This is a genomic window from Streptomyces sp. NPDC059850, from assembly GCF_042731515.1.
In the GTDB taxonomy this organism is placed as follows: Bacteria; Actinomycetota; Actinomycetes; order Streptomycetales; family Streptomycetaceae; genus Streptomyces.
Map to the genome: position 1 here is coordinate 56,322 of NZ_JBHWJI010000020.1, position 56,014 is coordinate 112,335.

Below are 56,014 nucleotides of genomic sequence, written 5' to 3' on the forward strand. Positions count from 1 at the left end.
CCAACATCTGTCTGCAGATGCTGCTGCGCGGCCGCAACACCGTCGGGTACACCCCGTATCCGACCGAGGTGACGGACGCCTTCGTCCACGAGGCCACCGCCACCGGCATCGACATCTTCCGGATCTTCGACGCGCTCAACGACATCGGGCAGATGCGGCCCGCCATCGAGGCGGTACGGGACACCGGCACCGCGGTCGCCGAGGTGGCGCTGTGCTACACCAGCGATCTGTCCGACCCGTCGGAGAAGCTGTACACGCTGGACTACTATCTGCGGCTCGCCGAGCAGATCGTGGACGCGGGCGCGCACGTACTGGCCATCAAGGACATGGCGGGGCTGCTGCGCGCCCCGGCCGCCGCGAAGCTGGTGTCCGCGCTGCGCCGGGAGTTCGACCTGCCGGTGCACATCCACACCCATGACACCGCGGGTGGCCAGCTCGCCACCTATCTGGCCGCCGTCCAGGCCGGTGCCGACGCGGTGGACGGGGCAGTGGCGTCCATGGCGGGCACCACCTCGCAGCCCTCGCTGTCGGCGATCGTGGCCGCCACCGACCACTCCGAGCGGCCCACCGGGCTCGACCTGGAGGCGATCGGCGGTCTTGAGCCGTACTGGGAGAGCGTGCGCAAGGTCTACGCACCGTTCGAGGCGGGCCTCGCCTCGCCGACCGGGCGGGTGTACCACCACGAGATCCCCGGCGGCCAGCTGTCCAACCTGCGCACCCAGGCCATCGCGCTCGGCCTCGGCGACCGCTTCGAGGACATCGAGGCGATGTACGCCGCCGCCGACCGCATCCTCGGCCACCTGGTCAAGGTCACCCCGTCCTCGAAGGTCGTCGGCGACCTCGCGCTCCACCTGGTGGGCGCCGGGGTGTCGCCGGAGGACTTCAAGGCCGAGCCCAACAAGTTCGACATCCCCGACTCGGTCATCGGCTTCCTCCGCGGCGAGCTGGGCAGCCCGCCCGGCGGCTGGCCGGAGCCCTTCCGCACCAAGGCGCTGGAAGGCCGCGCGGAGGCCAGGCCCACGACGGAGGAGCTGTCCGCCGAGGACCGGCAGCACCTCGCCGACGACCGCCGCACGACCCTGAACCGGCTGCTGTTCCCCGGCCCGACGAAGGAGTTCGAGACCCACCGGGAGACGTTCGGCGACACCAGCGTGCTGGACAGCAAGGACTTCTTCTACGGGATCCGCCCGGGCAAGGAGTACGCGGTGGACCTGGAGCCCGGGGTGCGGCTGCTCATCGAGCTGGAGGCCATCGGCGAGGCCGATGAGCGCGGCATGCGGACGGTGATGTCCACCCTGAACGGCCAGCTGCGCCCGATCCAGGTCCGGGACACCTCGGCGGCCTCCGACATCCCGGCCACCGAGAAGGCCGACAAGAGCAACCCGGGCCATGTGGCCGCGCCATTCGCCGGAGTGGTGACGCTGACCGTCGCCGAGGGCGACCAGGTCGAGGCGGGCGCCACCGTGGCCACCATCGAGGCGATGAAGATGGAGGCCACCATCGCCGCGCCGAAGGCCGGCCGGGTCTCCCGGGTGGCCATCAACGCCATCCAGCAGGTGGAGGGCGGCGACCTGCTGGTCGACCTCGGCTGAGGCAGAGCTGCATGGCCCCGGTCCGGTGGAAGGTTCAGACCACCGGACCGGGGCCTTGCCAATATTGCGGCAAGCGTTGACAAGGTTGCCGGGTGGTGAACACCCTTAACTATGTCGTTCACCCGCGCTGTCTCCTCGCACCGGTAGCGGGCCGCCATGGCCCCCACCCTCACCGACGTCGCCAAAAGCGCCAATGTGGCGCTGTCCACGGCCTCCCGGGCCTTCAGCAACCCGGACCGGCTCGGCCCCCAGACCTTGCGCAAGATCCTGACCGTCGCGCAAGAGCTGGGCTACGAACCACCGGTGGCCGCCCGTGCCGCGGAGGCCCCCGCCACCACGGAGACCGCCACGGTCGCCGTCGTCGTCCCCGACATCGCGAACCCCGTCTTCGGGTCGTTCGTGAAGGCCGCCCAGGGCGAGGGGTGGCGCCACCGGCAGACCGTCGTGCTCGCCGACACCGACCTCGACCCGGGCCGTGAGCGCGAGGTGATCGCCCACCTGAAGGGCCAGGCGGACGGCCTGATCGTGTGCTCGCCCCGGCTGGACGCGGACGAGGTCCTCGACCTCTGCGGACGCACGCCCGCCGTCCTGGTCAACCGGGAGACGGCCGGTGCCGACTGTGTCATCGCCGACGCCGCCCACGGGATGCGCCAGGCCGTGGAATACCTGGCCGCGCTCGGCCACCGGCGGATCGCCTATGTGCAGGGCATGCAGCGCTCCTGGTCCAACGCCCACCGGGTGGCGCTGATCCGCGCCGAGACCGAACGGGCCGGGCTGGAGCTGGAGTTGCTGGGCTGGCAGGCCGAGACGGTGGCGGGCGGAACGGCCGCCGCGGCCAGCGTCATGGCCTCGGGCGCGTCCGCCGTGATCGCGCACAACGACCTGATGGCCCTGGGTGTGATCTCCGGCGCCCGGGCGCTGGGGCTGAGTGTTCCCGAGCGGCTGAGTGTGATCGGAGTCGACGACATCCCGTTCGCCGAAGTGGCGCAGCCGTCGCTGACCAGCATCGCGGTGCCGATGGCCCGGGCGGGGCGGCTCAGCCACGAGATGCTGGGCCAGATCCTCGGCGGCGAGCGGCAGACCCCCCGCACCCTGCGGCTGCCCACCCAGCTCATCGTGCGCGGGTCCACCGGCCCGGCGCACACCGCCCTGGAAGGTGTCGCGGTGGCGGCGGGGAAGGGCACGCCATGACCACCGAACCCCTGACCGTGGTGGTGGCCGACGCCAACCTCCATCCGCTGCGCGCCGAGTTCGAGGCCGCCCTTCCGGCGGGTACGGCCGTCAGCTGGCCCGACCCCCGGGACGCCGGGGCGGTCGAGGCCGCGGTGGCCACCGCGGACGTACTGGTGGCGGGGCAGTGCACGGCCCGGACGGCCGCCCGCGCCACCCGGCTCCGGCTGGTCCACACGGCCGGTGCCGGAACGGACAAGATCGACCTGACCGCGCTGCCGCCCGGCACCCAGGTGGCCAACACCTTCCACCACGAGGACGCGATCGCCGAATACGCCGTGGCCTCGGCGATCCTGCTGCGCCGTGGCTTTCTGCGCCAGCACGACGCGCTGCGCCGCGCGGTGTGGGACTCCCCCGCGCACGATCCGCGCTCCCCCTGGATGGACTCGCTGTCCGCGGCCACCGTCGGCTTCGTCGGCTTCGGCCACATCGGCGCCCGCTGCTGGCAGCGGTTCCGGGCCTTCGGCGCGAGCGGCGTGGCGGTCACCCGGCGGGGCGAGGTGGACGCGGCGGCCGAGGGGCTGACCTGGGCCGCGACCACCGACGAGCTGGGCGCCCTGCTGGCGGCCTCCGATGTGGTCGTGGTGTCGGCGCCGCTCACCCCGGAGACCACCGGGCTCATCGGCGAGGCCGAGCTGTCCCGGATGGGCCCGTCCACGGTGCTGGTCCATGTCGGACGCGGTCCCGTCGTGGACGAGGACGCGCTGTACAAGGCACTGAGCACCCGCACCATCGGGGCCGCCGCGCTCGACGTCTGGTACCGGTACCCGGCGAGCGGACACACCGGCGCGCCCAGCGAGCACCCCTTCGAAACGCTGGACAACGTACTGATGACCCCGCACTCATCCGGTCTCACCCGGCAGACCTTCATCGGCCGCGCCGCCGACATCACCGCCAACATCGGCCGACTGGCCACCGGAGCGCCGCTGCACAACGTGGTGGCGGTGGCCCGGTGACCACGACACCCCGGAGCGACACCATCGCCACCACCGCGCCGCCCCGAACCGACACCATCGCCACCGCCGAGGTGCTGGTCACCAGCCCCGGCCGCAACTTCGTCACGCTCAAGATCACCACCGCCGAAGGCCTCGTCGGCTGGGGCGACGCCACCCTCAACGGCCGTGAGCTGGCCGTCGCCTCGTATCTGCGCGACCATGTGGCGCCGCTGCTCATCGGCCGCGACCCGGCGCGGATCGAGGACACCTGGCAGTACCTCTACCGAGGGGTCTACTGGCGGCGCGGCCCGGTGACCATGACGTCCATCGGCGCGGTGGACATGGCGCTGTGGGACATCAAGGGCAAGACCACCGGCCAGCCCGTCTACCAGCTGCTCGGCGGCGCGGTCCGCGACCGGATCCTCACGTACACCCATGCCACCGGCTGGGACGTCCCGCAGCTGCTGGAATCCATCGACGCCCGGCGCGAGGAGGGTTTCCGCGCGGTGCGGGCGCAGAGCGGGGTCCCCGGGCTGGACACGGTGTACGGGGTGAGCCGCGGCGGCCGTGGCTACGAGCCCGCCGGGCGCGGCGCCGCCCCGGTGGAGGAGGTGTGGGACACCGACGCCTACCTCCGGCACGCGCCGAAGGTCCTCGGCGCGGTACGGGAGCATGTCGGGCCCGAGCTGAAGCTGCTGCACGATGTGCACCACCGCCTCACTCCCGGCCAGGCCGCCCGGCTCGGCCGCACGCTGGAGGAGGTGGACCTGTTCTGGCTGGAGGACGTCACCCCGGCGGAGAACCAGCAGGTGCTGCGGCATGTGCGGCAGCACACCACGGTGCCGCTGGCGATCGGCGAGGTGTTCAACACGGTCTGGGAATGCCAGTCGCTGATCACCGAGCAGCTGATCGACTTCGTACGGACCTGTGTGAGCCACGCGGGCGGGATCAGCCACCTGCGGCGGATCGCGGCCCTCGCCGAGATCTGGCAGATACGGCTCGGCCCGCACGGCCCTTCGGATGTGTCCCCGGTAGCGCTGGCCGCGTCGCTGCACGTGGGCCTGGCCACGCCGAACTTCGCCATCCAGGAGTACATGGGCTACGAGCCGGTCGTGCACGAGGTGTTCGGCCACGCGTGGTCCTACGCCGATGGACATCTGCACCCGGGCGACCAGCCCGGCCTCGGCATCGAGGTGGACGAGGCGCTCGCCGCCCGTTTCCCGTACGAACCCGCCTACCTGCCGGTCGCGCGACAGCTCGACGGCTCGATGACGGATTGGTGAGGATCTCCCCGATGGCCACGACGCCCACCACGCTGGACACTCCGGCGCGCCTGCCGCGCCTCGGCCGCGCCACAACCCCGGCGGCGGCGCTCACCCCCCGGCGGCCACCCGCCGAGACCGGCATTGTGCATCTGGGGCTCGGCAACTTCCACCGCGCCCACCAGGCCGTGCACACCGCGGCCGCCCTGGAACACACCGAGGGCCCCTGGGGCATCCTCGGGGTCGCGGGCCGCTCGGCCACGGTGGCCCGGGCGCTGCGCGAACAGCAGCTGCGCTACACGGTGGTGGAAATCTCTCCCGACGGCACCCGGGCCACGGTGCCCGCGGTGCACACCGGGGCGCTGGTGGCGTCGGAGCAGCCGGACGAGGTCCAGGACGCGCTGGCGGCGCCGGGCACGGCGATCGTCACCCTGACGGTCACCGAACACGGCTACACCTTCTCGCCGCGCACCCATGGACTCGACCTCGACTCCCCCGAGGTGCGGGCCGATCTGCGCGGGAGCGCCCCGCCCCGGACCACCATCGGGCGGATCGTGCGCGGGATGCAGCGCCGGGTCCGCACCCACGCCCGGCCGCTGACGGTGCTCAGCTGCGACAACCTGGTGGGGAACGGAGCCCAGACCCGGCGGCTGGTGCACGAGTTCACCGAGGCGCTCCCGGCCGCGGAGCGCGAGGAGCTGCTGCCCTGGCTGACGCGTTCGGTGACGTTTCCCAGCTCGATGGTCGACCGGATCGTGCCCGCCACCACCGATGTGTACCGTGACGCGGTCGCGGGCCGCCTCGGGGTGCGGGACGCCGTCCCCGTACCGGCCGAACCGTTCTCCATGTGGGTCATGGAGGATCGTTTCGCCGCGGGCCGTCCGCGCTGGGAACACGGCGGGGCGCTGTTCACGGACGATGTGGAACCGTACGAGCTGCTGAAGCTGCGGCTGCTCAACGGCACCCACTCGCTCATCGCCTATCTCGGCGCCCTGGACGGCCGGGAGACCATCCCGGACTCCATCGCCCGGCCGTTCATCGCCGAGGCCGCGCACGATGTGCTCCACGACGACTATCTGCCGAGTCTCACCGTGCCCGCCGACATCCAACTGGAGGACTACGTACGGCAGTTGTTCGACCGCTGGGCCAATACCGCGCTGGGCCACCGCACCCGGCAGGTCGGCTCGGACGGCTCGGTCAAGCTCCGCCAGCGGGTGCCGGAACCGGCCCTGCTCCATCTGCGCGCCGGGCGGATGCCCCACCATCTGGCGCTGACCGTGGCGGCGTATCTGTGCTGTGTGGCGCCGCCGTCCGGTTTCGAACCCGGGCCGCAGGCGGCCGCGATGGCCGACCCGGCCCGTGAGCCGCTCGCCGGCCTCGCCCGGCGCGCACCCGCCGGGCCCCGCACCGCGTTCGTCGAAGCCGTCCTGGAAAGCGGGTTGCTCGGCGACCACTTGACGGACCATCCGGCCTTCACCGCCCGGATCGCCGAACTCATCGACGTCATCGTCCGGCACGGACCCGCCGCGGCGGCCGCCGATGCCACCGGCGGCCGGACCGCCTGACACCCCGGCCACCCCGTCCCCTCCCCTACCCCTGCCCTACCCCCGTCCCCTCGCTGCTTCGCCCTGCCGGATTCCGCTCCGGACACGATCCGTTCAAGGAGGCATGGATCATGGAGAGCAACACCACCACTCCCCCGCCACCGGCCACCACCCCCAGCGCCGAACCACCCGCCGACCCCCAGGCGGTACGCCGCGCGGCCTGGGCCGGTCTGGTCGGCACCGCGCTCGAACAGTACGACTTCGTCATCTACGGCACCGCCTCGGCGCTGATCTTCAGCGATCTGTTCTTCCCCAATGTCTCGGCGTCCGTGGGCCTCCTCGCCAGCTTCAGCACCTACGCCGTGGGCTTCGCCGCCCGGCCGCTGGGCGGGCTCTTCTTCTCCCGCTTCGGCGACCGCCTCGGCCGCAAGTGGGTGCTGATCGCCACCCTGTTCCTCATGGGCGGCTCCACCCTCGCCATCGGTCTGCTCCCGACGTACGGGGCGGTGGGCATCCTCGCCCCGATCCTGCTGCTGATCTGCCGTATGGCGCAGGGCTTCGGCGCGGGCGCCGAGCAGGCCGGAGGCGCCACCTTGCTCACCGAGACGGCCGCCACCGGGCGGCGCGGCAGGCTGTCGTCCCTGGTCATGACGGGGGCGGCGCTCGGTACCGCGCTGGGCGCGGTGGCCTGGATGCTCGCCCAGCAACTCCCCGAGGACGCCCTGATGTCCTGGGGCTGGCGGGTGGTCTTCGCCAGCAGCCTCCTGGTGACCGTGGCCGCCATGATCATGCGCCGCAAGCTGAACGAGAGCCCGGTCTTCCAGGAGCTGAAAGCCCAGCACGAGCGGCCCGCCTCACCGGTCAAGGAGGTCTTCAAGCACGGCCGCAAGCCCCTGTTCCTGGTGATCCTCATGAACTTCGGGGTCAGCACGCAGTCGTACACCTACCAGGTGTTCATGGCCTCCTACCTGGTGTCCAGCGTGGGCGTCGAGAAGAGCTTCGTCCCCGAGGTGCTGCTGCTGGGCTCCCTGTGCGGCGGCGTGGCGGCCATCGCGTTCGGCACCCTGTCGGACCGCATCGGACGCCGCCCGGTGTGTACGTTGATCCTCAGCGCCATGGTGCTGCTGCCCGCCCCGACGTTCATCGCGCTGAACTCCGGCTCGAAGGTGGCCATCACGGTGGCGATCGCGGTCGGCTTCATCCTGGCCTGTCAGGGCCTGGTCGGTGTGCACATGAGCTACTTCCCCGAGCTGTTCGGCAACCGCTACCGCTACGCGGGGTCGCGCTGGGCCGGGAGTTCTCCTCGGTGATCGGCGGTGGTGTCGCACCGCTCATCTGCAGCGCGCTGCTCACCGCGTTCACCGGCTCCTGGATACCCGTCGCGGTCTATATGACGGTGGTCGCGGCGGTGAGTCTCATCACCACCCGGATGACCCCGGAAACCCTGGACCGCGATCTGAACACCCCGGTCGACGCCACCGGCCCGGCCCTCGCCACGGAATCGCGCTGACACCCATGTGACCGGGCGTTTTCCCCTCTGTGGGCGGGTCGTCGGCGCCCCACCGGCGGCCCGCTCGGGGCGTTCCTCCCCCGCTAGCCACTATCTTCGCAGGTTGACCCTACTTTTGGCCACTCCTGCCTCGCCTTGGCACCCTTGCCACCGTGTTCGGCCATGGATTCAAAGGAAACCGGACACGGAACCACCGCAAGGAGTGAAACGCCCCATGAGTACCGTTGCCGCGTACGCCGCACCTGCCCCCAAGGCCCCGCTGGAGCGCACCACGATCGAGCGCCGCCCGGTAGGCGAGTTCGACGTGGCGATCGACATCACGTACTCGGGCATCTGCCACTCGGACATCCACCAGGTTCGGCAGGGCTGGAGCGAGGTGCCCTTCCCGCTGGTGCCGGGCCACGAGATCGCCGGTGTCGTCAGCGAGGTCGGCCCCGGTGTCACCAAGTACTCCGTCGGCGACCGGGTGGGCGTCGGCTGCTTCGTCGACTCCTGCCGTAGTTGCGAGAACTGCCGCAAGGGCCTGGAGCAGTACTGCGCCCAGGGCGAGACCGCCACGTACGCCGCCACCGACAAGTACGGCGAGACCACCCAGGGCGGCTACTCCACCGGCATCGTCGTCGACGAGAACTACGTGCTGCGCATCCCGGACGCGCTGCCGCTGGACGTGGCCGCGCCGCTGCTGTGCGCCGGTATCACCACGTACTCCCCGCTGCGCCACTGGAAGGCCGGTCCGGGCAGCAAGGTCGCCGTCCTCGGCATGGGCGGCCTCGGCCACGTGGCCGTCAAGCTCGCCCACGCGATGGGCGCGGAGGTCACCGTGCTGAGCCAGTCGCTGCGCAAGCAGGACGACGGGCTGCGGCTCGGCGCCGACCACTACTACGCGACCAGCGACCCGCAGACCTTCAAGGAGCTGGAGGACACCTTCGACATCATCCTGTCGACGGTGTCCGCCCCGCTGGACTTCGGCGCGTACCTCAAGCTGCTGAAGACGGACGGCGCGCTGATCAACGTGGGCCTCCCGGAGGAGCCCATCACGCTCAACCTGTTCTCGGTGGTCATGGGCCGCCGGACCCTCGCCGGTTCGTTCATCGGCGGCATCGCCGAGACGCAGGAGATGCTCGACTTCTGCGCCGAGCACGGCGTGGGCGCCGAGATCGAGACCATCCGCGCCGAGGAGATCAACACGGCGTACGAGCGGGTGCTCGCCAGCGACGTCCGCTACCGGTTCGTCATCGACGCCGCCACCATGTGACACACCGTCAACTCCGCACGGCGGCCGCTCCCCCTCTGGGGAGTGGCCGCCGAGGCCGTCGCTGAGACATGGGATGAATAACCGCGTCGCGAGCCTTGACGACCCCCTTGGTCCAGTCCATCGTAAGGGCCCATGGCAGAAGACTCCGCTCCACGCGGTTTCAGTCGTCGGATGTTACTTGGCTCCATGACCGCCACGGCCGTCGGCGCGCCCCTCCTCGGGCAGCTGACGTCGGGCGCCTCCCCGGCCGCCGCGGCCGTCCGGGCGCCACAACTGGTCTGGAATCCCAGCCCGTCCGGTGTCGGGCTCAAGGCCTTCGAGGGCATCGAGGCCGATCGCGGCAACCAGCACCCCGACCGCGACTATGTCGTCATCGAAGGGGGTGACCACTACCGCTTCAACATCTGGAAGGACGACCGGGACACCACCGGCGGCGGCGACCGCCAGCGCACCGAGTCCAAGGGGATGGTGCAGGGCGGTACGAAGCTGAAGATGCGGGACGGGGAGACCTGGACCCTCTCGTACGAGATGTACATGCCGTCGTCGCTGCACGGCACCAGCAGGTTCACCCACATCTTCCAGACCAAGACCCCGGTCGACAACGGTGGCCCGTATCTCACGCTGAGCCTCGGCCGCAGCGGCAGCAAGGAGACGTTGCGGGCGCGGGCCTACGCGAACTCCGGCTCACCGGACATCGCCTCCACTGACCTGGCGCCGCTGCGCAACAAATGGATCACCGTCGAGTGGAAACTGACCATCGGGGCCAGCGGAACCGCCACGTTCACGGCCCGCGACGGCACCGGTTCCGGCGCCCCGGTGGCGGTGCGGGGCAGCATGTCGAACGTCAAGATGCCGGACCAGGGCGACTACCAGCGGCCCAAGTGGGGCATCTACCGGTCGGTCGAGAGCGCGTCCTCCGACATCCTGGACACGTATCTGCTCTTCCGGAACTACAGGGCGTACCGCGGCACCTGAGCCGCACCGAAAGCCGCCCCCGACTCCGCGTCCCAGCAGAAAACGAAAACTCTCCGCCACGGGATGTGTGAGCGCCGTACAACCGGGTATTCGAGCCAGCCGTGGTCAGGACGCCCACTCCCGGGCACCGCCACTCGCTTATCCCGATCTTGGACGGAATCATGACTGCTCTTCCCGATGACAACGCCGTTACCGCCACCCAGCAAGCCCTCGGTGAGCTGGCCGCGGACCGTGCGGACGAGACCGCGCTGAACACTCTCGCCGGCAGTGAGGTTCTGCTCCCCGCCGCAGAGAGCACCGAGAACACCGACCCGCAGGCGGTGACCCTGCCGGTGTTCCAGCAGGAGGACGGCGCTCAGCTGGTGCCCGTCTTCACCACTCCGGAGCGCATGCACCAGGCGCTGCCGCAGATCGAGCGGTACCACCAGGTGCCGCTGGGTGCGCTGGCTCAGGGCTGGCCCTCCGAGGAGCTTTCGCTGACCATCGACGCGGGCGCCCCGGAAGCGGTCACGCTGACGGCCACCGGGGTCAAGACCCTGCTCAGCCGCGCCGCCGGCTGAACGCTTACTCCATGTTCACCCAAGGAGCGGGTGTATGTGCGGACCGTAGTCGCGCACATACACCCGCTTCTTTTCGGGCACACGTCCGCGCATGGACACGCTGACCCGGATCGAACGAGCCATAGAGCGCTTCGAGGACGCACTGCTCGCCAAGGTGTTCCACACCGAGCCGGTGGAACTGCTGGGCGCCCTGCGGGAGGAATGCGACAGCCAGGCGGTGGTGTGCAGCTCCCGTCGGGTGGTCGTGCCCAACGCCTATGACGTCGAGCTGTCCGACGAGGTGTACGAGGAGCTGTCCCGGCACGGCAAGCAGGCGGGCCAGACGCTCACGGACTCGCTGATGCGGCACGCGGAGGAGCACGGGTACGAGTGGGCGGGTCCGCTCACCGTCCGTGTCACCAAGTCGGGCCAGGTACCCAACGGCCGGTACCGGGTGGCCGCCACCCCGCTGACCCACATCCGCGCGGACGCCTTCGCCGGTAACCCCAGGTAACCGGCCTCCGCCCAAGTGCGGGTAAAAAACCGCGAGATGTTTGAGCGACGGAAGTGAACGGTCCGTATTCACTGGTGTCAGCCATCATCTGACATCAGCTCGACGCGACACCTGCTCCGTACAACGACAAGCGGTCCCCGCCAGGAGGCTCCATGCGATCACGGTACTTTGTGACAGGCACCTCACTGCTCATCGGCTCGGTAGTGGTCACCCTCGCCGTGATCGTCTCCCCCGTGATGACGGGGTTGACGCAGGAATCCGCCACGAATCTCAGCAAGATGCAGGACAACCAGTTCGGGCCGCTCAGCGGGGCCGACAAGGACTTCGTGGTCAAGGTGCGGCTGGCCGGGCTGTGGGAGTACCCGGCCGGGAAGATCGGGCTTGAGAAGGGGACGACAGAGCAGATCAAGACCGCCGGCAAGCACCTGCTCGACGGCCATCAGCTGCTCGACGCCATCAGCCGCGAGATCGCCCCCAAGCTCGGCATCACCCTGCCCAACAAGCCAACGCCACAACAGCAGAGCTTCGTGGACACGATGAACGCGAAGACCGGCAAGGACTTCGACACCTACTACGCGAACATCCTGCGCGTGACCCACGGCCAGATCTTCAGCTCCATCGCCAAGATCCGGCAGACCAGCAAGAACTCGCTGGTGCGCAAGCTCGCTTCACAGGCCAACAACACCGTGCTCGACCACATCACCCAGATGGAGAAAACGGGGATGGTGAACTTCGACTCCGCCGTCGCGGACATCACCACCACCCCGACCCAGGGCCCGGAGTACACCAAGCCGCCCCAGCCCGCCCCGGGCGAGCCCACGTTCATCGTCGGCACGTCCAAGCCCACCCCGCCGCCGAACGCCGTCAGCACGGCGGACAACGGCGGCGAGCAGAGCCTCGACCCGAACGTGGTCAACGGTGCCGGGGTGGGGGCCGCGAGCGGGGAGGGCGGAGTCACCACGCCGCCCGCGGTGTCCTCCGCGCCGCCCGTCGTTCCGTAACACCGCCGGTCAGGGACGTGGTCCGACCACCGTCGCATCCCCGTCGACGATGGTGATGGCCATCGCCGGGCAGGAGTCCGCCACGTCCAGCACCCGCTCCTCCGCCGGAACCTCCTCGCTCAGCGGACGCGCCCGCTCATCGTCAAGGACGAACAGATCGGGCGCGATCCCGGCGCACATCCCGGACGCCATGCACCGGCCGCCGTCGACCTCGGCCCTCCACGTCACCCGGCTCACCACCCCACCGGCATGACCCGCGGCCCCCGAACCAGCATCTGGTCCTTCCACACCACGTCCCCGGCCAGACGCAGGTTCGGGAACCGGCCGACGAGCGCGCCGAGCGCCTCCTGCAGCTCCAGCCGGGCCAGCGACGCGCCCAGGCAGTGGTGCACCCCGTGGCCGAAGCCCAGGTGCTGGGTGGCGGGGCGGGCCACGTTCAGCCTGCCGGGTTCGTCGAAGCGCAGCGCGTCGCGGTTGGCCGAGCCGACGGCCACCAGGACGGGCTCCCCGGCCCGTACCAGGGTGCCGCCCACCTCGACGTCCTCGGTGGCGTAGCGGGCCTGGGAGGCGCCGACGCCGAGTGGCACGAACCGCATCAGCTCTTCGATGGAGCCCTTGAGCAGCTCGGGCTCCTCGCGCAGCCGTCGCAGCTCATCGGGGTGGTCGAGCAGCACCATCACGAAGTTGGGGATCTGGGTGGCCGTGGTCTCGTGTCCGGCGACGAGGATGCCGACGCACAGATCGACGAGTTCCAGCTCGGAGAGCCGGTCGCCCTCGTCCCGCGCCTCGATGAGCGAGGTCATGATGTCGTCGCGCGGGGCTTCCCGGTGTTCCCGCACCAACCGGGCCATGTACGCGCGCAGTTCCTCGCGGTTGCTCTCCCACTCGGCCGCGGTCAGGGAGCTGGTGGACAGGGCGGCGTCGCTCCACACCCGGAACTTCGGCCGGTCCTCCTCCGGCACCCCGAGCAACCGGCAGATGACGGCGACCGGGATGGGCAGCGCGTAGCGGTCCACGAGGTCGGCTGGTGGCCCGGCGGCTTCCAGTTCGTCCAGCAGCTGGTGGGTCAACTCCCTTACGTACGGCCGGAGTTTTTCCACCTGGTGAACGGTGAACGCCTTGGCCACGAGGGTGCGCAGCCGGGTGTGGTCGGGCGGGTCCATGCTCAGGATGCCACCCTCGGTGCGTCCCTCGCCCTGCCGTGGCGTATCCCGGTTCAGAGCCTCCGCGCGGCTGAAGCGCCGGTCGCCGAGGACCAGCCGGGCATCGGCGTACCGCGTGGCCAGCCACGCGGGTTCGCCGTACCGCAGGCGCACCCGGAGCAGTCCTGGGCGGTGGCGCGCTTCCTCATAGGCCTCGGACAGCTCCAGGCCGTCGGGGTGGTTGAAGGGATAGGCGATGGGTGTCGTCTCCACTGTGGTCACCGTTGACCTCCCTGGCGTAAGCACGTGCTGACAAAGCTAGGCGGGTCCGCTCGATGCGGGCAACGGCGCCTCGGGGGCCTCGGTCTGACGCGCGGGGAGGATCCGCCGGTCACGAGCTTTGGCGATCCGCACACCACGGGCTCCGCCGACTTGGCACGGTAGGACCATGACGAGCAATGATCCGGACACCCCGGAGACGAACGACCGGCCTCGGCGGGTGCCCGCGGCCCAGGCCATGCGTGGCGCGGCTCAGCAGCTCGGCGAGTTGCTGGGCACCGCGCCGGAGTCCGTCTCCGCGCTGCAGCCGACCCAGGACGGATGGCTGGCCGATGTGGAGGTGGTGGAGCTGGAGCGGGTGCCGGACACCATGACGATCATGGCCTCGTACCGGGTGACCCTGGACTCCGAGGGCATGCTCCTGGGCTACGAGAGGCTGCGCCGTTACGCACGCGGCCAGCTCGACCGCGGCCGCTAGCCACTTTTTCCCGCTGTTCCTGTCCGCCCGCGCCCCGCGCCGCTGTGTCCCAGTGGCGCGGGGCGCTTGTCGTTGTGCGGCACATGTGTTTCTCCCGGGTCAAGAGTGAACGCGGGTGCCCTCCCGCCCGTACCAGCAGGCGGGCAGACCGAGCGAGCGAGAGGACGACCACACGTGACCGTCATGACGCAGACCGGCGGAGTACCAGCCACGACCGCGACCGGTTCAGGGACCGGAAGCCTTTTCGACATCCTCGAACTCATCCTGGACCGCGGCCTCGTCATCGATGTCTTCATCCGGGTGTCCCTCGTGGGCATCGAGATCCTGAAGATCGACATACGCATCGTGATCGCCAGCGTGGACACGTATCTGCGCTTCGCCGAGGCGTGCAACCGCCTCGACCTGGAATCCGGCCGCAAGGCCCCGGACAAGCTCAGCGACATCGTCGGCACCATCGTCGAGGGCGGCGCCCGGGGCAAGACCGAGGGCGCGCTGAGCGGTGCCATCGACGCCATCGGCAATGTGTTCGGCGGCGACGATGACGAGGACAAGTGAGCATGCATCTCTACCTCTACGCGATCACCCGCTCCGACCATCCGCTGCGGCTGGAGGGGCTGCGCGCGGTGGGCGGCGTGTCCGGCGTGCCGCGCGCGGTGGCCAGTGGCCCGCTGACGGGTGTGGTGAGCCCGGCGCCGGAGACCCTGCGCCCCAAGCGCCGCGACCTCGCCGCCCACCAGGAGGTCCAGGAGCGGCTGATGGCGGACGGGGCGGTGCTGCCGATGCGGTTCGGGCTGCTCGCCCCCGACGAGGCCGCGGTCAGGTCGGCGCTGGACGCCAAGCGGGACGAGTACGTACGCGGCCTCGATGAGCTGGACGCCACCGCGGAGTTCAACCTGAAGGCGGCGCGCTCCCAGGACGATCTGCTGCGGGAGGTGCTGACCGAGTCCGACGACGCGCGGCGGCTCAACGAGCGCACCCGCGACGGGCGGGGTTCGTACGAGGACCGGGTGGCCCTCGGCGAGCTGATCGCCCGCCAGCTGGGGGCGCGGCAGCAGAGACTCGCCGAGCAGGTCGTCGGCAGCCTGTCCGGGATGGCCCGTGGCCAGGTGGTGTCGTCCCCGGCCGGGGACGACTTCGTCAACGCCTCGTTCCTGGTGGAGCGGGGGCGCGCCGAGGAGTTCTCCCGCGCGGCGGAGCGGTTGGCCCAGGGCTTCGGGGACGGCTACGACTTCCGGCTGCGCGGCCCGCTGCCCCCGTACAGCTTCGTGGCCTGAGGGCGGGGGCGCCGTGGGACTGCTGACCGGGCTGCTCACCTTTCCGCTCGCGCCGGTGCGCGCGACCGTCTGGGTGGCCGAGCAGGTGCTCGAGGCCGCCGAGCGCGAGGCCTACGACCCGGCGCCGGTCCGGCGCGCCCTCACCGAGCTGGAGCAGGAGCTGCTGGCCGGGCGGATCGGCGAGGACGAATACGACCGCCGCGAAGACGAGTTGCTGGACCGGCTGGAAGAGCTGGAACGGTACAACGAGCAGAGACGAGCCACCTGACGATGACAGAACCGGTAGCGAGCAGGCTGGGCCCGCCGCGCCTGCCCGCCGCGTACGACCAGCGGGACGCCCCGTCGCTGGCCGACATCCTGGAACGGGTGCTGGACAAGGGCGTGGTGATCGCGGGCGACATCCGGATCAACCTGCTCGATATCGAACTGCTCACCATCAAACTCCGGCTGCTCGTCGCCTCCGTCGACAAGGCGAAGGAGATGGGCATCGACTGGTGGGAGCACGATCCGTCGCTGTCCTCGCGCGCCCGGCCCCCCGCCGTGGAAGGCGGCCTCAGTGAGGAGAACGCGCGGCTGCGCGCCGAGATCGAGGCGCTGAAGGCACAAACCGAAAACAGGGGCGACAGGGGCGACAGGAGCATGGACGGGTGACCGATATCGCACAGCACATGGTGTACGCCTACGCGGTGCTCCGCCCCACCCCCGAGGCCGCGCGGGCGGTCGCCGCACTGCGCGGGGTGGCCGGTGAGCAGGTGGGTCTCGTGGAGACCGGGGACCTCGCCGCGGCGGTCGGCCCGGTTCCGGCCGAGGAGTTCGGGGAAGCGCCGCTCAAGGCGCGCCTGGAGGAGCTGACCCGGTTGGAGTCACTGGCCCGGGGGCACCACGGGGTGGTGTCCGCGCTGGCCCCGCTGGGCGCCGTGCTGCCGCTGCGGCTGGCCACCGTCTACCGGGACGAGGACCGGGTGCGGCAGACGCTCCAGGAGCGCCGGAACGAGTTCCTGCCGCTGCTGGAGCGGCTCACCGGGCGCGTCGAATGGGGCGTCAAGGTCTATACGGCCGCAGGTGAAGAGGCGGCGGGCGTGTCGGAGGGCGACGCTGGGGACGCCGGGCTCAGCCCGGGCCGGGCCTATCTCGCCGCGCGCCGCAAGCGGCGGCGCGGCGCCGAGGACGCCTGGCAGGCCGCGGTGCGGACGGCCGCGCGCATCGCCGACGAGGCCGGGGAGATCGCCGTGGAGCGGGTCGCCCACCGGCCGCAGCGCGGCGAGCTGGCGAAGGCGGAGGGCGGCGAGAACATCGCCAACGACGCGTATCTGGTGCCCGCCGACCGCGCCGAGGACTTCCGCGCCCGCGTCCTGGCCGCCGCCGAGGGCCAGGAGGGGGTGCGGGTCGAGGTGACCGGCCCCTGGGCGCCGTACTCGTTCGCCCTGCCGCCCGCCCCGGCCGCCCACCGCGAGTCCGCGTGAGCACCGCGCTGGACGAGGAGGACGCCCGGGCTCTCGCGGGCCGCGAGGTCGCCCTGATCGACATCCTCGACCGGCTGCTCCAGGGCGGGGTCGTGCTGACCGGGGACCTCGTGCTGTCCATCGCGGACGTCGATCTCATACGGATCGACCTGCGCGCGGTCATCGCCCCCGTCGACGCCGAACACCCGGCTCCGCCGCTGCTCTGATCCGGCGCTGCTCTGATCCCGCCGCTGCTCCGACCGGAAGGAACCCTGCCGTATGTCGGCCACTCCCGCCGCCTCCCGTCCCGCCCAGCGCCTGCGCACCGATCCGGACTCGGTGGAACGCGATCTGGCCCAGCTCGTGCTGACCGTGGTCGAGCTGCTGCGCCAGCTGATGGAGCGCCAGGCGCTGCACCGGGTCGACAAGGGGGACCTGACGGAGGAGCAGGAGGAGCGGATCGGGATGACGCTGATGCTCCTCCAGCAGCGCATGGAGGAGATGTGCGACCGGCACGGGCTGCGGATGGAGGACCTCAACCTCGACCTCGGCCCGCTGGGCACCCTGCTGTCCCCGGCGGGCCCGGCGTAGGGCGGGTCGGCGGGCGGCGCCTCATCCGCACCGCCAGCACCTCAAGGTACCCTCCACCGCCCCACAAGGCCGTCCCGGCAAATTCTTCCCTGGACCAGAATAGGTCCCGAAACCGAAGGGAAGATCATGCAATACGGTCATGCCTTGCGAGAAGATATCGGCTCTCCTCGCACCACACCACTCATCGGCATCTACGACATGTACTCCGCGTCGATCGCGGCCCGCCACTACAACGGCTTCTTCGTCTCCGGTTTCGGATTCGCCGCCTCGTATTACGGGCTGCCCGACATCGGATTCATCGCCTGGCCGGACATGGTGAACTTCGCGGAGCGGCTGCGGCTGGCGTTCCCCGAGCACCATCTGCTCGTGGACATCGACGACGGCTATGTGGACCCCGAGGTCGCCTGCCATGTGGTGCAGCGGCTGGAGCGCGGCGGCGCGTCCGGGGTGATCCTGGAGGACCAGAAACGGCCGCGCCGGTGCGGACACGCGGACGGCAAGCTGGTGCTGCCGCTCGAGGAGTACCTGGAGAAGCTCAACCTGGTGCTGAGCAGCAGGAAGGACATGCTCGTGGTGGCGCGCACGGACGCCACCGACGAGGCGGAGATCCTGCGGCGGGCCGCCGCGCTGGCGGAGACCGACGCGGATGTGGTGCTCGTCGACGGGGTGCGCAGCGTCGAGTGGATCCGCCGGATCCGTACGGTCGTCGGCGACAAGCCGCTGCTGTTCAATCAGATCGCGGGCGGGAAATCACCCCGGCTTTCGCTTTCCGAGTTGACGGATCTCGGCGTCGATATCGCGATCTACAGCACCCCGTGTCTTTTCGCCGCGCACGGCGCGATCGAGGGTGCGCTGGTCGATCTGAAAATGGCGGACGGCCGGCTGCCGGATACCCGGGATACCGACTTCATCGGCGTGCGGGGATCCACGGAACTGCTGGAGGGAAACATCAGCAGGCATCACCGCGACCACCACCCGGCCGCGGCATGACCCGCGGATTCCGTTCCGTGGCGTCCCCGTCATTCCCGCCCCTGCCTTTCCGGTCCGGTACCGGCCGTCACCGAAAGCCGGGAAGAGAGAGCGGCCTTACCCGGGCGTCCGCAACCGGAATCGTCCTTGCGGCCACCGCGGGCGTACTGTGCGGCGACCAGACCGTGTGGGCCGCCACACCCGCCGTATCCGCGCCGTGCCCGGGCGCACCCGGCGACGAGCCGGAGGAGCCCACCCCGGTCGCCGGGTCGCACATCGGCCTGGTGGTCATCGACAACTCCTTCGCGGACTCCTGGCTGGAGATCGACCGCACTCTCAACACCCTGCTCCTCAGCGCGGGTACGGCAGGCAGTGATCACGAGAGCGAAAGCGAAAGCGGTGATTGACGTGACGTCGCTGTCCTGGCCATGGCGGTGGTCATGGCCGGGCCGGCTGGGGAAGGCGGTCGACCCGTACGTCGCCGCCCTCCTCGGCACGGTCGCGCTCGCGGCGCTGCTGCCCGCCTCCGGGCGGGCGGCCGGGGTGGTCGGGGGCGCCGCGGACCTCGCCATCGGGCTGCTCTTCTTCCTGTACGGCGCCCGGCTGTCCACCCGGGAGGCGGTGCACGGGCTGCGGCAGTGGAAGCTCCACCTCGTGGTGGGGGCGAGCACCTTCGTCCTGTTCCCGCTGCTGGGGCTGGCGGCGGGCGGCCTGGCCCCGTTCCTGCTCACCGACCGGCTCTATACCGGCGTGCTCTTCCTCTGTGTCGTCCCCTCGACCGTCCAGTCCTCCATCGCCCTCACCTCCACGGCCCGGGGGAACGTCCCGGCCGCCATCTGCGCCGGTACGTACTCCAGCCTGGCCGGGATGGCTCTCACACCGCTGCTGGCGGCCTGGCTCATCGGTTCCTCCGCGGGTTTCTCGGCCGACAGCCTGCTGAGCATCGCCACCCAGCTGCTGCTGCCCTTCGCCGCCGGACAGTGTCTGCGCCGCTGGATCGGGGGGTTCACCGTCCGTCACCGGCGGGCGCTCGGCCTGCTGGACCGCGGCGCGATCCTGCTCGTCGTCTACACGGCGTTCAGCCGGGGGATGACGGAGGGCGTCTGGCGGCAGATCACTCCGCTGCGGCTGCTCGCCCTGCTGAGCCTGGCCGCGGCGCTGCTGGCGGTGGCCCTCGTCACGACGTCCTGGGCCGCGCGGCGGCTCGGGTTCAGCCGGGATGACCGGGTCACGATCGTCTTCTGCGGCTCCAACAAGAGTCTCGCCACCGGGCTGCCGATGGCGGCGGTGCTGTTCGGGGAATCGGCGGGTCCGGTGATCCTTCCGCTGATGCTCTTCCACCAGCTGCAATTGTTGGTATGTACACTCATCGCGGTCCGGTGGGCCCGCCGCCGCACCGGGTCAACGCCCCTGACCAGCGCACATACCGCCACCCCCTAAAGGTCCGCGTTTCAACCTCTTGGTACCGTGATTTTTAGCGGTGTTACCCGCCGCGAAGCACGACCAGTGAGGAAGCAGTACCCATGAAGAGCGATCTACCCGAAGCGGAGGCGTCCGATCCGGCGTCTTCCGCAGCCGCGGCGACCCGGTGGAGCCCGACCGGCCACACCTGGGAAACCACCTCGCGGGGGCGCGCCATCCTCAGCGACCCGCGGCTCAACCGGGGCACGGCGTTCACCGAGTCCGAGCGCGACGCCCTCGGACTGACCGGCCTGATCCCTGCCCAGGTCATGACCCTGGAGCAGCAGGCCACCCGCGCCTACGCCCAGTACCGGGCCAAGGCCACCGACCTGGACAAGAACGTGTACCTGCGGTCCCTCCAGGACCGCAACGAGGTGCTGTTCTACCACCTGCTCGGCGAGCATCTCAGCGAGATGCTGCCGATCGTCTACACCCCCACCGTCGGCACCGCGATCCAGCGCTACAGCCATGAGTACCGCCGCTCCCGCGGCGTCTACCTCTCCGTCGACGCCCCGCACGACATCGAGCGCTCGCTGCGCGCCAGCGGCCTCGGCCCCGAGGACGTGGACCTGCTCGTCGCCACCGACGGCGAGGCCATCCTCGGCATCGGCGACTGGGGCGTCGGCGGCATGGACATCTGCGTCGGCAAGCTCGCCGTCTACACCGCCGCCGCCGGAATCGACCCGGCCCGCGCGCTCCCGGTCGTCCTGGACGCCGGTACCAACCGCCAGGAACTCCTGGACGACCCGCTCTACCTGGGCAACCGTCATCCGCGTGTGGACCGCGAGAAGTACGACGCCTTCATCGCCGAGTACATCGCCGCCGTCGGCCGGGTCTTCCCCGACGCGCTGCTGCACTGGGAGGACTTCGGGTCCGGCAACGCCCGGCGCATCATCGACCAGTACGGCGACACAGCGCTGACCTTCAACGACGACATCCAGGGCACCGGCGCCGTCAACCTGGCCGCCGTCCTGTCCGGCGCCCGGGTCACCGGTACGCCGCTGCGCGACCACCGCATCGTGATCTTCGGCGCGGGCTCGGCCGGGCTCGGCATCGCCGACCAGCTGCGCGACGCCCTGATCGCCGACGGGCTCGACCCGCAGGAGGCCTCCGACCGGTTCTGGTGCATCGACCGGTACGGCCTGATCACCGATGACGCCGAGGGGCTCGACCACTACCGGCGGCGCTACGCCCGCCGGGCGGCCGACGTCGCCGACTGGCAGCGGGACGAGCAGGTCGGCGGCATCGCGCTCGCCGAGGTGGTCCGCCGCGCACAGCCGACCATCCTCATCGGCACCTCGGGCCAGGGCGGCGCCTTCACCGAGGAGATCGTCCGGGAGATGGCCGCCCACACCGAACGGCCCGTCATCCTCCCGATGTCCAACCCGACTCCGCTGGCCGAGGCCAAGCCCGAGGACCTGGTCCGGTGGACCGGCGGACGGGCCCTGATCGCCACCGGCAGCCCCTTCGCGCCGGTGCCCCACGACGGGGTCACCCACGTCATCGGGCAGGCCAACAACGCCCTGGTCTTCCCGGGTCTCGGCCTCGGCGCGATCGTCGCGCACGCCACCCGGATCACCGACGGCATGCTGCTCGCCGCCGCCGAGCGGATCGCCGAGATGATCGACCCCGGCACCCCCGGAGCCCCGATCCTCCCACTGGTCGACCAGCTGCGCGAGACCTCCGCCGCGGTCGCCGCGGCCGTCGCCCGCGCCGCCGCGCACGACGGTGTGGCCCGTACGCCCATCGCCGACGTTTCGCTCGAGCGCACGGTCCACGAGGCCATGTGGAGCCCGGTCTACCGCCCGATCCAGCCGGTCTGACGACTCGTACACACCGGCTGAGCAAGGGACAAGACCATGACTTTTTCGCACATTTTCACCATCGTCGTGCCCGTCTTCCTCGTGATCGCCCTCGGTTACGGGGCCGGGCGGCGCGCGTCGTTCGGCGGCGGGGGCGCGGACGCGCTCCGGGTGCTCACGATGGAGTTCGCCCTCCCGGCGTCCCTCTTCCTGGGCATCGCGAACACTCCGCGCCACATCCTGCTGAGCCAGGGCCCCCTGGTGGCGATGCTCGCCCTCGGACTGCTCGGCCTGTTCGGGCTGATCCTGCTGGGCCTGCGCGCCATCGGGCGGCTGCCGCTCCAGCGGGCGTCGATCCTGGCGCTCGCCTCCGTCCAGCCGCAGTACGCCTTCATGGGCGTCTCGATCCTGGGCAACCTGTTCGGCGAGGCCGAGGCCGCGATCCCGATCGCCATCGCGGGCATCCTCGTCAACGTCATCCTCGATCCCCTCGTGCTGATCCTGCTCAACCTCGGCCACCCGAACGCCACGGAAGCCACCGCGTCGGCGTCCGCGCCGTCCCGCGTCCTGGTGTCCGCGGGCGGCGGGCCGGCCGCGGCCGAGGAGGAGCGGGACGGCGACACTGGATCCGCACCGACGACGGCCAAGCCCGTCCCCACCTGGGTGAAGGTCCTGCAGCCGCTGCGCAAGCCGTTCGCCTGGGCCCCCCTGCTCGGGCTGATCATCGCGCTGATCGGGACGCGTCCGCCCGAGATGATCGAAAGCTCGCTGACGCTGGTGGGCCAGGCCGCCTCGGGTGTGGCGCTGCTGTCGGTGGGCGTCACCCTCGCCCGCGTCGGCATGCCGCAGCTGAGCCCGGGGTCCATCGCGATCGCGCTGACCAGCGTGATCGTGCTGCCGCTCAGCACCTACGGCATCGGCCTGCTGATGTCCAGCCACGAGGTCGCCGCGCAGACGGCCCTGATCCTGGCGTTCCCCGTCTCCCCGGTGCCGATGATGCTCGCGTCACAGCACGTCAAGGACGAGGAGCACCGCATCGCCTCGTCGGTGATCATCAGCATCGTGCTGGCGTTCGTCTCGCTGCCGCTGATCATCAACCTGACCAACTAGCGGGGTCGGCCCCCGGACGGCTCATGGCCCGCCGGTACGCGCTCGGAGCGCGTACCGGCGGGTCTCGCCATAACGGCCAGCGTGCTACAAAAAGGGGCATGTCTCCGGCACAGGGATGGCTCCATTGAGCACGATCAGCATCGGCCAGGCCGTGGTCCTCGGCGTCGTCGAGGGGGTGACCGAGTTCCTGCCCGTCTCCTCCACCGGCCACCTCAAGATCACCGAGGGGCTGATGGACATCCCGGTGGACGACAAGGCCGTCGTCGCCTTCACCGCGGTCATCCAGGTCGGCGCCATCGCCGCGGTGCTGCTCTACTTCTTCAAGGACATCGTCCGCTTCGCGCGCGCCTGGGGCCGGGGCATCGCCGACCGGGAGCTGCGCCAGCGGCACGACTACAAGTTCGCCTGGTGGGTCATCTACGCCACCCTCCCCGTGGTGGCCGTCGGCCTCGCCGCCAAGCCGCTCATCGAGGGTCCGCTGGCGTCCCTGTGGGTGGTGGCCGGATCGCTGATCGTGGGCAGCGGGCTGATGTGGGCGGCCGACCGTCTGGGGCGCCACAAGCGCGGCGAGGACGACACCTCGCTCAAGGACGCCATGCTGGTCGGCGGCTCGCAGATCCTCGCCCTGCTCTTCCCCGGCTTCTCCCGCTCCGGCGCGACGATGTCCACCGGGCTGATCCTGGACCTGGACCGGCTGGCCGCCACCCGGCTGTCGTTCTTCCTCGGTATCCCCGCGCTCACGGGTGCGGGGCTGTACGAACTGAAGGACGCGCTCGGCGGCGGTGTCGCGGCGGCGCCGCTGGCGGTGGGCACGGTGGTGTCGTTCGTCGTGGCGTACGCGTCGATCGCCTGGCTGCTCAGGTTCGTCGCCAAGCACTCCTTCAACGCCTTCGTGATCTACCGCGTGGCCGTGGGCGTCCTGCTGTTCGGCCTGCTGGGGGCGCATGTCCTGACGCCCTGACGTCGGGCGTGCGCGAGGCCCCGGGCCGTTGCCCGGGGCCTTCGCGGTTCACGTCACTTCAGGCCGATGGAGGCGCCGGGGCCCAGCGGCAGGTCGAATCCGTAGAAGATCCCCAGGATGGCCAGCCACACCGCCATGAACGGCACGACGAAGATGGCGAGCCGGGAGATGAGGGTGCCGAGCCGGGCTTCCGGTTCGTACTGGCGGACCATCGCGAGGATGAGGAAGAGGTACGGGTTCATCGGCGTGATGACCCCGGTGGCGGAGTCGCCGATACGGAACGCGGCCTGGCTGAGCGCCGGGCTCATGCCCATCAGCATGAACGCGGGGAGGAAGACGGGTGCCACCAGGGACCACAGGGCGGACCCGGAGAGGATGAAGAGGTTGAGGAGCGAGGCCAGCAGGACGAACGCGATGATCGCCCAGAACCCCGTCACCCCCGTGGCCTTGAACAGTGCGGCGGCCTTCACCGCCAGCAGCACCCCCACATTGGACCAGGTGAACAGCGCGATGACCTGGGCGGCGAAGAACATCATGACGATGTAGCCGGACATGTTCTTCACCGAGTCGGTCATGGCGGTGACCACGTCGTCCGCCCCGGTGAGCTTCCGGACCGTGAAGCCGTAGGTGACCCCGGCCAGCAGGAACGCGAAGAAGAGCACGGGGACGATCCCGTTGAGCACGGGCGAGGGCACGAAGGCCCCGCCCTCGCCGCGCAGCGGGGCCCCGGGCGGCAGCCAGAGCGCGAGGACCACGGCCAGATAGCCGAGGACGACGAGAGCGGTGGCCAGCAGGCCGCGGCGCTGGACCGGGGTGAGGGTCAGGTCCTCCTGCCCGGACTCACCGTCGGCGGGCTCGTAGGTGCCCTGGTAGGGGCCGAGGCGCGGTTCCAGGACGCGGCTGATGAGGAATCCGCCGAGCAGCGCGAGCACGATGCTGCTGGAGGCGGTGAAGAAGTAGTTGATGAGCAGGTGGATGTGGAGCCCCTCGGCGGCGGGCAGCACCGCGGCCGCCTGCTGGGTGATCCCCACGTACAGGGCGTCGAGGGAGCCGATGGTGAACCCGGCCGCGTAGCCCGCGGTGACGCAGGCGAAGCCGCCGATGAGACCCGCCACGGGGTGGCGTCCGGCGCTCCTGAAGACCAGGGCGGCCAGCGGTGGGAGCACGATGGCCCCGACGTCGCTCATCATGTGCGCCTGGCTGGCGATGAGCGCCACCGCGTACGGGAGGGCGGCGCGCGGTATGCGGGCCAGGGTGGCCCGCATCACCGTCTCCAGCAGGCCGGTCTTCTCCGCGAGCCCGACCACCATGATCAGGACCACCACGGCGCCGATGGGCGGGAACGTGGCGAAGTTGGGGATCAGGTTCTCCAGCAGCCAGCGCAGACCGGTGCCGGTGAGCAGTCCCTCGATGTTCTTGGTGTCGTCGGTGCCGGGGACCTTCACCGTGACGCTCGCGGCGGAGAGCGCGGTGGAGACGACGGCCAGCAGCGCGAAGAGCCCGGCGAACAGGACCACGGGGTTGGGCAGGGCGTTGCCCGCCCGCTCGATGAAGGAGAGCACCCGGTCGAGGCCGCGGGGCTTGCCGTCCTTGGGGGACTTGCCGTTCTGGGCCGGGATTCCGGTCAGCGATGCCATCAGGGTCGTTCTCCCCTCGGGTCTGCTGGAAGCAGGAGGTCCTTCTTGACGGTGCCGTCCTGGACGACGCACACGATGTTGGCGGGGTCGCCGAGGACGCCGATGTCGGTGAGCGGATCGCCGTCGCACAGGATCAGGTCGGCGGTGCGGCCGGCGGTCAGGGTGCCGAGCCGGTCGTCCACGCCGAGGAGTTCGGCGGCGGTGCGGGTTCCGGCGACGATGGCGGCCATGGGGTCCATGCCCAGGTCCACCAGGTAGCTCAGCTCCATCAGGTTCTGGCCGTGCGGGCACACGGCGGCGTCGGTGCCCAGCGCGATGCGGGCGCCCTGCTCGATGGCGCGGGCGATGTTCTCCTTGGTGATGCCGGACCAGCGGACCTTCTTCTGGTAGTGGAACGGCGCCATGGTGTCCTTGTTGATGCCCGCGTACACGGTGGACAGGGTCGGTACGACGAAGGTGCCGCGCTCCCCCGCCATCTCCAGGGCCTGATCGTTCAGGCCGTAGCCGTGCTCGATGCTGGTGACGCCGCCGCGCAGGGCGTTGAGGATGCCCTCGGTGCCCTGGGCGTGGGCGGCGACGGGCTTGCCGCCGTGGCGGCGGCACTCGTCCACGACGGCCCGGATCTCCTCCTCCAGCAGCCCTTCGTCCTCGGGCTGGTCGTAGGGGCTGCCCATGCCGCCGGTGGCGCAGAGCTTGACCAGGTCGGCGCCCGCGCGCAGCACCTTGCGGACGGCGAGGCGGGATTCGTCCACGGTGTCGGCGATCTCGGACATCTCGCCGCCGCTGAGGTCGGTGCCGTCGGGGAGGCGTACATCGGCGTGGCCGCCGGTGTGGCTGATGATCCGTACGGCGGTGTGCACCCGGGGTCCTGTGACCCGTCCGGTCTCCACCGCGGTGCGGTAGCCCGCGGAGAGTCCGCCCAGGTCGCGGGCGCTGGTGATGCCCGCGTCCAGGGTCTGCCGCATGCGCGTGGCCGTGTCGAACGTGACCAGCACCGGGTCGAGTTCGCCTCGGCGGCCGGGCGGGGAGGAGTGCGCGTAGGCGAGGTGGGTGTGGCAGTCGAAGAAGCCGGGGAGGACGGTGCGCCCCCCGGCGTCGATGACGCGGTACCCGGCCGGGTCGCCACCGGGCGCGGGAGGCGCTTGTGCGGCGGGTCCGGCGTAGGTGAGGGTGCCCTCGGCGTCGCTGATCACGACGGCGTCGGCCACCGGGGACGCCCCGGTGCCGTCGATGAGGGTCGCGTTCTCGATGCGCAGCGCGGTCCGGACGGTCTCAGGTGCCAGCTGATCCTTCATGGGATCGGATTCACTCCTCGCATGCGGAAACAGGTAGGAGCAGTGTTGGGCTGGTGTGTTGGTCACGTGTTACGGTGCAGCATTCCATCGAGAATCGGCCACAACGCGCAGGAATCAGCCGCCCATGGACACGCAGTTTTCCGCCGGGCACCCGCCGGACGAGCTGGACGAACTGGACCGGGGGGTGGTGCACGCCTTGCAGATCCACCCCAGGGCGCCATGGACGCTGGTCGGCGATGTCCTCGGGGTGAACCCGGTGACGGCCGCGCGGCGCTGGCACCGGCTGGAGGACGCGGGCCTGGCCTGGGTGACCGCCTATCCACGGCTGTCCGACGCGCGCATCGTGGTGACCGCCGTGGTGGAGATCGACACCGAGCCCGGGGTCGGCGAGGAGGTGGCCGAGGCGCTGGCCGCCGACCCGTCGGTGGCGAACGTCAAGCTCACGGCGGGCAGCCGGGACCTGGTGGCCGCAGTACAGGCCGCGGACCTGGGCGAGCTGGCGCACCTGAGCACGGTGCTGTTCCGGGGACAGCCGGGGGTGCGGGCCACCCGTACTCATGTGGCGACGGCCGTACCGACCGAGGGCAGCCGGTGGCGGCTGCGCAGCCTGGACGCGGCGCAGTGCGCCCGGCTGGAGGCGGCGGCCTGCCCCGCGCCCGAAGCGGCCCGCGGCGCCCCGGGCCCGGACGCGCTGGACGCGCGGCTGCTGGAGTTGCTGAGCACCGACGGCCGGATGTCCATCCGGGACCTGGCGGCGGCCTCCGACGCGGGCCTCACGACGGTGCGGCGGCGGCTCGGGGTACTGCTGGCCTCCTGGGTGAGCCTGCGCTGCGACCTGGCCCGGCCGCTGTCCGGCTGGCCGCTGTCCGCGGTGTACTTCGCGTCCGTACCGGCGCGGCATCTGCGGGAGACCACCCGGGTGCTGGCCGGGATGCGGGAGGTGCGGTCGTGCTCGATCACGGCCGGTCCGCACAACGTGGTGATCGATGTCTGGCTGCGCGCGATGAGCGATGTGCACGGTTTCGAGGCGCATGTGGCGCGGCAGGTGCCCCATCTGACCATCGACGACCGCTCGGTGGTGCTGCGCACGGTGAAGCACATGGGACGGCTGCTGAACCGGGACGGACGCTGCGTGGGCGTCGTCCCGCTGCGCCAGCCGCAAGCGTCGCGCCGCGTGGAGCGCGACGAGAACTGAGCGTCGGGATTCGGTCAGCTCGGCGAGCGGGAAGCGCCCGGCGCCTATCCATCTGTCATATGCCTGCGTAGGACAATCGTATGAGGCGTCTCCCTCGCGGTAACCCAGAAGAGCCCGTTCCCGCTACGCCCGGCCCGGCGCCACGATGATCCGTCGCGGTCGCGGCACCGGACGGTACGGCGGTCGCACTGGCGCGGGGCACTGACGGACGAACGACCGCGGCATGGCGCGAACAGCCTGGTCCGGGGCGGTGTGCCGGGCGGTGCCGCACACCCGGGCCGCTCCCCCGCCGCGCCACCGCCGAGGGCCAGGGAGCCGCAGGGGTCCGAGAGGGCCGCGGACCCTACTACACGGCCTGCGCGGCTGCGGCCCAACGACAGATTTGACCCCCATCCGCTGAACCGTGCGTAACCTCTCCGTCACTGGCGTAGCCCCCGGGCGCGCCACGGGCAACGCAGGAGGGGAGACCGCATGCCCGGAATCGACGAATGCCTGCTCGACGCCATGACGGTGAACGGCGCGCGCGGCGCGGCCGTGATCGAGTGGACCAGTGGGCTCGCGCTCGGCATGGTCGGCGAGACCCGCCACGGCGACCCCGAGGCCACCGCGGCGGAGACGGCCGAATTGGCGCGCATGGCCGCCGAGCAGTCCGCGTTCGCGCCGCTCGAAACGCACGGTGCGAGCCACGGCGGCGGTGCGGGTGCCGGTGCGGGAAACGAGGACGGCGGGGCGCCCGGGGAGGCGCCCGTGGAGGACGTCATCGTCACCACCCGCACCTGCTACCACCTGCTGCGCTTCGTCGACACCGCCTTCGACAGCGGGGTCTTCTTCTATCTGTGGCTCGACCGCCGCGAAGGCAACCTGGCGCTCGCCCGGATGCGGCTGCGCGACCTGTCGCAGCGGCTGGCGCTCTGATGAGACCCGGCCGCGCGCCCCGTCTCACCGACCTGGCCGCCGAGCGGGCCAGCGGCGCCCTGCTGTGCGACGCGGGCACCGTCTATCTCGCGGACGGTCAGGTCGTGCACGCGGAGAGCCCGAGCGCCCCGGGCCTGGACGTACTGCTCACCACCGGCGGGCGGCTGACCGCCGACAGCTGGCGGGAGGCGGTCGACCGCACCGCCGCCGCCGGGCGGGTCGGCCGGTTCCTCGTGGACAGCGGGCGGCTGACCGACGCGGAGCTGGAGATCTGCCATCTGGGCGCGCTGTTCGACGCGGCCTGGTTCGCGCTCGGGCCTGGCAGCGGGCCGCGCGGCTTCCAGCGGGGCGCGACGCACTGGCTCGGCCCGGTGCGCCCGGTGGGCGCGGTCGCCGTCGAGCGGGAGATCCGGCGGCGCGGCAAGCTGCTCGACAGCGTATGGCCGTATCCGCTGGTGGACACCGAGCCGGTGGTGCTGCGCCGCCCGGACGGTCACCTTCCGCCGGTCACCCGCCGTCAGCGCGCGGTGCTGGCGCTCGCCGACGGGGTCCGTACCCCCGCCGGGATCGCCCGGGCGCTGGGCCGCCCCGCCTTTCACACGCTGCTCGACGTACGGCGGCTGGCGGCCGCCGGATACCTCGAGACGCCCCGGCCCGGCGCCCCGGTGCCGCCGCTCCCGCACCTCGGCCCGGCCGCGGTCGACTTCGCCGAACCCGACGCCCCGCTGCTGCGCCGACTCCGTGACGCCTTGGAGGCACACCTGTGATTCCCCCGACCGCCCCCGCCGCCCCGGGTGCCCCGTCGTGAGACGCGCCCTGCGGCAGCGCACGGACCCGCGGCAGCGCGCCGATCCGCGTCGGCCCGCCGAACCGCGACAGCGTGCGGAGAGGAGAGAGCTGTTGGCCGCCGAAGCCGAAGTCCTGGACGAGTTGCGCCGATTGCGGGCCCGCGTCATCCATGTGACCGGCGCCCTGGTCGCCACCAGCGACGGTCTCGTGCTGGCCCACGACACGGCCGCCATCGAACCCGAGGGCGTCGCCGCGCTGACCGCCGCGGCTCTCGGGGTGACCCAGTCCCTGGCCCATGCCACCGGCCGGGGCGCCTTCCGTGAACTGCTGGTCCGCGGCGAGGAGGGCTACGTCGCCACCTATGCCGCGGGCCCCGCCGCCGTCCTGACCGTGCTGGCCGACGGGCGTACCAACGTGGGCCGTCTGCACATGGAGGCCCGCCGGTCCGGCGCCCGCGTCGCCGAGCTGGTGGGCGACGCGCTCGGCAAGGCCGGGCAGAGCTGAGCCACACCGTCCCATCGAACCACCCAACGCACCAACCATCGAAAGGAACTGCCAGATCATGGCGAACACCCAGACCGCGCTCAAAGAGGCGATGACGTCCATCGAGGGCACCCTCGGCGTCGCGCTGGTCGACTACTCCAGCGGCATGGCCCTGGGCACCCTGGGCGGAGGCAAGGAACTCGACCTGACGGTGGCGGCCGCGGGCAACACCGATGTGGTGCGCGCCAAGGTCCGCACCATGGAGCAGCTCGGCCTCAAGGACGGCATCGAGGACATCCTGATCACCCTCGGCTCCCAGTACCACCTGATCCGGCTGCTGAAGGGCCGGAACAGCCAGGGGCTCTTCCTCTACCTGGCGCTGGACAAGAACCGGGCCAACCTGGCGATGGCCCGCCACCAGTTGCGCAGGATAGAGGCCGACCTGGAGGTCTGACCCTCCCGGCTGACCCGGCATCCGGTGCGGGGCGACGGGGCGCCCCGCACCCAGATCTATTTAGGCTAGGCAAACCTAACCGTCGGTTCTATTCTGATCGGCCATGAGCTGGTCGGAAGTGATGACGGTGAGCCTCGGGTACGCGCTCGTCCTGACGGCGCTGTTCACCTCGGTGATCGTGGGCGGGTTACTGGTGGCGCGGGACGCGCTGCTCGACGACTATCCGCCCGCGATCCGGGAGCGCCACGGCCCGCAGAGCGCCCGGGGCAAGCGCACGGCCACCGTGATGGGGCTGCTCAACGCACTGCTGTTCGTCGCCGTCCCGGTCGTGGGTGTTGTGGACCTGCACGGTCGAGCGGAGGGCACCCTCGGCTTCTGGCCCGGCTTCGTCTTCGGCGGCGTGGGGTTCCTCGTTCTCGTCCTCGCCGATCTGCTGGTCCTGGACTGGTGGCTGTTCTGCACGGTCCAGCCGCGCTTCATGGTGCTGCCGGGGACGGACGGGATGCCCGAGTACCGGGATTACGCGTTCCACTGGCGGGTGCTCGTGCCCGCGCCCGTCCCCTGGCCGCTGCTCGCCGTCCCCGGTTACGGGGTGGCCGTCGGCGCCGTCTCCGCGGTGGCCGAGGCCGTCGTCGGCTGACACCGGCGGCGCTCAGCACCCCTCCTGGCGCGCCTTGCGGCGGGCCTCCTCCTCGTTGAACAGCTCGGCCAGCTTCCGGGTGTGGGCGTCGAGTTCGAGTTCGCCGTCCTCGTCGTCGTCCTCGTCGTCGTCGTCGGTGAGCAGACCCTGGTCGCGGAGTTGCTGGTCGTGCAGCTTCACCGGCGGTTGCGGGTCCCAGTCGGAGGGCCGGGGACCCTCGGGGCCGTCCGGCCCGATCCGTACCAGGCGCTCGACGCGCACGATCCTGAACAGCCGCCCCAACACCTCCAGTTCATCGCCCCGCTCGGCGTCCAGCCGGTCCGCCGCGGCCATGTACGGCGCGCGCTCGGCGGGTTCGAGGCCGAGCTTCCAGGGGATGAGGACACGCATCTCCAGCGCCAGGGTGTCCCGTGCGCCCTGGGGTGTGGTGGACGTCCCCGTACAGTCGGAGCGCCACTCCCCGGCGGCCTTCTCGACCGTCATGAACGTCGGCGGCAGGAGCACGCCTCCCGGGTGGGTGTCCGCCGCGCGCAGGCAGTCGTCGCGCACCTCCTGGGGAACGCTGCCCCGCCTGGGGAGCATCGACAGCAGTTCGAGTTTCAGGATGCCGTCGGACACCCCGGTGGCGGTCACCGGATCGATGACGAACCCCGTGGTGGGGTCGGGCGCCCGGTGCGCCTCCCCCGGCGGCGCCGGGTCCAGGTCGGTGATCCGCGGCGGCTCGGGCCCCACCGGGCCGGAGCGGAGGAAGCGCTCGGCCCGGACCACCCGGAACCGGCCGCCGAGGACCGTCATCTCGTCGACGACCTCCCAGTCCATCCGCTCCGCGGCCGCCAGGCACTCCTTCCGGGCCGCCCGGTCACCGGCGGCCTCCGCCTCCTGCGCCATCTTGCGGAACTGGCAGCCCATTCCCTCGCGGGCGTCCTGCGGCGCCAGCCCCGAGAACGGCGACACCAGCTCCCAGCCACCCTGTTCACACTCCCGCACCACCCCGAACACCGGGCCGCCGGCCGAAAGGATCTCCGGATACACCTCCCGCGACCGCCATGCCTCCACATCCGCCACCGCCGCCACCGGCGCCTCCGGCGCGGCCACCCGGACCGTCCGATAGGCGGGGACGTTCTCGCCCTCTTCCGTCATGGGGCCAGCATGAGCACATACAAGCCGCTTGCGCGACAGATCGGCTGAAAGTCCATCCGACCGTGGGATGAGCCCTTGCGGAGTCCCCAACAACAAGGTGGCGCACGCTTATTGACCCGTCGTCCGGCGCCAACTTAGCCTCCATCTCCATACGTAGACCGTGTACGCATATGTGGAGTCGGGGATCGCATGCCTCTTGTCGTCGTCGGGATCAGCGTCCTGAGCCTGCTGTTCCTCATGACCAAGCTGAAGCTCAACGGCTTCATCGCGCTGATGCTGGTGGCGGTCGGCGTCGCACTGGTGCAGGGGGTGTCGCTGGAGAAGATCCCGGACGTCCTCGCGGGCGGCATCGGGGACCAGATCGGCGACACGATGATCGTCATCGGGCTCGGCGCCATGGTCGGCCGGGTCATGGGCGACTGCGGCGCCGCGCAACGCATCGCGGACAAGATGGTCGGCACCTTCGGGCAGCGCTGGGTGCAGGTGGCCATGGTGGTGACCGCGATGCTGATCGGCGTGACGATGTTCTACGAGGTGGCGTTCGTCATCATCGTGCCCATCGCGTTCACCATCGTCCGCGTCACCCGCGCGAACCTGCTGTGGGTCGGGCTGCCGATGTCCATCGCCCTGTCCACCATGCACAGCTTCCTGCCGCCGCACCCCGGACCCACCGCGGTGGCCGCGTCGTTCGACGCGTCGGTCGGGCTGACCCTGTTCTACGGCCTCTTCTTCGCCGTACCGTTCGGCGCGCTGATCGCCCTGGTGTGGCCGCGGCTTCCGTTCATCCGGCGGATGAACCCCGAGATCCCCCAGGGCCTGGTCACCGAGCGCACCTTCAGCGACGAGGAGATGCCCGGCCTGGGCTGGTCGCTGTCGGTGGCGCTGTTCCCGGTGGTCCTGATCGCCGGGGCGGCGGTGTACGACATGGCCGTACCCGACTCCGATCCGGCGCTGCCGCTGGTCACCTTCATCGGCTCGGCGCCGATCGCCCTGCTGCTCACCCTGCTGCTGGCCCTGTGGGCGTTCGGTCCGCGGATCGGGCGGGGGCTCGCGGAGGTCAGCAAGTCGTGCAACTCGGCGGCCCAGGCGATGGCGATGATCCTGCTGGTGATCGGGGCGGGCGGCGCCTTCAAGGGTGTTCTGGTGGAGGGCGGGATATCCGATTACATCAAGGATCTGACGGACGGCTGGCCGGTGTCCCCGATCTTCCTGGCCTGGCTCATCGCGGTCATCCTCCGGATCGCCCTCGGCTCGGCCACGGTCGCCGTCGTCACCGCCGCCGGGGTGGTGCAGCCGCTGCTCGACGGCAGCGGGGTCCACCCCGAACTCATGGTGCTCGCGGTCTCCTGCGGTTCCATCGCCTTCTCGCACGTCAACGACCCGGGCTTCTGGATGTTCAAGGAGTACTTCAACCTCTCCGTCATCGACGCCATCAAGGCGCGCACCACGTACACCACGGTGCTCGCGGTGCTCGGCCTCGGCGGTGTCCTGGCGGTCGAGGCGAGCCTGGACGCCCTCGGCCTGTGACGAGTCCTTAAGGGCGGGCAGGGCGTCGCGGGGGCAACGGGTGTAAGCAGGAGATATGCGCTTTCGGCACGCCCCCGCCCGGCCCGCCAGGGCATCGTGGTCGAGCCCGGCGCTGCTCCTCTTTCCGCTGGCCATCATCCTGACGATCACGCTGATCGACATCCAGTCCCCGCAGGCCGTCCGTCTCGGCCCCTTTCTGGCCGTGGCGCCCGCCGTCACCGCCTCGTTCGCGGGGCCGCTGGCCACCGGGGCGGTCGGGATGCTGGCCGTGGTGGCGCAGGTGATCATCGGGCAGCTGCACGGGGGACTGATGACCGCCCACCAGCAGGCCCAGCTCGGCACCCTGGTGGTGATCTCGGTGCTGGTGACCGCGTTCCGGTATGTGACCGACCGGCGGGAGCGGCGGCTGTCGCAGGTGCGGTCGGTGGCGGTGGCGGCGCAGGAGGTGTTGTTGCGGCCGCTCCCCGACCGGGTCGGGCAACTGCGGATCGCCGCCGTCTATCTGGCCGCCGAGGAGGAGGCCCAGATCGGCGGCGATCTGTACGCGGCGGTCCGTACCGAGGGCGCGACCCGGCTGCTCATCGGCGATGTGCGCGGCAAGGGGCTGGCCGCCATCGGGGACGCGGCGGTGCTGATCGGCGCGTTCCGCGGATCCGCCTACCGCGATCTGACACTGCCGGGCATCGCCGCCCACCTGGGCAACGCGGTGCGCTGGAACTGGGTGCACACCGCCGTGGAGGAGGGCGCCGCCCAGGAGTCGTTCGTCACCGCCCTGGTGGTGGACGTGTACGACGACCGCGCGGTCGCCGGAATGGTGAACTGCGGCCATCCGCCGCCCCTGCTGGTGCACCGGGGCGCGGTACGGACGCTGGAGCTGGGCGAACCCGCGCTGCCGCTGGGGCTGGACATGGCGCCACGGGACGGCTGCGTGGTCGAGACGTTCGGCTTTGAGGACGAGGATCTGCTGGTCCTGCACACCGACGGGGTGATCGAGGCCCGCGACGCGGAGGGCGCCTTCTTCCCGCTGGCCGACCGCGTCGCGGCCTGGCGCGGCGACAGCCCGGAGTCCCTGGCGGGCCACCTCCGCGACAGCCTGCTCCAGCACACGGGCGGCGAGGTGGGCGATGACGCGGCCATCGTCGTCGCCGCCCGCTGTCCCCTGCCGCCCGCCACCGGCCGCGCCGAGTAGTCCCGCTTTATACCGATTACGCTCGAATGTGAAGGGCTGGTGGAAGGGAGCGCATCCGTGTCCGTCACCTCATCCGGGCCGTCCCCGGTCTCCTTGCCCCGGCATCGCGGCTGCCCGTTCGACCCGCCCGGTGCGTACGGGGCGCTCCGCGCCCGGCGGAGCGCCGCCCGGCTGGCCTTTCCGGACGGGAAGACGGGCTGGCTGCTCACCGGTTACGACGATGTCCGCGATCTGCTCGCGGACGACCGGTTCAGCTCGGACCGGGTCCGCGCCTCGTCGCCGATCCGGGCGTTTCCGATGCGGGAGGACGATGAGCGCCGACTCGGCTCGTTCATCGGCATGGACCCTCCCGAGCACACCCGCTACCGGCGGCTGCTCTCCCGGTGGTTCACGCCTCGGCGGACGCGGGAGCTGCTGCCGCGCGTCGAGGGGATCGTCACGGATCATCTCGACGCGATGGAGCGCACCGGACCCCCGGCCGATCTGGTGCGGTCGTTCGCCCAGCCCATCCCGTCCCTGGTGATCTGCGAGCTGCTGGGGGTCCCGTACGCCGACCGGGCCGCCTTCCAGGGGTGGTCGGCCACCTTGTTCCGGATCGACGAGGACGAGGAGAAGATCTTCGCGGCCCGGGACGCGGTGTGGGACTACATGCGGGGCCTCGTCGCGGCCAAGCGGCGGCGGCCGGACGGCGCGCTGCTGTCCCGGCTGGTCCACGACGCGGACGCGGCGGCGTCGTTCTCGGACGCGGAGCTGACCGGAGTGGGGCTGCTGCTGCTCATCGCCGGTCATGAGACGACGGCGAACATGCTGGCCCTGGGCACCTTCGCGCTGCTGAGCCACCCCGAGCAGGCGCGGCTGGTGCGCGAGCGTCCCGAGCGGGCGGATGACGCGGTCGAGGAGCTGCTGCGCTATCTGACCATCGTCCAGTTCGGCACGGTCCGGGTGGCGCGGGAGGACGTGGAGATCGCCGGGGCGCGGGTGCGGGCCGGGGAGACCGTGGTCGCCTCGATCGCCGCCGCCAACCGGGATCCCGCCCGGTTCCCGGACCCCGACGGCCTGGACGTCACCCGTGACGCCACCGAGCACATCGCCTTCGGCCACGGCGTCCACCAGTGCCTGGGCCAGCACCTGGCCCGGATGGAGATGCGGACCGGCTATCCGGCGCTGCTCCGGCGGTTCCCCACGCTGCGGCTGGCGGTACCGCCCGAGGAGGTGCCGCTGCGCGACGACATGCTGGTCTACGGAGTGCACCGGCTCCCCGTCACCTGGGATGGGGCAGCGTGATACGCGTCGGGCCGGACAAGGGCTGAGCGTGCGCTCCAAGGCGCCCAGGAGCGTGACGCCACCGGCCTCGGACACGCTGCGGGGCGTGCCCGCTCCCCCGGCCTGGCTGCGCTGGCTGCCGGTCCTCTATGTGGCGGCGATCCTGGCGATCGAGCCCATCACCCCCGTCCAGTGGCCGGTGAGCTTCCTGCTCATCGCGCTGCCGGTGGTGGCCGCGTTCACGCTCGGCCCGGCCGGGGTCGCCGGGGTCACGCTGTTCACCGTGGTCTTCGAGGGGGTGCTGGCCGGGACCCCGTGCTGCGCGGGCCGCAGCGTCGGCTATCTCTTCGAGCGCCACTACGTCGCCTCGTACCTCTCCACCGCCCTGGTCGGCGCCCTCGGCACCGCGCTGGCCGCCCACCGCAAGCGCCAGGAGAAGCAGCTGGTGCACGCGGCCTCGGTGACCGAGGCCCTGATGCGCACCCTGCTGCGGCCGCTGCCGCACGAGGTCGGCCATGTGCTGACGGCCGGGCTCTACCGTCCCGCCGAGGCCGGGACCATGATCGGCGGTGATCTCTTCGACATCCGCGCCACCCGGACCGGTGAGCGGGCCATCATCGGCGATGTGCGGGGGAAGGGGCTGCAGGCGGTCCGTACCGTGGCCGATGTGCTCGGCGGCTTCCGCCAGGCCGCCTACGAACCGGGGGATCTGGGGCAGGTCTGTGCCCGGCTGGAGAGCCGGATGGCGCGGGAGGCCGCGGAGATCCCGGACGACGAGCTGTTCGTCACCGCCGCGCTGATCGAGTACGACCCGCTCGCGCACCGGCTGACGGTGATCAACCACGGGCATATCGAGCCCGTCCTGATCTCCCGGGGCGAGGTGATGACGCTGAGCGGGCCGCCGTCCCTGCCACTGGGCCTGGGCTCGCTGGCGAAGGAGAGCCCGGCCCCCGTCCACCACCGGTTCCTGCGCGGCGATGTGCTGCTGCTGTGCACCGACGGGCTGATCGAGGCCCGCGATGTGACCGGGTCCTTCTACCCCCTCCTGGAGCGGCTGCGCGAGCGGTTCGCCGGGGCGCCGCCCCCGGAGCCCATCGACGTCATCGAGTTCCTCAACACGGATCTCCCGGCCCACGCCCGCGCGCTCCACGACGACGTCGCCGTCCTCGCCATCTCCCCGCACGAGCGCACATGAACCGGCCCGCCGCCGCACGCCGGTCAGCCGACGGGCAGCTCCGCCCACCGGGTGACGATTCCCCCGTGGCCCGGGGCGGTGCCGTGCCGGGCCGAGAGCGCGGTGACGATGCCCAGCCCGCGCCCGTGCTCATCGGGCTCGGCCTCCTCGGTCGGGTCCGCGCCCCGGGGCGCCGGTCCGCCGTCGGTGACCGCGATGTGCAGGGTGCCGCATTCCTTGGTCTCGCTCCAGCGCAGCCGCAGAACGGCCGGGGGCAGGGCGTGCAGAACCGCGTTGGTGATCAGCTCGGAGACCACCAGCAGCGCGTCCTCCAGGGTCTCGGCGGCCAGCCCCCAGTCGGCCAGCAGCGCATGCGCCCGCCGCCGCACACCGGCGACGGCCTCATGGAGATGCGGCACCGGAAAGTGATGATCGACGTACGCTCCGCCGGTCCACGGCATGGTCAGCTGATCCGCCATATCTCCTCCTTCCGGATACTCCGCCGGTCGTGTTCCTCATGTCCTGTTACGGACGCTATGGGCGACGACCGGCGGGGTCAACGAATCCTGGTCGGCATTACCGAACGTTCCCGTGCGGGGGTGAACGCATGCCCGAAGAGCTACGATCACGTCATGGCCGGCCCGGTGCAGTCCATCGAGCGGGCAGCGGCGATCCTGCGGCTGCTCGCCCAGGGTTCCGGTCGGCTCGGACTGGGCGAGGTGGCCGCCTCGCTGGGTCTGGCGAAGGGCACCGCGCACGGAATCCTGCGCACGCTGCAGAGCGTCGACTTCGTCGAACAGGACCGGGCCACCGGCAAATACCAGCTCGGCGCGGCGCTGCTGCACCTCGGAACCAGCTACCTCGACATCAACGAGCTGCGGTCCCGTTCCCTCAACTGGGCCGACGCGCTCGCCGCCCGCAGCGGGGAGGCGGTCCGGATCGGGGTGCCGCTGGAGGGCAAGGTGCTCATCGTCCACCATGTCTTCCGGCCCGACGACACCTTCCAGACCCTGGACGTCGGCTCGCTGCTGCCGCTCCACGCCAGCGCCCTGGGCAAGGTCCTGCTGGCGTTCGGGGCGACGCCGGTGGAACCGGTGCTGGAGGCGGAGCCGGAGACGTATACGCGGCACACGCTGGCCTCCCCGGCCGCGCTGAACCAGGCGCTGGGCGAGATCCGGGAGGCCGGGTGGGCGGCCGCGGTCCAGGAAACCGTCATGGGTGAGGCGGACATCGCGGCGCCGATCCGCGGCCAGGGCGGCCTGGTCGTGGGCGCCGTCGGGGTGTCCGGCACCGTGGAGCGCGTCTGCGACAGCAAGGGCGGGCCCCAGCCGTCGCTGGTCGGCCTGACCCGGGACGCCGCACGGGCCATCTCCCGCGACCTCGGCGCGGCCCGCTGGTGACCCGCCATGCCCCGCTCGTGCTCGTACCCGCCTGAAGGCAGGTAAGGCCATGGTTGAACGCTATGTGATGTCCATCGACCAGGGCACCATGTCCACCCGGTGCATCCTCTTCGACCACCAGGGGCGGCTGGCCTCCGTCGCCCAGCGCGAGCACCGGCAGCACTACGCCAAGCCCGGCTGGGTGGAGCACGACCCCGCCGAGATCTGGTCCAATCTGCGGCGTGTGGTGCCCCGGGCGCTGCGCGACGCGGACGCCGGGCCCGAGCAGATCGCGGCCATCGGCATCGCCAATCAGCGCGAGACCACGGTGGTGTGGGAGCGCGATACGGGCCATCCCGTGGGCAACGCGATCATCTGGCAGGACACCCGCACCGACGCGCTCGTCCAGGAGCTGCGGCGCGCTACCGGCGACGACTTCTTCCTGGACCGCTGCGGGCTCTCCCCCGCCACCTACTTCTCCGCGCCCCGCATCCGCTGGCTGTTCGACCACGTCCAGGGGTTGCGGGAGCGGGCGGAGCGCGGCGAGGTGCTGTTCGGCACGATGGAGAGCTGGCTGATCTGGAACCTCACCGGCGGTCCTTCCGGGGGCTTGCACATCACCGACGCCACCAACGCCAGCCGCACCATGCTCATGAACATCCGCACCCTCACCTGGGACGACGAGCTGCTGTCGTACTTCGGGATACCCTGGGCGATGCTGCCCGAGATCCGCCCCTCCGCCGAGGGCTACGGCGTGGCGCGGGAGGTGCTGCCGGGCGTACGGATCGGCGCCGCCCTCGGTGACCAGCAGGCGGCGCTGTTCGGGCAGACCTGCTTCGCGCCCGGCGAGGCCAAGTGCACGTACGGCACCGGCAGCTTCCTGCTGCTCAACACCGGCACCAACCTGGTCCGCTCCCGGCACGGGCTGCTCACCACCGTCGGCTACAAGGTCGGCGACGAGCCGCCCGTCTACGCCCTGGAGGGGCCGATCGCCGTCACCGGCTCGCTGGTGCAGTGGTTCCGCGACCGGCTGGGCCTGATCCACAGCGCACCGGAGATCGAGACCCTGGCCCGCAGCGTCGAGGACAACGGCGGCTGCTACATCGTGCCCGCCTTCTCGGGCCTGTTCGCCCCGCACTGGCGCAGCGACGCGCGCGGCGTCATCGTCGGCCTCACCTCGTACATCACCAAGGGCCATCTCGCCCGCGCGGTGCTGGAGGCCACCGGCTGGCAGACCCGCGAGGTCGTGGACGCCATGAACGCCGACTCGCCCGAGCCGCTGCGGGAGCTGAAGGTCGACGGCGGGATGACGGCCAACAATCTGCTGATGCAGTTCCTGGCCGATGTGCTCGACGTGCCGGTGGTGCGGCCGATGGTCTCGGAGACCGTGTCACTGGGTGCCGCGTACGCCGCGGGGCTGGCCGTGGGCTACTGGCCGGACCTGGAGGGGCTGCGCCGGAACTGGCACCGGGCCGGGCAGTGGATGCCGACGATGGATCCGGCGCGGCGGCAGGCGGAGTACGAGAACTGGCAGCGAGCGGTGGAGCTGTCGTTCGGCTGGATCAAATAAGGGTGTTCAGGGGCGGCGCGCCCAGGCGGAGATCATGGGGGCGGTGGCCAGGTCGAGGCGCCCGGTGGCCACGTTCGCCAGATGCTGGCCGATCTCCTCGTCGGTGGCCAGGCCCGCGGCCACCAGCCGGGCGCGGATCTGCCGCACGGTGGCGGTCTCCAGGACCGTGCAGGCCGGTGAGGCCACGGGGAAGTACGCGTCGGCGCACACGTCTTCGAGACCGGCCTCGCGCAGCAGCCGGGGCAGGGTGCGCCCGTACGCGAGGTCCGCGCCGCGCCGGGCCATCAGCTCGCGGAAACCGGAGCGCAGCCGGTTGGCGAGGCGCTGCTGCGGGCCGGACTCGTCCGGGCACAGCAGCGGCTGAAGCCCCGGGTCGGCGTCCTCCAGGAGCAGCCAGCCACCGGGCCGCAGTGCCTCGATCATGCGGCGCAGGGCCTGCGCCCGGTCGGGGACGTGCACCAGGACGAGGCGGGCGTGCACCAGGTCGAACGGGCCGGGCGGCGGCGGGTCGGCGGCCACGTCATGGCGCAGCACCTCGATCACCCGGTCCGGTCCGGTGGCCGTGGTGCGGGTCCAGGACACGTCGATGTCGGTGGCGATCACCTGCCCGGTAGGCCCGACCCGTTCCGCAAGACCCTCGGGGACGGAGGGGCCACCGGCGCCCACCTCCCAGCAGCGCATGCCCGGTCCGATGCCGAGCCGGTCGACGTGGCGGAAGGTGCTCGGGTCGAACAGCTCGGCCAGGGCACCGAACCGGATGCCCGCCTCGGTCTGCCGGTTGTCCAGCAGATAGCCCTGATCGTCGTCGGTCCTGCCCGCCCCGCCGTGTGCGCTGTCCATGCCGTCGATCATGGCAGAACCCGGTTCACCCGCCGTACAGCACCCGGGTGGCCGTGGTGAACCGGGCGAGAGCGTCCGGCAGCGGGGTGACGCCGATGCCGGGCGTGGTGGGCACCGGCAGATGGCCGTCCGCCAAAACGAACGGCTCGGTGATGTCCTCGGCGAAGTACCGCCCGGACGCCGAGGTGTCGCCGGGCAGGGTGAATCCCGGGAGGGCGGCGAGGGCCAGGTTGGGGGCCCGGCCGATACCGGTCTCCAGCATGCCGCCGCACCACACCGGAACGCCGTGGGCGGTGGCGAGGTCATGGATGCGGCGGGCCTCCGTATAGCCGCCGACCCGGGCCGGTTTGACGTTGATGACCCGGCAGGCGTCCATGGCGATCGCGGAGGCGGCGTCGCTCGCGGTGTGGATGGACTCGTCCAGGCAGACCGGGGTGGTGATCCGCCGCTGTAGCTGGGCGTGGGCGTGGAGGTTGTTCTCGGCCAGCGGCTCCTCGATGAGCAGCAGGTCGAAGGCGTCCAGTTTCCGCAGGTGGGGGGCGTCGGCGAGGGTGTACGCGGTGTTGGCGTCGACCTGCAGGGGCAGGGCGTCGCCGAACCGTTCGCGTACGGCGCGCACCGGCTCCAGGTCCCAGCCCGGCTCGATCTTGAGCTTGATGCGGACGTACCCCTCCTCCAGGTACTCCTCGACGTCGTCGAGCAGTTCGGGGAGGGAGTTCTTGATGCCGACGGAGACACCCGCGGGCACCCGGTCGCGGACCGAGCCGAGGAAGGTGGCGAGGGGCATGCCGTAGGCGCGGAGTTCGGCGTCCAGCAGGGCCGTCTCCAAAGCCGCCTTGGCGAGTTCGTGTCCCTTCACGGCGGCCATGGCGGGGGCGAGGGCCGCCGTCGTCGGCTCGGGGAGGGCGGCGACGCGCGGCAGCAGGAAGTCGCGGATCACGGTCTCGGCACCGGCGACGAACTCGGAGCAGTACAGCGGCTCCGGGTCGGCGGCGAACTCGGACCAGCCCTCGGCCTCGTCCGTGACGACGCGCAGCAGGAAGGTGTCCTTGGCCGTCATCGTCCCGAAGGAGGTGCGGAAAGGGGTGACGAGCGGGATGGCGACATGGAGCAGTTCGACGCGTTCGAGCCTCATGCGCGCGGTTCCTCACGGGGGTTCGGAGTGAGCAGATACCAGCCGTCGCGGGACATCGACGTGGCGCGCAGCCCCTCGGCGTACGCGTCGGTGAACACCTCCCGTACGGCGTGCCGCCAGCGCAGCGCCAGGGCGGGGTCGGCGGCGCGCAGCGCGACGATGTCCTCGGGCACCCGGCACCACAGCCGCCGGTCGTCCCGTACGGCGAGCGGGCCGCCGTCCGGGGCGGGGCGGACCGCCGTGGCGCGTGCCCGGGCCTCGTCGTCCCCGGCCTCGGGGGTGTGCGCCGTACCGGGGTCGAGGTCCCAGGCGGCGGTGAGCCGGTCGCTCTCGTCGCCGTCGTTCACCCCGTCGTTCATCGGCCCGTACAGGTCGACCAGGTACTCGGACCCGACGGCGCCCAGCTTGACCAGGTTGAACCGGGCGTTGCGGCCCACCAGCGGGTCGAAGGTCCAGCGCATGGTGCGGGCGCCGCGCTCCAGCGCCCAGGCCCGCTGGGCCTGCTTGATCGCGAAGCCGACGCCCCGGTCGGAGGCGGTGGCCGCGGCCACGAACGAGTACGCGCTTCGGTCGGCGGGCGGTCCGAAGACGGCGACGGCCGCCCCCGCGAGCCGTTCGCCGGTCCCGTACGCGGCGTGCACCGCGCCGCCCGCGTGCACGAGGCTGTGCAGCACCTCGCTGGGATAGGGCGGATTGGTGTGCGGCAGCTGCCATACGTCGGCGAGGAAGTCGGCCACCGCCTGGATACCGGCCACATCGTCCACGGTGCGGACGCCGACCCCGGCGGTGTGGGCGGCGGCGGACGCGAGCGCACCGGCGTCCATCGTCACTGCTGGTGTCATGGCACCGAGTCTCCCGGGCCGGACCCGGACGTCTCTTGTCCAGGCCCACAAAGACGGCCTAGGGTCCTGTGACGATCGGCCAATGGCCGCGACGAAAGGCCACCGCACCCATGGACGCCCGCACCCTCGGGGACCTCCTCGCCGTTCTCGGCGAGCCCACCCTGCGCCCGCTCAGCCCCGCCCCGGCCGGACTCGGCGCGCCCGTCACCGAGGTGCTGCTGTACGACGCCCACGCGCCGCTGCCGTCCCGGGCGCCCGGCGCCCTGCTGCTGGCGGTCGGGGTGCGGGCGGAGGCCGCCGGTCCGCTGGTGCGGGAGGCGGCCGCCGCCGGTATGGCCGGGGTGGTGGTGCGCGGCGCGACCGGGCCGGTCGCCGAGGCGGCGGAGTGCGGTACGGCCCTGCTCGCCGTGGACGAGGACGCCGCCTGGCACCACGTCCATCTGCTGCTCGCCCAGGCGATCGGGGCGCGGCCGTCCCCGGCGGGCGACGGGGCCGCGCTCGGCGATCTGTTCTCGCTGGCGGGCGCGGTGGCGGCGGCGGTGGGCGGCGCCACCGTCATCGAGGATCCGCGGCAGAGCGTCCTCGCGTACTCGACCGTGGCCGGGCAGCCGGTCGACGAGGCCCGGCGGCAGGGCATCCTCGGCCGTCAGGTGCCGGACAGCCCGGAGAACACCGAGCAGTACCGGGTGCTGTTCGCCGCCCCGGGCCCGGTCCGGCTCGCCGCCCTCGGCGAGGGCGAGCTGCCACGGCTGGCCGTCGCCGTGCGGGCGGGCGGCGAAACACTCGGCTCGCTGTGGGTCGTGGACGACGGGACGCTCGCCCCCGACGCCGAGGCGCAGCTCGCCCAGGGCGCGTCCACCGCCGCGCTGCTTCTGCTGCGGGCGCGGGCGGCGGCCGAGCTGTCCCGGCATCTGACCGGCGATCTGCTGCGCCGCCTGCTGGACGGCACCACCGAACCGGCCACCGCCGCCCAGCGCCTGGGCCTCACCCCGGGCACCCCGCTGCGGGTGGCCGCGTTCGCGCTGGATCCGGCGGCCTCCGCGCCGGATGGCGAGCAGGCCGCGCTGCGGCTGCTGGACCTCGTACGGCTGCAGTGCGAGGCCCGCTACGGGCGGCAGGCGTGCGTCCTGGTCGACGGGGTGGTGTACGCGCTGCTACCCGTGAGCGGGGAGCGCGCCGGGGAGCGGCAGCGGCGGTTCGCGGAGGACATCGTGCGGCGCGCCGGGCAGGCGCTGCGGGCGCCGGTACGGGCCGGGCTCGGCGAGGTGGTGCCGGACCCGGCGGAGATCCCCGGCTCGCGGGAGGACGCCGATCTGGTGCTGCGGGTGCTCCGGCCGGACGAGACGGTCGCGGCGGTGCACGAGGTGCGGGCCCGGGCCGTCCTGTTCCGGCTGGCCGGGCTCCTCGGCGAGCGGCGGGAGCTGGCGGCCGGGGCGTGGCGGGAGGTGCTGGCGTACGACGCCGACCACGGTACGGACTACGCCCGCACCCTGGTGTGCTGGCTGGACGCGGGCTGCGACATGGCCCGGGCGGCGAAGCTGCTGGCCGTGCACCCCAACACCTGCCGCTACCGGCTCCGCCAGGTGCGGTCGCAGCTCGGCGTCGACCTGGACGACCCGGACGAGCGGCTGGTGCTGTGGCTTCAGCTGCGCACCCTGGCGGGGCTGCGCGGGGTCGAAGCGGCGTAGTGGCGCAGGGGCGGACGCCCCCTGGGGTCAGCGGCCGCCGAGCCAGTCCGCGAGCCGTGTCTCGCAGGCGCGCAGCTGGGCCAGGGGCACGTACTCGCCCGGGGTGTGGGCCAGGGACGGGTCGCCCGGGCCGTAGTTGAGGGCCGGGGTGCCGAGCGCGGTGAAGCGGGCGACGTCGGTCCAGCCCAGCTTGGGGCGGGGCTCCGCGCCCACCGCGGCCACGAACGAGGCGGCTTCGGGGCGGTCGAGGCCGGGGAGGGCGCCGGGGGTGACCTCGGTGACCTCCACCTCGTACTCCGGGAAGAGGTCCCGCACGTAACGCTCGGCCCGCTCGGGTGAACGGCTGGGCGCGAAGCGCAGATTGACGGTGATCACGCAGCTGTCGGGGACGACGTTCTCGGCCACCCCCGCGCGCACGGCGACGGCGCTCAGCCCCTCGCGGTACTCCAGGCCGTCGATGGCGACGCGCTCGGCGGTGTGGTCGTCCAGACGCTTGAGCACTTCGGCGGCCCGGTGGGCGGCGTTGACGCCCTGCCAGGCGCGGGCGGTGTGCGCGCGGGCGCCGCGCACGGTGATGTCGGCCATCAGCATGCCCTGGCAGCCCGCCTCGACTCCGGCGTCGGAGGGTTCCATGAGGATCGCGAGGTCGGCGTGGAGCAGTTCGGGGCGCTCGGTGGCGATCTGGGCGAGGCCGTTGCGGTCGCCGGAGACCTCTTCGCAGGCGTAGAAGACGTAGGTCACATCGTGGACCGGCGCGGTGAGGGTGGCCGCGAGCCGCAGGGCGACCGCGACGCCGCCCTTCATGTCGCAGGCGCCGAGCCCGTGGAGCGCTTCGGCGTCGAGGCGGGCGGGCAGGTTTCCGGCGGCGGGGACGGTGTCCAGATGGCCCGCGACGATCACGCGCCGCTCGCGGCCAAGACCGGTGCGGGCCACCACCGAGTCGCCGATCCGCTCGACCGTCAGCTGCGGCAGAACGCGCAGCGCGGTCTCGACGGCGTCGGCGAGGGCGGCCTCCTCGCCACTCTCGGAGGGGATGTCGACCAGGGCGCGGGTGAGCGCGACGACATCGGTGGCCAGATCGAGAGTGGGGGTGGTCATGGCGTGGTCTCCTGAACGGTCTTCTCGGGGGTGGCGGCGCGGCCCAGCGCGGAGTGGCGGATGCCGTAGAGCCCGTACACCGCGAGCCCCGCCGCCATCCAGGCGCCGAACGCGATCCAGGTGTCGGCGCCGAGCCCGTACATGACGTACACACAGGCGGCCACGCCGAGCAGCGGTGTCACCGGCGCGAAGGGCACCCGGAAGCCGCGGGGCGCCTCCGGGCTGCGCCGCCGCAGGATCAGCACCGCCAGGTTGACCAGGGCGAAGGCGAAGAGGGTGCCGATGCTGGTGGCGTCCGCGAGGGCGCCGAGCGGAATGAGCGCGGCCAGGACCGTGACGAAGAGGGTGACGATGACCGTGCCCGCGCGCGGCACCCCGGTCCGCGCGTGGACCCGGGAGAAGAGCGGCGGGATGAGCCCGTCGCGGGACATCGCGAAGAGGATGCGGATCTGGCCGTACTGCACGGTCAGGACGACGCTCGTGGTGGCGATGACCGCGCCGATGGACAGCAGCACGGGCCACAGGTTGCCGCCGCCGACCGAACGCACCAGCACCTGGCTCAGCGTGGCCTCGGTGCCCGCGAACCGCTGCCAGGGCATCGCCCCGACCGCCGCCAGCGCCACCGCGCAGTACAGGGCGGTGACGAGGGCGAGCGAGAAGATGATGGCGCGCGGCAGATCGCGCTGCGGGTTCTTCGCCTCCTCACCGGCCGTGGACGCGGCGTCGAAGCCGATGTACGAGAAGAACAGCGAGGCCGCGCCCGCGGTCATCCCGGCGGTGCCGAGCGGGAAGAGCGGGCGGAAGTTCCCGGCGTGGAAGGCGGTGAAGGCGACCGCGCAGAACATCACCAGCACGACGACCTTCACCGTCACCATGACGGCGTTGGCGACCGCGCTCTGCCGCGCCCCGCGCAGCAGCACCACCATGGCGAGGAGGACGATCACGGCGGCGGGCACGTTCAGCACCCCGCCCTCCCCCGGCGGCGCGGCGAGGGAATCGGGCAGCGTCCAGCCGATGGTGAGCTGGAGCAGTTCGTTGACGTACTGCCCCCAGCCGACCGCGACCGCGGCCACCGACACGCCGTACTCCAGGATCAGACACCAGCCGCAGACCCAGGCCACCAGCTCGCCGAGGGTGGCGTACGCGTAGCTGTACGAGGATCCGGCGCCCGGGATCATGCCCGCCAGCTCGGCATACGAGAGCGCCGAGAACAGCGCGGTGAGCCCGGCGAGCACGAACGAGACCACCACCGCGGGACCGGCCTCGGGCACCGCCTCGCCCAGCACCACGAAGATCCCGGTGCCGAGGGTGGCGCCCACGCTGAGCAGCGTGAGCTGGCTCAGCCCCATGGTGCGCCGCAGCGGGCCGCCGCTCGCGTCGGCGACCAGACCCGCCACGCTCCGGCGCCTTGTCAGCTTGTTCTCACCTTGCACCGACCCGCTCCTTCCGCTGCCGCATGGCGTCTGATGATGCGGCAGCGGGGTGGGCGCGGGGTTGCGCGCATCGGCCAAGATGGCCCGGATCGCTTTGCACGATCGGCCAAGCGCCGCCCGGTCGGAGGTGCTGATCGGAGAGGGTCCGCCCTGACCAGGGCTCCTGTGAGTCCGGACACAGGATGATCAGCCGCTTCTGAGGGGTGCGGCGTCCCCCGGGAAACCAGCCCCCACCAGGCATGATGTGCGACTGGCGGGAGTGTGCGCGAGGGGCGGGCCGATGGGCGGCGTGGCCCTCGCCCGGGGGCGCGGGCATCCCGTAACACGAGCGGCTCCTGTTAACACTGGGTAAACTGCCTGTTCGGCGTGCGCGGCGTCGGTTCGGTTGGGGGGCGGAACAAGCCCTTCCGGCCATCGGTGGCCGCGGATTCGGGGCGGCCGCTGAAGGCCGCCCCGAGTGTTCGCCCTCGCGGCATCCCTCAGCCGCGAGCGGGTGTTCGGGACCCGGCTCAGTGTGGAGCCGGTATGGCAGAGGCCGATGGTCCGGTGGTCCGGACGGTGTCGCCGAACTCTCGGTCCACCGAAGCCGGAGAGGCCGGATGACTGTAGTAGACGAGTCCCAGACGCTGACCGAACCGCTGCCCGCGCCCGCCGCGGAGCCCGTGGCACCGCCCGCCCTGTTCCCGGGGCGCGGCACCCACGCCGAGCGCACCCTCATGGACGTCCTCGGCGCGACCGCCCGCCGCCACCCGAACGCCCCCGCCGTCGACGACGGCAAGGCCGCGCTGAGCTACCGGGCGCTGCTGGCCGAGGTGGAGCGGGTGCGGCGGCGGCTGGCCGGGGCGGGCGTCGGCGTCGGCGACCGGGTCGGCATCCGCGTCCCCTCCGGCACCGCCGATCTGTACGTCGGGATCCTGGCCGTGCTGGCCGTGGGCGCGGCGTATGTGCCGGTGGACGCGGAGGACCCGGACGAGCGGGCCGAGCTGGTCTTCTCCGAGGCCGAGGTGAGCGTGGTGCTCGGCGCCGGCCTGGAGATGACGGTGCGCGCCGAGCCGCACGGCGGCCCCGGCCGGCCTGGGCCCGGCGACGACGCGTGGATCATCTTCACCTCCGGATCGACGGGCAAGCCCAAGGGCGTCGCCGTCACCCACCGCAGCGCGGCCGCGTTCGTGGACGCCGAGGCCGGGCTGTTCCTGGCCGATGAGCCCATGGGGCCGGGCGACCGGGTGCTGGCCGGTCTGTCGGTGGCCTTCGACGCGTCCTGTGAGGAGATGTGGCTCGCGTGGCGCAGCGGCGCCTGTCTGGTGCCCGCGCCCCGGTCGCTGGTGCGCACGGGTGTGGACCTGGGCCCCTGGCTGGTCGAGCAGGAGATCACCGTGGTCTCCACGGTCCCCACACTGGCCGCGCTGTGGCCGGTGGAGGCGCTGGACGACGTACGGCTGCTGATCTTCGGCGGCGAGGCGTGCCCGCCGGAGCTGGCCGAGCGGATGGCGGTCGAGGACCGTGAGGTGTGGAACACCTACGGTCCGACCGAGGCCACCGTCGTGGCGTGCGCGGCGCAGCTGACCGGCGAGGGTCCGGTGCGGATCGGGCTGCCGCTCGACGGCTGGGAGCTGGCCGTCGTGGATTCCCGGGGCGAGGTCGTGCCCATGGGTGAGGTCGGCGAGCTGGTGATCGGCGGGGTCGGTCTGGCCCGCTATCTCGACCCGGCGAAGGACGCCGAGAAGTACGCCCCGCTCCCGGCCCTGGGCTGGTCGCGCGCGTACCGCAGCGGTGACCTGGTGCGCGCCGAGGAGGAGGGGCTGCTGTTCGTCGGCCGGGCCGATGAACAGGTCAAGCTGGGCGGCCGCCGGATCGAGCTGGGCGAGGTGGACGCCGCGCTGCAGGCACTGCCGGGCGTGGCGGGCGCCGCGGCCGCGGTACGGACGACGAAGGCGGGCCACCAGCTGCTGGTGGGCTACGTCGTGCCCGAAGGACCCGAAGAAGACGACGGCTTCGACCAGGCGGACGCGCTGGACCGGCTGCGGGAGGTGCTGCCCGCCGCGCTGGTGCCGCTGCTCGCGGTGGTCGGCACGCTGCCGACCCGTACCTCCGGCAAGGTGGACCGGGCCGCGCTGCCCTGGCCGCTGCCGGGCGTCGGCACGGCCGCGACCCCGGACGCGCTGACCGGGACCGAGAGCTGGCTGGCCGAGCTGTGGGGCGAGGTGCTGGGCACCCCCGCGAGCGGGCCGGACGCCGACTTCTTCGCGGCGGGCGGGGGCAGCCTCGCCGCCGCCCAGCTCGTCTCGCGCATCCGGGACCGCTACCCCAGCGGGTCGGTCAGCGACATCTACCAGAACCCGCGGCTGGGCGCGCTCGCCCGGACGCTGGACGCGATGGGCTGCGAGGCGACGGCTTCGCGCACCGTGCGGCCCGTCCCCCGGCGCACCGGCCTCGCGCAGTCGCTGCTGACGCTGCCGCTGCTGACGGTCGCCGGGCTGCGCTGGGGCGTGGCCGCGGCCGCCGTCCTCAATACGCTGCATCTGCTGGGTTCCGCGCCCTGGGCGCCCACCGTCTCCTGGTGGTGGATCGCGCTCGGCTGGCTGCTCTTCGTATCGCCGCCGGGCCGGATCGCGATCGCCGCGGGCGGTGCGCGGCTGCTGCTGCGGGGGCTCAAGCCGGGGACGTACCAGCGCGGCGGCGGCGTCCATCTGCGGCTGTGGACGGCCGAGAAGCTGGCCGAACTGAGCGGTGCCACCGGCCTGTCGGGCAGCTGGCTCACCCACTACGCGCGGGCGCTGGGCGTGCGGATCGGCCCGGATGTCGATCTGCACGCGCTGCCGCCGGTGACCGGGATGCTCAAGCTCGGCAGGGGCAGCGCGGTCGAGCCCGAGGTCGATCTGTCAGGCCACTGGCTGGACGGCGACCGGCTGCGGATCGGCCGCATCCGGATCGGCGCGGGCGCCACGGTCGGCGCGCGCAGCACGCTCTTCCCCGGCGCCCGGATCGGCAAGCGCGCCGAGATCGCCCCGGGGTCCGGGGTGACCGGCGCGGTGCCCGCGGGGCGCCGCTGGGCGGGCGTACCGGCCGCCAAGTCCGGCAAGGCGGCGCAGCACCGGCCCGAGGACCGGCCGGAGCGCACCCGCCGCTGGGCCGTGGTGTACGGGCTCACCTCGCTGGCGCTGACTCTGCTGCCCGCGCTGGCGCTGCTGCCCGCGCTCGCCGTCCTCGTGCTGTTCGTCCGGGGCACCCACGAGCCGGTCCCGGCGCTGCTCCACGCGCTGGCCGCGGTGCCGCTGGCGACCGTGGCCGGGATGGTCTGCTACGCGCTGCTCATCCTGGCCGGGGTACGGGCGCTCGGCATCGGCCTGCGCGCGGGCCAGCACCCCGTGCACGGGCGCGTCGCCTGGCAGGCGTGGGCCACCGAGCGGCTGATGGACATGGCGCGGGTGCATCTGTTCCCGCTGTACGCGAGCCTGTTCACCCCGGTGTGGCTGCGGGCGCTCGGGATGAAGGTGGGGCGCGGGGTCGAGGCGTCCACCGTGCTGGCGCTGCCGTCGATGACGACGGTGGGCGACGGCGCGTTCCTCGCCGACGACACCATGGTGGCGTCGTACGAACTGGGCGGCGGACGGCTGCGGATCGCCGAGTCGCGGGTCGGCAAGATGGCGTTCCTCGGCAACTCCGGTATGGCCGCGGGCGGCAGCTCGGTCCCCAAGCGCGGTCTGGTCGGCGTGCTGTCCGCGGCGCCCAAGGGCGCCAAGGCGGGCAGCTCGTGGCTCGGGATGCCGCCGATGAAGCTGCCGAGGGCGGCCGAGGAGGGCGACCAGAGCCGTACGTACCGTCCGGCGCGGCGGCTGAAGTGGGCGCGTGGCGCCGTCGAACTGTGCCGGATCGTACCCGTCATGGGCAGCACGGCGCTCGCGGTGCTGGTGCTGGCCGCCTTCGGCGCGATCGCCGGACGGTTCGGCTTCCCGGCCGCGCTGGCGGCGGGCGGCGTGCTGCTCATCGCGGGCGGTCTGGTGGCGTGCGTCGTGGCGGTGCTGGCCAAGTGGCTGCTGGTGGGCCGGTTCCGGGCCACCGAACGGCCGCTGTGGAGTTCGTTCGTGTGGCGCACCGAGCTGGCGGACACCTTCGTGGAGGTGCTGGCGGTGCCGTGGCTGGCCGGGGCCGTGTCCGGTACGCCGCTGATGAACTGGTGGCTGCGGGGGCTGGGCGCGCGCATCGGGCGCGGAGCCTGGTGCGAGACGTACTGGCTGCCCGAGGCCGACCTGGTGCGGATCGGCGCCGGGGCGAGCGTGAACCGGGGCTGCGTGGTGCAGACCCATCTCTTCCACGACCGGATCATGCGCATGGACGAGGTCGTCCTGGAGGAGGGCGCGACCCTGGGCCCGCATGGCATCGTGCTGCCGGGCGCCACGGTGGGCGCGTGTGCCACGGTGGGTCCGGCGTCGCTGGTGATGCGCGGCGAGGCACTGCCCGCGGGTACCCGGTGGCTGGGCAACCCGATCGCGGCGTGGCAGCCGGAGAAGGAGCGGGACATGCGGAAGACGGAGGGTACGGCGAAGTGAGCAGGGGCAAGGGCGGCCGCCGGGCGCAGGCGGCGCCCGGCGGCGCGGTCGGGGCGGTCGGCGCGGACAGGTCCGGGGACTCGTATCTGCCCGGGCACGGCAACGGCGGCTACCGGGTGACCCATTACGACCTGGAGCTGAACTGCCGTCCGAGCACCGGGCGGCTCTCGGGCCGGGCCCGGATCTCGGCGGTCGCCGAGCCGGGCGCGACGGGCGAGCCGCTGTCCGGATTCAGCCTCGACCTGGGCGCGTTCCGGGTGGACGGGGTGCTGGTCGACGGGGTCCGCGCGGCCCGCTACACCCACCGGGCGGACAAGCTGCGCGTCCGCCCGGCCCGCCCGCTGCCCGCCGGGACGCCGTTCACCGTCGAGGTGCGGTACGTCGGGGTGCCCCGGCCGGTGAAGACCCGGCACTGGGGCGACCTGGGCTGGGAGCAGCTGGAGGACGGGGCGCTGGTGGCCGGCCAGCCGATCGGCGCGCCGTCCTGGTTCCCGTGCGACGACCACCCGGCCGGCAAGGCGTCGTACCGGATCGCGGTGACCGCGCCGTCGCCGTACACGGTGGTCGCCGCGGGCACCCTGGAGTCGTGCACGGTCAGCGCCTCCACCACGACCTGGGTGTACGAGCACCCGGCGCCGATGTCCACGTATCTCGCCACCGTCCAGATCGGCCTGTACGACCTGGTCGAGCTGACGGACCCGGCCGTGAGCCGGGTGCCCCAGCGGGCGGCCGTACCGCCGCGGCTGCGCGACCGTTTCGACCACGACTTCGCCCGCCAGCCCCGGATGATGGCCGCCTTCGAGGATCTCTTCGGCCCGTATCCGTTCGACGAGTACGCGGTGGTGGTGACGGACGACGAGCTGGAAGTGCCGGTCGAGGCGCAGACGCTGTCCGTCTTCGGCTCCAACCATGTCGACGGGCAGCGCGGCTGTGAGCGGCTGGTGGCCCATGAGCTGGCCCACCAGTGGTTCGGCAACAGCCTGAGCGTCGCCGACTGGCGCCACATCTGGCTGAACGAGGGCTTCGCCAAGTACGCCGAGTGGCTGTGGTCGGAGGTGTCCGGCGGGGTCCCGGCCGCCGTCCACGCCGCCCGGTTCCGGGCCGCGCTGGCCGAGCAGCCGCAGGATCTGCTGGTCGCGGACCCGGGCATGGCGCGGATGTTCGACGACCGGCTCTACCACCGGGGTGCCCTGACGCTGCACGCGCTGCGTACGGTCCTCGGGGACGACGCCTTCTTCGCGGTGCTGCGGGAGTGGACGGCCACCCACCGCCACGCCACCGTCACCACCATGGAGTTCACGGCCCTGGCGCGGCGCCACACGGAGCGGCCCCTGGACGCGCTGCTCACCGCCTGGCTCTACACCCCCCGGCTGCCGGAACTCCCCTGAGGCGGCGTCCGGGTGTGCGCCTCGCGTTTCGCATCCGGACGCGTTTCGTTTCAACTCACGGCTCCCGCAGGCCACTTCATTCCTACCAGTCGGCCTGATACTGGTGTCATCGCCGGACATCTGGAGGAGCCATGCCCGCACCGCTGTTCAGCCGTCGCCACGGTATGCGCGCCGCGGCCGCCGCAGCTCTCGGACTTCCGCTCGCCACCCAGCCGGAGGCCCGGGCCGACACCGCCGGGGACGGCCCGGCCGTCCCCGTGGGCGGCTCACAGCTGCACACCATGACCTTCAACCTGCGCTACGCCAGCGACACCGCGCCCAACACCTGGGCGCAGCGCCGCCCAGTCATGCGGGAGCTGCTGCGCCGCGCCGAGCCGCATCTGCTGGGCACCCAGGAGGGGCTGTACGGCCAACTGCGCGACATCGCCGCCGATCTCGGCCCGCGCTACGACTGGCTGGGCACGGGCCGGGCGGGTGGCAGCCGCGATGAGTTCATGGCCGTCTTCTACGACACGAGACGGCTGGAGCCGCTGGAGTTCGACCACTTCTGGCTGTCCGACACCCCGTATGTGATCGGCTCCAACACCTGGGGCGGCGCCGTGGTGCGCATGGTGACCTGGGCGCGTTTTCACGACCAGGTCACCGGCAAGCAGTTTTACGCCCTCAACACCCATCTGGACCACGTCAGCCAGTACGCCCGGCAGCGGGCCGCCGTCCTGATCAACACCCGGCTGGCCGGGCTGGACCCGTCGCTCCCCCGGATCGTCACCGGGGACTTCAACGTGGCCGCCCACGGCAACTCCGTCTACGACACCCTGCTGGACGGCGGCCTGCTCGCCGACTCATGGGACACCGCCGACCGGCGCGGCAAGCTGTACGCGACCTTCCACGGCTACAAGCCGCTGGTGCCGGACGGCGACCGGATCGACTGGATCCTCACCTCGCGGGGCGTACGGACCCGCTACGCGGCCATCGACACCTACTCCTCCGGCGGGCAGTTCCCCAGCGACCATCTGCCGGTGCACGCCGTGCTGGAGCTGTGAGCTGGGCCCGGTGCCGGCCGCCCGTCAGGCGCCCTCCCGCAGGAAGAGTTCCACGACCGGCACCGCGACATCGGGCCGGACCACCGGCAGGGACAGGGTGAGGGTGCCGGGCGGCTGGCCGCCGATGGTGGTGTTCTGGGCGGTGGCCGACGGGTCGATCTCGCGGTAGTGGATCTCGGACGCGTCGTGCAGCAGCTGCGCGTACTCGACCTTGCCCGCCAGCCCGGCGAGGTGCACATGGGTGAAGGGCCAGGCGAAGAGGTGGAGGTAGAGGCGGTTGCCGCGCTGGGTGTAGCGGGTGTCGACCGGGGCGCGGTGGGCGGAGGGGCCAGCGCCGTAGATCGAGCGGTTGTGGCGGGACATCCACTCCCCGATGCCCTCCAGCGTGGCGGCGGCGGTCGGGTCCAGTTCGCCGCGCCCGGTGGGCCCGACGTTCAGCAGCATGTTGCCGTTCTTGGCGACGCCGTCGATGAGCATCCGGAGCAGCAGTTCGACGCTCTTGACGTTGAGGTTGTCGCGGTCGTAGCCCCAGCTGCCGTTGAGGGTCTGGCAGGCCTCCCAGACCACCGGCTCGCCGTCGACCTCCATGGGCTTGTCGGGCTGGTACTGCTCCGGGGTGACGAGGTCACCGGGGATCTCCAGCCGGTCGTTGACGATGATCCCGGGCTGGAGGCGGCGGGTGAGCGCGAGGAGTTCCTCCGAGCCCCACTCGTCGGCCCCCTTGGCGTTGAACACCTCGCTGTGCCTGCCGCGCTTGTACGAGAAGTCGTAGAAGAGGTAGTCGATGCGGCCGTAGTCGGTCAGCAGCTCCTCGACCTGGCCGTGGAGGTACGCGCGGTACCGGGCCATGTCGCGGCCCTCGTTGAGCCGCGCGATCTCCTCCGGCGGGTCGTCGCGGCGCGGGTGGAGACCGTCGATGACGAAGTCGGGGTGGTGCCAGTCGATGAGCGAGTGGTAGAAGCCCACGCGCAGCCCCTCGGCGCGCACGGCGTCGACGAACTCGCGGACCAGGTCCTTGCCGATGGGGGTGTGCATCGAGGTGTAGTCCGTCAGCTTCGAGTCCCACAGGCAGAAGCCGTCGTGGTGCTTCGTGGTGAGCACGACGTACTTCATTCCGGCGCGCTTGGCGGACCGCGCCCACTCGCGGGGGTCGTAGAGGTCCGGTTCGAAGTGGCGGAAGTAGCGGTCGTAGTCCTCGTCGGTGATCCGCTCGCGGTTCTTCACCCACTCGTGGCGGGCGGGGAGTGCGTACAGGCCCCAGTGGACGAACATGCCGAAGCGGTCCTCGGTGAACCAGGCGGGGATGGCCATTAAAGCGGATTCCTTTCGGGAAGGGCTGCGGTTCAGCGGCCGCCGAGGCCACTGGTGACGATGCCGCGGATGAGGTGCTTCTGAAGGAGCATCAGGAGGATCACGGTCGGCAGCATCGAAATCACCGACGCCGCCATGACGAGGCTCCACTGGGTCCCCTGCTGGCCGAA

At 71.9% G+C, this 56,014-nt stretch carries 55 protein-coding genes (2 of these 55 only partly in view); 42 read left to right on the forward strand and 13 right to left on the reverse strand.

The annotated features are described in order from the left end of the window. The 12 genes from ACFV9T_RS18650 to ACFV9T_RS18705 form a co-directional block, all read left to right on the forward strand. Positions 1 to 1,592 carry the end of a pyruvate carboxylase gene (locus ACFV9T_RS18650; RefSeq protein WP_385441527.1) on the forward strand. Its footprint begins 1,786 nt before the window's first position, so only the last 1,592 of its 3,378 coding nucleotides appear in the window; the start codon falls outside the window, past its left edge; its stop codon occupies positions 1,590 to 1,592. A gap of 156 nt (positions 1,593 to 1,748) precedes the next feature. Next, positions 1,749 to 2,783: a LacI family DNA-binding transcriptional regulator gene (locus ACFV9T_RS18655; RefSeq protein ID WP_385441528.1), complete on the forward strand. Its 1,035-nt coding sequence runs from the start codon at positions 1,749 to 1,751 to the stop codon at positions 2,781 to 2,783. After that, entirely contained in the window at positions 2,780 to 3,778 is a 999-nt protein-coding gene (locus ACFV9T_RS18660; protein WP_385441531.1) for a 2-hydroxyacid dehydrogenase, read from the forward strand. The genes ACFV9T_RS18655 and ACFV9T_RS18660 overlap by 4 nt, the downstream gene beginning before the upstream one ends. Then, positions 3,775 to 5,040 carry a D-mannonate dehydratase ManD gene (gene manD, locus ACFV9T_RS18665; RefSeq protein ID WP_385441533.1) on the forward strand — a complete coding sequence of 422 codons (1,266 nt, stop codon included), beginning with the start codon at positions 3,775 to 3,777 and terminating at the stop codon, positions 5,038 to 5,040. The genes ACFV9T_RS18660 and manD overlap by 4 nt, the downstream gene beginning before the upstream one ends. Positions 5,041 to 5,051: 11 nt before the next feature. Then, positions 5,052 to 6,584, forward strand: a complete 1,533-nt coding sequence (locus tag ACFV9T_RS18670) for a mannitol dehydrogenase family protein (RefSeq protein WP_385441535.1) — start codon at positions 5,052 to 5,054, stop codon at positions 6,582 to 6,584. A gap of 110 nt (positions 6,585 to 6,694) precedes the next feature. Next, positions 6,695 to 7,873, forward strand: coding sequence for an MFS transporter (locus ACFV9T_RS18675; RefSeq protein WP_385441537.1), 1,179 nt, complete (start codon positions 6,695 to 6,697; stop codon positions 7,871 to 7,873). Then, positions 7,870 to 8,073, forward strand: coding sequence for a hypothetical protein (locus tag ACFV9T_RS18680; protein ID WP_385441539.1), 204 nt, complete (start codon positions 7,870 to 7,872; stop codon positions 8,071 to 8,073). The genes ACFV9T_RS18675 and ACFV9T_RS18680 overlap by 4 nt, the downstream gene beginning before the upstream one ends. A gap of 214 nt (positions 8,074 to 8,287) precedes the next feature. Then, complete coding sequence (locus ACFV9T_RS18685) at positions 8,288 to 9,328, forward strand: NAD(P)-dependent alcohol dehydrogenase (RefSeq protein WP_385441540.1); 1,041 nt, start codon at positions 8,288 to 8,290, stop codon at positions 9,326 to 9,328. A 186-nt stretch (positions 9,329 to 9,514) separates the two neighbouring features. Next, positions 9,515 to 10,303 carry a hypothetical protein gene (locus tag ACFV9T_RS18690; RefSeq protein WP_385441541.1) on the forward strand — a complete coding sequence of 263 codons (789 nt, stop codon included), beginning with the start codon at positions 9,515 to 9,517 and terminating at the stop codon, positions 10,301 to 10,303. Between the two features lie 161 nt (positions 10,304 to 10,464). Continuing rightward, positions 10,465 to 10,863 (forward strand): SseB family protein, encoded by a 399-nt coding sequence (locus ACFV9T_RS18695; protein WP_385441543.1) that lies wholly within the window; start codon positions 10,465 to 10,467, stop codon positions 10,861 to 10,863. Between the two features lie 91 nt (positions 10,864 to 10,954). Beyond that, positions 10,955 to 11,356 (forward strand): DUF3662 domain-containing protein, encoded by a 402-nt coding sequence (locus ACFV9T_RS18700; RefSeq protein ID WP_385441545.1) that lies wholly within the window; start codon positions 10,955 to 10,957, stop codon positions 11,354 to 11,356. A gap of 152 nt (positions 11,357 to 11,508) precedes the next feature. Continuing rightward, the gene (locus ACFV9T_RS18705) at positions 11,509 to 12,357 is read left to right on the forward strand and encodes a DUF4142 domain-containing protein (protein ID WP_385441548.1); all 849 of its coding nucleotides are present in this window, start codon (positions 11,509 to 11,511) and stop codon (positions 12,355 to 12,357) included. Positions 12,358 to 12,366: 9 nt separating this feature from the next. Here ACFV9T_RS18705 and ACFV9T_RS18710 read toward each other — a convergent pair whose 3' ends face one another. Together ACFV9T_RS18710 and ACFV9T_RS18715 are read right to left on the reverse strand one after the other, a co-directional pair. After that, complete coding sequence (locus ACFV9T_RS18710) at positions 12,367 to 12,585, reverse strand: ferredoxin (RefSeq protein ID WP_385441550.1); 219 nt, start codon at positions 12,583 to 12,585, stop codon at positions 12,367 to 12,369. Between the two features lie 5 nt (positions 12,586 to 12,590). Continuing rightward, complete coding sequence (locus ACFV9T_RS18715; protein ID WP_385441553.1) at positions 12,591 to 13,781, reverse strand: cytochrome P450; 1,191 nt, start codon at positions 13,779 to 13,781, stop codon at positions 12,591 to 12,593. A 166-nt stretch (positions 13,782 to 13,947) separates the two neighbouring features. Between ACFV9T_RS18715 and ACFV9T_RS18720 the strand changes: the two genes are divergently transcribed. The 14 genes from ACFV9T_RS18720 (at position 13,948) to ACFV9T_RS18785 (ending at position 23,866) form a co-directional block, all read left to right on the forward strand. Further along, entirely contained in the window at positions 13,948 to 14,256 is a 309-nt protein-coding gene (locus tag ACFV9T_RS18720; RefSeq protein ID WP_385441555.1) for a gas vesicle protein, read from the forward strand. 174 nt (positions 14,257 to 14,430) lie between these two features. Continuing rightward, a complete protein-coding gene (locus ACFV9T_RS18725) occupies positions 14,431 to 14,811 on the forward strand; it encodes a gas vesicle structural protein GvpA (RefSeq protein ID WP_385441556.1) in 381 nt (126 codons plus the stop codon). A gap of 2 nt (positions 14,812 to 14,813) precedes the next feature. After that, positions 14,814 to 15,530 (forward strand): GvpL/GvpF family gas vesicle protein, encoded by a 717-nt coding sequence (locus ACFV9T_RS18730; RefSeq protein ID WP_385441559.1) that lies wholly within the window; start codon positions 14,814 to 14,816, stop codon positions 15,528 to 15,530. Positions 15,531 to 15,543: 13 nt separating this feature from the next. Continuing rightward, a complete protein-coding gene (locus ACFV9T_RS18735; RefSeq protein WP_385441561.1) occupies positions 15,544 to 15,798 on the forward strand; it encodes a gas vesicle protein GvpG in 255 nt (84 codons plus the stop codon). 2 nt (positions 15,799 to 15,800) lie between these two features. Next, on the forward strand, positions 15,801 to 16,181 hold the full coding sequence (locus ACFV9T_RS18740; RefSeq protein ID WP_385441564.1) for a gas vesicle protein: 381 nt from the start codon (positions 15,801 to 15,803) through the stop codon (positions 16,179 to 16,181). Further along, the gene (locus tag ACFV9T_RS18745) at positions 16,178 to 16,993 is read left to right on the forward strand and encodes a GvpL/GvpF family gas vesicle protein (RefSeq protein ID WP_385441566.1); all 816 of its coding nucleotides are present in this window, start codon (positions 16,178 to 16,180) and stop codon (positions 16,991 to 16,993) included. The genes ACFV9T_RS18740 and ACFV9T_RS18745 overlap by 4 nt, the downstream gene beginning before the upstream one ends. After that, positions 16,990 to 17,199 (forward strand): gas vesicle protein, encoded by a 210-nt coding sequence (locus ACFV9T_RS18750; RefSeq protein WP_385441568.1) that lies wholly within the window; start codon positions 16,990 to 16,992, stop codon positions 17,197 to 17,199. The genes ACFV9T_RS18745 and ACFV9T_RS18750 overlap by 4 nt, the downstream gene beginning before the upstream one ends. A gap of 52 nt (positions 17,200 to 17,251) precedes the next feature. Continuing rightward, on the forward strand, positions 17,252 to 17,563 hold the full coding sequence (locus ACFV9T_RS18755; RefSeq protein ID WP_385441570.1) for a gas vesicle protein K: 312 nt from the start codon (positions 17,252 to 17,254) through the stop codon (positions 17,561 to 17,563). A gap of 126 nt (positions 17,564 to 17,689) precedes the next feature. Next, the gene (locus ACFV9T_RS18760; RefSeq protein WP_385441572.1) at positions 17,690 to 18,553 is read left to right on the forward strand and encodes an oxaloacetate decarboxylase; all 864 of its coding nucleotides are present in this window, start codon (positions 17,690 to 17,692) and stop codon (positions 18,551 to 18,553) included. Between the two features lie 164 nt (positions 18,554 to 18,717). Next, positions 18,718 to 18,939: a hypothetical protein gene (locus ACFV9T_RS18765; RefSeq protein WP_385441575.1), complete on the forward strand. Its 222-nt coding sequence runs from the start codon at positions 18,718 to 18,720 to the stop codon at positions 18,937 to 18,939. 1 nt (position 18,940) lies between these two features. Then, positions 18,941 to 19,972, forward strand: coding sequence for a bile acid:sodium symporter family protein (locus ACFV9T_RS18770; RefSeq protein ID WP_385441576.1), 1,032 nt, complete (start codon positions 18,941 to 18,943; stop codon positions 19,970 to 19,972). An 83-nt stretch (positions 19,973 to 20,055) separates the two neighbouring features. Further along, positions 20,056 to 21,816 carry an NAD-dependent malic enzyme gene (locus ACFV9T_RS18775; protein ID WP_385441577.1) on the forward strand — a complete coding sequence of 587 codons (1,761 nt, stop codon included), beginning with the start codon at positions 20,056 to 20,058 and terminating at the stop codon, positions 21,814 to 21,816. A 36-nt stretch (positions 21,817 to 21,852) separates the two neighbouring features. Beyond that, positions 21,853 to 22,905, forward strand: a complete 1,053-nt coding sequence (locus ACFV9T_RS18780) for an AEC family transporter (RefSeq protein WP_385441579.1) — start codon at positions 21,853 to 21,855, stop codon at positions 22,903 to 22,905. A 124-nt stretch (positions 22,906 to 23,029) separates the two neighbouring features. Then, positions 23,030 to 23,866, forward strand: coding sequence for an undecaprenyl-diphosphate phosphatase (locus ACFV9T_RS18785; protein WP_385441580.1), 837 nt, complete (start codon positions 23,030 to 23,032; stop codon positions 23,864 to 23,866). A gap of 53 nt (positions 23,867 to 23,919) precedes the next feature. Here the strand turns inward: ACFV9T_RS18785 and ACFV9T_RS18790 are convergent, their stop codons facing one another. Together ACFV9T_RS18790 and ACFV9T_RS18795 are read right to left on the reverse strand one after the other, a co-directional pair. Continuing rightward, entirely contained in the window at positions 23,920 to 25,503 is a 1,584-nt protein-coding gene (locus ACFV9T_RS18790; RefSeq protein ID WP_385441582.1) for an AbgT family transporter, read from the reverse strand. Then, a complete protein-coding gene (locus ACFV9T_RS18795; RefSeq protein ID WP_385441584.1) occupies positions 25,503 to 26,798 on the reverse strand; it encodes an amidohydrolase family protein in 1,296 nt (431 codons plus the stop codon). Before ACFV9T_RS18795 ends, ACFV9T_RS18790 begins: the two co-directional genes overlap by 1 nt. Positions 26,799 to 26,922: 124 nt before the next feature. On the opposite strand from ACFV9T_RS18795, the gene ACFV9T_RS18800 reads away from it, so the two are divergent. From ACFV9T_RS18800 to ACFV9T_RS18825, 6 genes are all read left to right on the forward strand, one after another. Next, positions 26,923 to 27,993 (forward strand): Lrp/AsnC family transcriptional regulator, encoded by a 1,071-nt coding sequence (locus tag ACFV9T_RS18800; RefSeq protein ID WP_385441587.1) that lies wholly within the window; start codon positions 26,923 to 26,925, stop codon positions 27,991 to 27,993. A 471-nt stretch (positions 27,994 to 28,464) separates the two neighbouring features. Beyond that, on the forward strand, positions 28,465 to 28,908 hold the full coding sequence (locus ACFV9T_RS18805; RefSeq protein WP_385441589.1) for a hypothetical protein: 444 nt from the start codon (positions 28,465 to 28,467) through the stop codon (positions 28,906 to 28,908). Then, a complete protein-coding gene (locus ACFV9T_RS18810) occupies positions 28,908 to 29,675 on the forward strand; it encodes a transcriptional regulator (protein ID WP_385441592.1) in 768 nt (255 codons plus the stop codon). The genes ACFV9T_RS18805 and ACFV9T_RS18810 overlap by 1 nt, the downstream gene beginning before the upstream one ends. 130 nt (positions 29,676 to 29,805) lie before the next feature. Next, positions 29,806 to 30,201, forward strand: a complete 396-nt coding sequence (locus ACFV9T_RS18815) for a roadblock/LC7 domain-containing protein (RefSeq protein WP_385441720.1) — start codon at positions 29,806 to 29,808, stop codon at positions 30,199 to 30,201. 58 nt (positions 30,202 to 30,259) lie between these two features. Beyond that, entirely contained in the window at positions 30,260 to 30,634 is a 375-nt protein-coding gene (locus tag ACFV9T_RS18820) for a hypothetical protein (protein ID WP_358617178.1), read from the forward strand. A 103-nt stretch (positions 30,635 to 30,737) separates the two neighbouring features. Beyond that, on the forward strand, positions 30,738 to 31,274 hold the full coding sequence (locus ACFV9T_RS18825; RefSeq protein ID WP_385441596.1) for a hypothetical protein: 537 nt from the start codon (positions 30,738 to 30,740) through the stop codon (positions 31,272 to 31,274). Between the two features lie 12 nt (positions 31,275 to 31,286). Here ACFV9T_RS18825 and ACFV9T_RS18830 read toward each other — a convergent pair whose 3' ends face one another. Beyond that, positions 31,287 to 32,414 (reverse strand): DUF5954 family protein, encoded by a 1,128-nt coding sequence (locus tag ACFV9T_RS18830; protein ID WP_385441598.1) that lies wholly within the window; start codon positions 32,412 to 32,414, stop codon positions 31,287 to 31,289. Positions 32,415 to 32,603: 189 nt separating this feature from the next. Between ACFV9T_RS18830 and ACFV9T_RS18835 the strand changes: the two genes are divergently transcribed. Genes ACFV9T_RS18835 through ACFV9T_RS18850 form a run of 4 tightly spaced genes read left to right on the forward strand, consistent with a single transcriptional unit; the run spans position 32,604 to position 37,588 of the window. Further along, a complete protein-coding gene (locus tag ACFV9T_RS18835; protein ID WP_385441600.1) occupies positions 32,604 to 33,941 on the forward strand; it encodes a gluconate:H+ symporter in 1,338 nt (445 codons plus the stop codon). 55 nt (positions 33,942 to 33,996) lie between these two features. Then, on the forward strand, positions 33,997 to 35,130 hold the full coding sequence (locus ACFV9T_RS18840) for a PP2C family protein-serine/threonine phosphatase (protein ID WP_385441601.1): 1,134 nt from the start codon (positions 33,997 to 33,999) through the stop codon (positions 35,128 to 35,130). A gap of 57 nt (positions 35,131 to 35,187) precedes the next feature. After that, entirely contained in the window at positions 35,188 to 36,414 is a 1,227-nt protein-coding gene (locus tag ACFV9T_RS18845) for a cytochrome P450 (protein WP_385441603.1), read from the forward strand. A 52-nt stretch (positions 36,415 to 36,466) separates the two neighbouring features. Beyond that, the gene (locus tag ACFV9T_RS18850; RefSeq protein WP_385441605.1) at positions 36,467 to 37,588 is read left to right on the forward strand and encodes a PP2C family protein-serine/threonine phosphatase; all 1,122 of its coding nucleotides are present in this window, start codon (positions 36,467 to 36,469) and stop codon (positions 37,586 to 37,588) included. 23 nt (positions 37,589 to 37,611) lie between these two features. Here ACFV9T_RS18850 and ACFV9T_RS18855 read toward each other — a convergent pair whose 3' ends face one another. Continuing rightward, positions 37,612 to 38,046 (reverse strand): ATP-binding protein, encoded by a 435-nt coding sequence (locus tag ACFV9T_RS18855; RefSeq protein WP_385441608.1) that lies wholly within the window; start codon positions 38,044 to 38,046, stop codon positions 37,612 to 37,614. Between the two features lie 153 nt (positions 38,047 to 38,199). Here ACFV9T_RS18855 and ACFV9T_RS18860 point away from each other — a divergent pair, with 153 nt between their 5' ends. Next, positions 38,200 to 38,967 (forward strand): IclR family transcriptional regulator, encoded by a 768-nt coding sequence (locus ACFV9T_RS18860; RefSeq protein ID WP_385441610.1) that lies wholly within the window; start codon positions 38,200 to 38,202, stop codon positions 38,965 to 38,967. Positions 38,968 to 39,016: 49 nt separating this feature from the next. Further along, complete coding sequence (glpK, locus tag ACFV9T_RS18865) at positions 39,017 to 40,516, forward strand: glycerol kinase GlpK (protein WP_385441612.1); 1,500 nt, start codon at positions 39,017 to 39,019, stop codon at positions 40,514 to 40,516. A 6-nt stretch (positions 40,517 to 40,522) separates the two neighbouring features. On the opposite strand, the gene ACFV9T_RS18870 is transcribed toward glpK, so the two are convergent. From ACFV9T_RS18870 to ACFV9T_RS18880, 3 genes are read right to left on the reverse strand one after another with little or no spacing between them, the layout of a single operon-like run. Further along, on the reverse strand, positions 40,523 to 41,356 hold the full coding sequence (locus tag ACFV9T_RS18870; RefSeq protein ID WP_385441614.1) for a class I SAM-dependent methyltransferase: 834 nt from the start codon (positions 41,354 to 41,356) through the stop codon (positions 40,523 to 40,525). Positions 41,357 to 41,381: 25 nt separating this feature from the next. Then, complete coding sequence (menC, locus tag ACFV9T_RS18875; protein WP_385441617.1) at positions 41,382 to 42,491, reverse strand: o-succinylbenzoate synthase; 1,110 nt, start codon at positions 42,489 to 42,491, stop codon at positions 41,382 to 41,384. Then, positions 42,488 to 43,333, reverse strand: coding sequence for a chorismate synthase (locus tag ACFV9T_RS18880; RefSeq protein ID WP_385441619.1), 846 nt, complete (start codon positions 43,331 to 43,333; stop codon positions 42,488 to 42,490). The genes menC and ACFV9T_RS18880 overlap by 4 nt, the downstream gene beginning before the upstream one ends. 110 nt (positions 43,334 to 43,443) lie before the next feature. Between ACFV9T_RS18880 and ACFV9T_RS18885 the strand changes: the two genes are divergently transcribed. Further along, complete coding sequence (locus ACFV9T_RS18885) at positions 43,444 to 45,021, forward strand: PucR family transcriptional regulator (protein WP_385441621.1); 1,578 nt, start codon at positions 43,444 to 43,446, stop codon at positions 45,019 to 45,021. 27 nt (positions 45,022 to 45,048) lie between these two features. On the opposite strand, the gene dapE is transcribed toward ACFV9T_RS18885, so the two are convergent. Next, positions 45,049 to 46,119: a succinyl-diaminopimelate desuccinylase gene (gene dapE, locus ACFV9T_RS18890; protein WP_385441623.1), complete on the reverse strand. Its 1,071-nt coding sequence runs from the start codon at positions 46,117 to 46,119 to the stop codon at positions 45,049 to 45,051. Continuing rightward, entirely contained in the window at positions 46,116 to 47,552 is a 1,437-nt protein-coding gene (locus ACFV9T_RS18895; RefSeq protein WP_385441625.1) for an amino acid permease, read from the reverse strand. Before ACFV9T_RS18895 ends, dapE begins: the two co-directional genes overlap by 4 nt. A 599-nt stretch (positions 47,553 to 48,151) precedes the next feature. Here ACFV9T_RS18895 and ACFV9T_RS18900 point away from each other — a divergent pair. The 3 genes from ACFV9T_RS18900 to ACFV9T_RS18910 all read left to right on the forward strand — a co-directional run bounded on the left by ACFV9T_RS18900 (position 48,152) and on the right by ACFV9T_RS18910 (position 54,533). Beyond that, positions 48,152 to 52,102, forward strand: a complete 3,951-nt coding sequence (locus tag ACFV9T_RS18900; RefSeq protein ID WP_385441627.1) for a Pls/PosA family non-ribosomal peptide synthetase — start codon at positions 48,152 to 48,154, stop codon at positions 52,100 to 52,102. Further along, positions 52,099 to 53,490: a M1 family metallopeptidase gene (locus tag ACFV9T_RS18905; RefSeq protein ID WP_385441629.1), complete on the forward strand. Its 1,392-nt coding sequence runs from the start codon at positions 52,099 to 52,101 to the stop codon at positions 53,488 to 53,490. The genes ACFV9T_RS18900 and ACFV9T_RS18905 overlap by 4 nt, the downstream gene beginning before the upstream one ends. Before the next feature lie 131 nt (positions 53,491 to 53,621). After that, a complete protein-coding gene (locus ACFV9T_RS18910; protein WP_385441630.1) occupies positions 53,622 to 54,533 on the forward strand; it encodes an endonuclease/exonuclease/phosphatase family protein in 912 nt (303 codons plus the stop codon). A 24-nt stretch (positions 54,534 to 54,557) separates the two neighbouring features. Here the strand turns inward: ACFV9T_RS18910 and ACFV9T_RS18915 are convergent, their stop codons facing one another. After that, complete coding sequence (locus ACFV9T_RS18915) at positions 54,558 to 55,880, reverse strand: alpha-L-fucosidase (protein WP_385441722.1); 1,323 nt, start codon at positions 55,878 to 55,880, stop codon at positions 54,558 to 54,560. Then, positions 55,877 to 56,014 carry the final stretch of a carbohydrate ABC transporter permease gene (locus ACFV9T_RS18920; RefSeq protein ID WP_385441633.1) on the reverse strand. Its footprint extends 717 nt past the window's final position, so 138 of the gene's 855 nt are visible here — the last part of the coding sequence; its start codon lies beyond the right edge, outside the window — the gene reads right to left on this strand; the stop codon is at positions 55,877 to 55,879. Before ACFV9T_RS18920 ends, ACFV9T_RS18915 begins: the two co-directional genes overlap by 4 nt.

What these genes read in the sequence shown, in the direction of transcription:
- ACFV9T_RS18740 (WP_385441564.1), top strand. Translation starts at nt 15,801, where the DNA reads ATGACAGAACCGGTAGCGAGCAGGCTGGGCCCGCCGCGCCTGCCCGCC.
- ACFV9T_RS18685 (WP_385441540.1), top strand. Translation starts at nt 8,288, where the DNA reads ATGAGTACCGTTGCCGCGTACGCCGCACCTGCCCCCAAGGCCCCGCTG.
- ACFV9T_RS18775 (WP_385441577.1), top strand. Translation starts at nt 20,056, where the DNA reads ATGAAGAGCGATCTACCCGAAGCGGAGGCGTCCGATCCGGCGTCTTCC.
- ACFV9T_RS18720 (WP_385441555.1), top strand. Translation starts at nt 13,948, where the DNA reads ATGACGAGCAATGATCCGGACACCCCGGAGACGAACGACCGGCCTCGG.
- ACFV9T_RS18805 (WP_385441589.1), top strand. Translation starts at nt 28,465, where the DNA reads ATGCCCGGAATCGACGAATGCCTGCTCGACGCCATGACGGTGAACGGC.
- ACFV9T_RS18840 (WP_385441601.1), top strand. Translation starts at nt 33,997, where the DNA reads ATGCGCTTTCGGCACGCCCCCGCCCGGCCCGCCAGGGCATCGTGGTCG.
- ACFV9T_RS18695 (WP_385441543.1), top strand. Translation starts at nt 10,465, where the DNA reads ATGACTGCTCTTCCCGATGACAACGCCGTTACCGCCACCCAGCAAGCC.
- ACFV9T_RS18790 (WP_385441582.1), bottom strand. Translation starts at nt 25,503, where the DNA reads ATGGCATCGCTGACCGGAATCCCGGCCCAGAACGGCAAGTCCCCCAAG.
- ACFV9T_RS18855 (WP_385441608.1), bottom strand. Translation starts at nt 38,046, where the DNA reads ATGGCGGATCAGCTGACCATGCCGTGGACCGGCGGAGCGTACGTCGAT.
- ACFV9T_RS18870 (WP_385441614.1), bottom strand. Translation starts at nt 41,356, where the DNA reads ATGGACAGCGCACACGGCGGGGCGGGCAGGACCGACGACGATCAGGGC.
- ACFV9T_RS18885 (WP_385441621.1), top strand. Translation starts at nt 43,444, where the DNA reads ATGGACGCCCGCACCCTCGGGGACCTCCTCGCCGTTCTCGGCGAGCCC.
- menC (WP_385441617.1), bottom strand. Translation starts at nt 42,491, where the DNA reads ATGAGGCTCGAACGCGTCGAACTGCTCCATGTCGCCATCCCGCTCGTC.
- ACFV9T_RS18900 (WP_385441627.1), top strand. Translation starts at nt 48,152, where the DNA reads ATGACTGTAGTAGACGAGTCCCAGACGCTGACCGAACCGCTGCCCGCG.
- ACFV9T_RS18690 (WP_385441541.1), top strand. Translation starts at nt 9,515, where the DNA reads ATGACCGCCACGGCCGTCGGCGCGCCCCTCCTCGGGCAGCTGACGTCG.
- ACFV9T_RS18880 (WP_385441619.1), bottom strand. Translation starts at nt 43,333, where the DNA reads ATGACACCAGCAGTGACGATGGACGCCGGTGCGCTCGCGTCCGCCGCC.
- ACFV9T_RS18730 (WP_385441559.1), top strand. Translation starts at nt 14,814, where the DNA reads ATGCATCTCTACCTCTACGCGATCACCCGCTCCGACCATCCGCTGCGG.
- ACFV9T_RS18795 (WP_385441584.1), bottom strand. Translation starts at nt 26,798, where the DNA reads ATGAAGGATCAGCTGGCACCTGAGACCGTCCGGACCGCGCTGCGCATC.
- ACFV9T_RS18655 (WP_385441528.1), top strand. Translation starts at nt 1,749, where the DNA reads ATGGCCCCCACCCTCACCGACGTCGCCAAAAGCGCCAATGTGGCGCTG.
- ACFV9T_RS18700 (WP_385441545.1), top strand. Translation starts at nt 10,955, where the DNA reads ATGGACACGCTGACCCGGATCGAACGAGCCATAGAGCGCTTCGAGGAC.
- ACFV9T_RS18800 (WP_385441587.1), top strand. Translation starts at nt 26,923, where the DNA reads ATGGACACGCAGTTTTCCGCCGGGCACCCGCCGGACGAGCTGGACGAA.
- ACFV9T_RS18660 (WP_385441531.1), top strand. Translation starts at nt 2,780, where the DNA reads ATGACCACCGAACCCCTGACCGTGGTGGTGGCCGACGCCAACCTCCAT.
- ACFV9T_RS18780 (WP_385441579.1), top strand. Translation starts at nt 21,853, where the DNA reads ATGACTTTTTCGCACATTTTCACCATCGTCGTGCCCGTCTTCCTCGTG.
- ACFV9T_RS18910 (WP_385441630.1), top strand. Translation starts at nt 53,622, where the DNA reads ATGCCCGCACCGCTGTTCAGCCGTCGCCACGGTATGCGCGCCGCGGCC.
- ACFV9T_RS18860 (WP_385441610.1), top strand. Translation starts at nt 38,200, where the DNA reads ATGGCCGGCCCGGTGCAGTCCATCGAGCGGGCAGCGGCGATCCTGCGG.
- ACFV9T_RS18835 (WP_385441600.1), top strand. Translation starts at nt 32,604, where the DNA reads ATGCCTCTTGTCGTCGTCGGGATCAGCGTCCTGAGCCTGCTGTTCCTC.
- ACFV9T_RS18830 (WP_385441598.1), bottom strand. Translation starts at nt 32,414, where the DNA reads ATGACGGAAGAGGGCGAGAACGTCCCCGCCTATCGGACGGTCCGGGTG.
- dapE (WP_385441623.1), bottom strand. Translation starts at nt 46,119, where the DNA reads ATGACCACCCCCACTCTCGATCTGGCCACCGATGTCGTCGCGCTCACC.
- ACFV9T_RS18675 (WP_385441537.1), top strand. Translation starts at nt 6,695, where the DNA reads ATGGAGAGCAACACCACCACTCCCCCGCCACCGGCCACCACCCCCAGC.
- glpK (WP_385441612.1), top strand. Translation starts at nt 39,017, where the DNA reads ATGGTTGAACGCTATGTGATGTCCATCGACCAGGGCACCATGTCCACC.
- ACFV9T_RS18810 (WP_385441592.1), top strand. Translation starts at nt 28,908, where the DNA reads ATGAGACCCGGCCGCGCGCCCCGTCTCACCGACCTGGCCGCCGAGCGG.
- ACFV9T_RS18670 (WP_385441535.1), top strand. Translation starts at nt 5,052, where the DNA reads ATGGCCACGACGCCCACCACGCTGGACACTCCGGCGCGCCTGCCGCGC.
- ACFV9T_RS18825 (WP_385441596.1), top strand. Translation starts at nt 30,738, where the DNA reads ATGAGCTGGTCGGAAGTGATGACGGTGAGCCTCGGGTACGCGCTCGTC.
- ACFV9T_RS18705 (WP_385441548.1), top strand. Translation starts at nt 11,509, where the DNA reads ATGCGATCACGGTACTTTGTGACAGGCACCTCACTGCTCATCGGCTCG.
- ACFV9T_RS18820 (WP_358617178.1), top strand. Translation starts at nt 30,260, where the DNA reads ATGGCGAACACCCAGACCGCGCTCAAAGAGGCGATGACGTCCATCGAG.
- ACFV9T_RS18755 (WP_385441570.1), top strand. Translation starts at nt 17,252, where the DNA reads ATGTCGGCCACTCCCGCCGCCTCCCGTCCCGCCCAGCGCCTGCGCACC.
- ACFV9T_RS18760 (WP_385441572.1), top strand. Translation starts at nt 17,690, where the DNA reads ATGCAATACGGTCATGCCTTGCGAGAAGATATCGGCTCTCCTCGCACC.